The sequence below is a fragment of the Amycolatopsis sp. cmx-8-4 genome, from assembly GCF_046548675.1.
In the GTDB taxonomy this organism is placed as follows: Bacteria; Actinomycetota; Actinomycetes; order Mycobacteriales; family Pseudonocardiaceae; genus Amycolatopsis.
This window is the reverse complement of sequence record NZ_JAEBDZ010000007.1, coordinates 281,701-339,371: the sequence shown is the minus strand read 5'-3', so window position 1 is coordinate 339,371 and position 57,671 is coordinate 281,701. Positions and strand designations below refer to the sequence as shown.

Annotated in this window: 43 protein-coding genes and 1 pseudogene (2 of these 44 only partly in view); 22 read left to right on the top strand and 22 right to left on the bottom strand. The window is 73.6% G+C overall.

All coding sequences use genetic code 11. The features are described from left to right. Together glpK (ACLJQZ_RS17735) and ACLJQZ_RS17730 are read right to left on the bottom strand one after the other, a co-directional pair. Positions 1-800, bottom strand: partial view of a glycerol kinase GlpK gene (glpK, locus tag ACLJQZ_RS17735; protein ID WP_410621084.1) — the beginning only. The gene continues 1,150 nt to the left of window position 1, outside the view; only the first 800 of its 1,950 coding nucleotides appear in the window; it begins with the start codon at positions 798-800; the stop codon falls past the left edge of the window. Positions 801-1,128: 328 nt separating this feature from the next. Further along, positions 1,129-1,881, bottom strand: a complete 753-nt coding sequence (locus tag ACLJQZ_RS17730) for an IclR family transcriptional regulator (RefSeq protein ID WP_247052482.1) — start codon at positions 1,879-1,881, stop codon at positions 1,129-1,131. A gap of 151 nt (positions 1,882-2,032) precedes the next feature. Between ACLJQZ_RS17730 and ACLJQZ_RS17725 the strand changes: the two genes are divergently transcribed. From ACLJQZ_RS17725 to glpD, 3 genes are read left to right on the top strand one after another with little or no spacing between them, the layout of a single operon-like run. Next, positions 2,033-2,851: an MIP/aquaporin family protein gene (locus ACLJQZ_RS17725; RefSeq protein WP_410621083.1), complete on the top strand. Its 819-nt coding sequence runs from the start codon at positions 2,033-2,035 to the stop codon at positions 2,849-2,851. Between the two features lie 14 nt (positions 2,852-2,865). Beyond that, positions 2,866-4,383: a glycerol kinase GlpK gene (gene glpK, locus ACLJQZ_RS17720; RefSeq protein WP_410621082.1), complete on the top strand. Its 1,518-nt coding sequence runs from the start codon at positions 2,866-2,868 to the stop codon at positions 4,381-4,383. A gap of 7 nt (positions 4,384-4,390) precedes the next feature. Continuing rightward, positions 4,391-6,094 carry a glycerol-3-phosphate dehydrogenase gene (gene glpD / locus ACLJQZ_RS17715; RefSeq protein WP_410621081.1) on the top strand — a complete coding sequence of 568 codons (1,704 nt, stop codon included), beginning with the start codon at positions 4,391-4,393 and terminating at the stop codon, positions 6,092-6,094. Positions 6,095-6,172: 78 nt separating this feature from the next. Here glpD and ACLJQZ_RS17710 read toward each other — a convergent pair whose 3' ends face one another. After that, on the bottom strand, positions 6,173-7,036 hold the full coding sequence (locus ACLJQZ_RS17710) for an aminoglycoside phosphotransferase family protein (RefSeq protein WP_410621080.1): 864 nt from the start codon (positions 7,034-7,036) through the stop codon (positions 6,173-6,175). Positions 7,037-7,127: 91 nt separating this feature from the next. Here ACLJQZ_RS17710 and argG point away from each other — a divergent pair, with 91 nt between their 5' ends. Next, positions 7,128-8,576: an argininosuccinate synthase gene (argG, locus tag ACLJQZ_RS17705; protein WP_410621079.1), complete on the top strand. Its 1,449-nt coding sequence runs from the start codon at positions 7,128-7,130 to the stop codon at positions 8,574-8,576. Positions 8,577-9,036: 460 nt separating this feature from the next. Further along, positions 9,037-9,585: a hypothetical protein gene (locus tag ACLJQZ_RS17700; protein ID WP_410621078.1), complete on the top strand. Its 549-nt coding sequence runs from the start codon at positions 9,037-9,039 to the stop codon at positions 9,583-9,585. On the opposite strand, the gene ACLJQZ_RS17695 is transcribed toward ACLJQZ_RS17700, so the two are convergent. From ACLJQZ_RS17695 to ACLJQZ_RS17670, 6 genes are all read right to left on the bottom strand, one after another. After that, positions 9,575-10,447 carry a TauD/TfdA dioxygenase family protein gene (locus tag ACLJQZ_RS17695; RefSeq protein WP_410621077.1) on the bottom strand — a complete coding sequence of 291 codons (873 nt, stop codon included), beginning with the start codon at positions 10,445-10,447 and terminating at the stop codon, positions 9,575-9,577. The genes ACLJQZ_RS17700 and ACLJQZ_RS17695 overlap by 11 nt on opposite strands. A 21-nt stretch (positions 10,448-10,468) precedes the next feature. Continuing rightward, a complete protein-coding gene (locus ACLJQZ_RS17690) occupies positions 10,469-11,161 on the bottom strand; it encodes a hypothetical protein (protein ID WP_410621076.1) in 693 nt (230 codons plus the stop codon). After that, the gene (locus ACLJQZ_RS17685; protein ID WP_410621075.1) at positions 11,124-12,161 is read right to left on the bottom strand and encodes a GSCFA domain-containing protein; all 1,038 of its coding nucleotides are present in this window, start codon (positions 12,159-12,161) and stop codon (positions 11,124-11,126) included. Before ACLJQZ_RS17685 ends, ACLJQZ_RS17690 begins: the two co-directional genes overlap by 38 nt. Beyond that, positions 12,158-20,608 carry an amino acid adenylation domain-containing protein gene (locus tag ACLJQZ_RS17680; protein ID WP_410621074.1) on the bottom strand — a complete coding sequence of 2,817 codons (8,451 nt, stop codon included), beginning with the start codon at positions 20,606-20,608 and terminating at the stop codon, positions 12,158-12,160. The genes ACLJQZ_RS17685 and ACLJQZ_RS17680 overlap by 4 nt, the downstream gene beginning before the upstream one ends. Then, positions 20,605-24,417: a non-ribosomal peptide synthetase gene (locus tag ACLJQZ_RS17675; protein ID WP_410621073.1), complete on the bottom strand. Its 3,813-nt coding sequence runs from the start codon at positions 24,415-24,417 to the stop codon at positions 20,605-20,607. Before ACLJQZ_RS17675 ends, ACLJQZ_RS17680 begins: the two co-directional genes overlap by 4 nt. Positions 24,418-24,647: 230 nt before the next feature. Next, complete coding sequence (locus ACLJQZ_RS17670; protein WP_410621072.1) at positions 24,648-25,349, bottom strand: S1 family peptidase; 702 nt, start codon at positions 25,347-25,349, stop codon at positions 24,648-24,650. Positions 25,350-25,593: 244 nt separating this feature from the next. Between ACLJQZ_RS17670 and ACLJQZ_RS17665 the strand changes: the two genes are divergently transcribed. From ACLJQZ_RS17665 to ACLJQZ_RS17615, 11 genes are all read left to right on the top strand, one after another. Beyond that, positions 25,594-28,392, top strand: coding sequence for a BTAD domain-containing putative transcriptional regulator (locus ACLJQZ_RS17665; protein ID WP_410621071.1), 2,799 nt, complete (start codon positions 25,594-25,596; stop codon positions 28,390-28,392). 111 nt (positions 28,393-28,503) lie between these two features. After that, a complete protein-coding gene (locus ACLJQZ_RS17660; protein WP_410621070.1) occupies positions 28,504-29,646 on the top strand; it encodes a serine hydrolase domain-containing protein in 1,143 nt (380 codons plus the stop codon). Between the two features lie 25 nt (positions 29,647-29,671). Continuing rightward, positions 29,672-30,937, top strand: a complete 1,266-nt coding sequence (locus ACLJQZ_RS17655; RefSeq protein WP_410621069.1) for an FAD-binding protein — start codon at positions 29,672-29,674, stop codon at positions 30,935-30,937. A 161-nt stretch (positions 30,938-31,098) separates the two neighbouring features. Then, positions 31,099-32,379 carry an ABC transporter substrate-binding protein gene (locus ACLJQZ_RS17650; protein ID WP_410621068.1) on the top strand — a complete coding sequence of 427 codons (1,281 nt, stop codon included), beginning with the start codon at positions 31,099-31,101 and terminating at the stop codon, positions 32,377-32,379. A 3-nt stretch (positions 32,380-32,382) separates the two neighbouring features. Then, positions 32,383-33,330, top strand: a complete 948-nt coding sequence (locus ACLJQZ_RS17645; RefSeq protein WP_410621067.1) for a carbohydrate ABC transporter permease — start codon at positions 32,383-32,385, stop codon at positions 33,328-33,330. Continuing rightward, positions 33,327-34,178 carry a carbohydrate ABC transporter permease gene (locus ACLJQZ_RS17640; RefSeq protein WP_410621066.1) on the top strand — a complete coding sequence of 284 codons (852 nt, stop codon included), beginning with the start codon at positions 33,327-33,329 and terminating at the stop codon, positions 34,176-34,178. Before ACLJQZ_RS17645 ends, ACLJQZ_RS17640 begins: the two co-directional genes overlap by 4 nt. A gap of 4 nt (positions 34,179-34,182) precedes the next feature. Beyond that, positions 34,183-34,758 (top strand): hypothetical protein, encoded by a 576-nt coding sequence (locus ACLJQZ_RS17635; RefSeq protein ID WP_410621065.1) that lies wholly within the window; start codon positions 34,183-34,185, stop codon positions 34,756-34,758. Next, positions 34,755-35,834 (top strand): Gfo/Idh/MocA family protein, encoded by a 1,080-nt coding sequence (locus ACLJQZ_RS17630; protein ID WP_410621064.1) that lies wholly within the window; start codon positions 34,755-34,757, stop codon positions 35,832-35,834. Before ACLJQZ_RS17635 ends, ACLJQZ_RS17630 begins: the two co-directional genes overlap by 4 nt. Beyond that, positions 35,831-37,105: a Gfo/Idh/MocA family protein gene (locus ACLJQZ_RS17625; protein WP_410621063.1), complete on the top strand. Its 1,275-nt coding sequence runs from the start codon at positions 35,831-35,833 to the stop codon at positions 37,103-37,105. The genes ACLJQZ_RS17630 and ACLJQZ_RS17625 overlap by 4 nt, the downstream gene beginning before the upstream one ends. Before the next feature lie 327 nt (positions 37,106-37,432). Then, on the top strand, positions 37,433-37,609 hold the full coding sequence (locus ACLJQZ_RS17620; RefSeq protein WP_410621062.1) for an STAS domain-containing protein: 177 nt from the start codon (positions 37,433-37,435) through the stop codon (positions 37,607-37,609). A 172-nt stretch (positions 37,610-37,781) separates the two neighbouring features. After that, the gene (locus tag ACLJQZ_RS17615; RefSeq protein ID WP_410621061.1) at positions 37,782-38,132 is read left to right on the top strand and encodes a DoxX family protein; all 351 of its coding nucleotides are present in this window, start codon (positions 37,782-37,784) and stop codon (positions 38,130-38,132) included. Here ACLJQZ_RS17615 and ACLJQZ_RS17610 read toward each other — a convergent pair. Beyond that, positions 38,113-40,242 (bottom strand): BTAD domain-containing putative transcriptional regulator, encoded by a 2,130-nt coding sequence (locus ACLJQZ_RS17610; RefSeq protein WP_410621060.1) that lies wholly within the window; start codon positions 40,240-40,242, stop codon positions 38,113-38,115. The two genes, ACLJQZ_RS17615 and ACLJQZ_RS17610, sit on opposite strands and share 20 nt — an antisense overlap. A gap of 202 nt (positions 40,243-40,444) precedes the next feature. On the opposite strand from ACLJQZ_RS17610, the gene ACLJQZ_RS17605 reads away from it, so the two are divergent. Then, on the top strand, positions 40,445-40,888 hold the full coding sequence (locus ACLJQZ_RS17605) for a DUF6294 family protein (RefSeq protein ID WP_326950312.1): 444 nt from the start codon (positions 40,445-40,447) through the stop codon (positions 40,886-40,888). 22 nt (positions 40,889-40,910) lie between these two features. Here the strand turns inward: ACLJQZ_RS17605 and ACLJQZ_RS17600 are convergent, their stop codons facing one another. The 4 genes and pseudogenes from ACLJQZ_RS17600 to ACLJQZ_RS17585 form a co-directional block, all read right to left on the bottom strand. Continuing rightward, positions 40,911-41,846, bottom strand: coding sequence for an SDR family NAD(P)-dependent oxidoreductase (locus ACLJQZ_RS17600; RefSeq protein WP_410621059.1), 936 nt, complete (start codon positions 41,844-41,846; stop codon positions 40,911-40,913). A gap of 9 nt (positions 41,847-41,855) precedes the next feature. Continuing rightward, the gene (locus ACLJQZ_RS17595; RefSeq protein WP_410621058.1) at positions 41,856-42,311 is read right to left on the bottom strand and encodes a universal stress protein; all 456 of its coding nucleotides are present in this window, start codon (positions 42,309-42,311) and stop codon (positions 41,856-41,858) included. Between the two features lie 115 nt (positions 42,312-42,426). Beyond that, a pseudogene (locus ACLJQZ_RS17590) lies at positions 42,427-42,723 on the bottom strand (universal stress protein); the annotation flags it as partial. A 45-nt stretch (positions 42,724-42,768) separates the two neighbouring features. Continuing rightward, entirely contained in the window at positions 42,769-43,983 is a 1,215-nt protein-coding gene (locus ACLJQZ_RS17585; RefSeq protein ID WP_410621057.1) for an MFS transporter, read from the bottom strand. A gap of 112 nt (positions 43,984-44,095) precedes the next feature. Here ACLJQZ_RS17585 and ACLJQZ_RS17580 point away from each other — a divergent pair, with 112 nt between their 5' ends. Then, the gene (locus ACLJQZ_RS17580) at positions 44,096-44,983 is read left to right on the top strand and encodes a LysR family transcriptional regulator (protein ID WP_410621056.1); all 888 of its coding nucleotides are present in this window, start codon (positions 44,096-44,098) and stop codon (positions 44,981-44,983) included. A gap of 60 nt (positions 44,984-45,043) precedes the next feature. Further along, positions 45,044-46,039, top strand: a complete 996-nt coding sequence (locus ACLJQZ_RS17575) for a TIGR01777 family oxidoreductase (RefSeq protein WP_410621055.1) — start codon at positions 45,044-45,046, stop codon at positions 46,037-46,039. On the opposite strand, the gene ACLJQZ_RS17570 is transcribed toward ACLJQZ_RS17575, so the two are convergent. Continuing rightward, positions 45,984-47,360, bottom strand: coding sequence for an FAD-dependent monooxygenase (locus ACLJQZ_RS17570; RefSeq protein WP_410621054.1), 1,377 nt, complete (start codon positions 47,358-47,360; stop codon positions 45,984-45,986). The genes ACLJQZ_RS17575 and ACLJQZ_RS17570 overlap by 56 nt on opposite strands. Before the next feature lie 57 nt (positions 47,361-47,417). Here ACLJQZ_RS17570 and ACLJQZ_RS17565 point away from each other — a divergent pair, with 57 nt between their 5' ends. Further along, on the top strand, positions 47,418-48,077 hold the full coding sequence (locus tag ACLJQZ_RS17565; RefSeq protein ID WP_410621053.1) for a TetR/AcrR family transcriptional regulator C-terminal domain-containing protein: 660 nt from the start codon (positions 47,418-47,420) through the stop codon (positions 48,075-48,077). Between the two features lie 148 nt (positions 48,078-48,225). Here the strand turns inward: ACLJQZ_RS17565 and ACLJQZ_RS17560 are convergent, their stop codons facing one another. The 5 genes from ACLJQZ_RS17560 to ACLJQZ_RS17540 form a co-directional block, all read right to left on the bottom strand. Next, the gene (locus ACLJQZ_RS17560) at positions 48,226-48,831 is read right to left on the bottom strand and encodes a hypothetical protein (RefSeq protein WP_410621052.1); all 606 of its coding nucleotides are present in this window, start codon (positions 48,829-48,831) and stop codon (positions 48,226-48,228) included. Between the two features lie 174 nt (positions 48,832-49,005). Further along, positions 49,006-49,833 carry an NAD(P)H-binding protein gene (locus ACLJQZ_RS17555; RefSeq protein WP_410621051.1) on the bottom strand — a complete coding sequence of 276 codons (828 nt, stop codon included), beginning with the start codon at positions 49,831-49,833 and terminating at the stop codon, positions 49,006-49,008. 151 nt (positions 49,834-49,984) lie between these two features. After that, positions 49,985-51,784: a serine/threonine-protein kinase gene (locus tag ACLJQZ_RS17550; protein WP_410621050.1), complete on the bottom strand. Its 1,800-nt coding sequence runs from the start codon at positions 51,782-51,784 to the stop codon at positions 49,985-49,987. Then, complete coding sequence (locus ACLJQZ_RS17545) at positions 51,781-53,643, bottom strand: serine/threonine-protein kinase (protein WP_410621049.1); 1,863 nt, start codon at positions 53,641-53,643, stop codon at positions 51,781-51,783. Before ACLJQZ_RS17545 ends, ACLJQZ_RS17550 begins: the two co-directional genes overlap by 4 nt. Before the next feature lie 437 nt (positions 53,644-54,080). Next, a complete protein-coding gene (locus tag ACLJQZ_RS17540; RefSeq protein ID WP_410621048.1) occupies positions 54,081-55,019 on the bottom strand; it encodes a zinc-binding dehydrogenase in 939 nt (312 codons plus the stop codon). A gap of 53 nt (positions 55,020-55,072) precedes the next feature. Between ACLJQZ_RS17540 and ACLJQZ_RS17535 the strand changes: the two genes are divergently transcribed. After that, complete coding sequence (locus tag ACLJQZ_RS17535) at positions 55,073-55,915, top strand: DUF1932 domain-containing protein (RefSeq protein WP_410621047.1); 843 nt, start codon at positions 55,073-55,075, stop codon at positions 55,913-55,915. On the opposite strand, the gene ACLJQZ_RS17530 is transcribed toward ACLJQZ_RS17535, so the two are convergent. Beyond that, entirely contained in the window at positions 55,899-56,936 is a 1,038-nt protein-coding gene (locus tag ACLJQZ_RS17530; RefSeq protein ID WP_410621046.1) for an NADPH:quinone reductase, read from the bottom strand. The genes ACLJQZ_RS17535 and ACLJQZ_RS17530 overlap by 17 nt on opposite strands. Positions 56,937-57,127: 191 nt before the next feature. Here ACLJQZ_RS17530 and ACLJQZ_RS17525 point away from each other — a divergent pair, with 191 nt between their 5' ends. After that, positions 57,128-57,298 carry a hypothetical protein gene (locus ACLJQZ_RS17525; protein ID WP_410621045.1) on the top strand — a complete coding sequence of 57 codons (171 nt, stop codon included), beginning with the start codon at positions 57,128-57,130 and terminating at the stop codon, positions 57,296-57,298. 328 nt (positions 57,299-57,626) lie between these two features. On the opposite strand, the gene glgC is transcribed toward ACLJQZ_RS17525, so the two are convergent. Further along, on the bottom strand, positions 57,627-57,671 hold the end of the coding sequence (glgC, locus tag ACLJQZ_RS17520; protein WP_410621044.1) for a glucose-1-phosphate adenylyltransferase. 1,173 nt of this gene lie beyond the right edge of the window; only the last 45 of its 1,218 coding nucleotides appear in the window; its start codon lies beyond the right edge, outside the window — the gene reads right to left on this strand; the stop codon is at positions 57,627-57,629.

Genomic DNA, 57,671 nt, shown 5'->3' with positions numbered 1-57,671 from the left:
GTGCCGTAGGTGCACTTCGCCTCGCCGGGCGCGAAGCAGGTCTGGCCGAACAGCGCGGCCTGCTGGTCGCCGAGCGCGGCGGCGATCCGGATGCCGGGCACGACGCGGCTGGTGGTGCCGTACACCTCGGTCGAGGAGCGGATCTCCGGCAGCATCGCGCGCGGGACGTCGAAGAAGTCGAGCAGCTCGACGTCCCAGTTCAGCGTGCGCAGGTTCATCAGCATGGTGCGCGAGGCGTTGGTGACGTCGGTGACGTGCACGCCGCCCTCGGCGCCGCCGGTGAGGTTCCAGATGAGCCAGCTCTCGATGGTGCCGAAGAGGACGTCGCCGCGCTCGGCGCGCTCGCGCAGGCCGGGGGCGCGGTCCAGGAGCCAGCGGATGCGGGGCGCCGAGAAGTAGGTGGCCAGGGGGAGGCCGCACAGCTGCCGGACGCGGTCCGCGCCGGGCTCGCGGGCGAGCTGGTCGAGCATGGCGTCGGTGCGGGTGTCCTGCCAGACGATCGCGCGTCCGACCGGGTTGCCGGTGCGCCGGTCCCACACGACGGTGGTCTCGCGCTGGTTGGCGATGCCCAGGCCGACGACCTGGTCCGCGGTCGCCCCGGCGTCGGCGAGGGCCTGCGGGACGATCCGGGACACGTTGCGCCAGATCTCGGTGGCGTCGTGCTCGACCCAGCCGGGCCGGGGGAAGTGCTGCTGGTGCTCCCGCTGCACGACGGACACGAGCCGGCCGCGGGCGTCGAACAGGATGCACCGGGTGGAGGTGGTGCCCTGGTCGATGGACATCACGTACCGCTGGACCACGGACGCACCTCCTTCACGATCGAGTGGCCGCGCCGGCTCGGCGGTGCGGCCGGGCGCTGCGCGCTTCTCGCGCTCGAGGGAACGGGCCCAGGGCCGCGATGCCGACGACCGCGGCGCCCCGGAAGGGCCAACACACTGCCGGCAGCGGCGAACACACTGCCGGCAGCGGCCAACACAACGCCGCCAGCGGCCAACACGCTGCCCGGAGTGGCCAACACGCTGCCCGGAAGGGCCAACACACCGAGGCTCGCGCCGTGTTGGCCGTTCCGGGCGTTGTGTTGGCCGTTGCGGGCGGGGTCCCGGGCGCCGTCATGGCGCGGTGGCCGGGTCACCATCGGGACGCGCCCAGGTCGCGGGACACCGCGCGGGCCGCGTCGCGGACGTGGCCCAGCAAGCGAGGGGCGGGGCTGCCGTCGGGCTCGCAGATGCGGTCCGCGGCTCCCGACACGCCGATCGCGCCGACCACGATCCCGCCGTGGCCGCGGATCGGGGCGGCGATGCCCGCCTCATCCGAGATCATCTCACCGTTCTCCGCCGCCCAGCCCGCTTCACGGACCTTCGCGCACTCGCGCTTGATCGCCGTCTGGGTGACCAGCGTGCGGCGCGTGTAGGCCTCCGTGGTGGCCTTCAACGTCGTGTCGTAGGCCAGCAGGACCTTGCCGAGCGACGTCGCGTGCAGCGGTAGCAGCGTGCCGACGTCCAGGGTCTGCAGGCTGTCGTCCGGGCGGAACACGTGGTGCACGACCAGCACCCGGCCCTCCAGCGGCGCGCCGATCCGGACCGCCTCGCCGCTGCGGGACGCCAGCGCGTCGGCCCAGTTGATCGCGCGGGAGCGCAGCTCGTTGACGTCCAGGTAGCTCGTGCCCAGGTGCAGCAGCGTGGCGCCGAGCTGGTACTTGCCCGTGTCGCGGTCCTGCTCGACGAACCCGACGCCCTGCAGCGTCCGCAGGATGCCGTGCGCCGTGCCCTTGGCCAGTTCGAGGGATTCGGCGATCTCGCCGACGCCGAGACGGCCCGAGCCCCGCGCCAGCAGCCGCAGGATCGCGGCCGCGCGCTCGATGGACTGGATCGGACCCGGCACGCCGGTGACCCTAGCCCGACCGGCCCCGATTCGACAATGTCGAACATCGTCTTCGCCCGTTCGACAATGCCGACCGGCCTCCGTTGACCCGCTGTGACGGGCGGGCTTGGCTGGACGAACCAGGGGGAACTGGTCCTTTGTGGAGGAAGCAATGGTGCGAAACCTCAAGGCCCACGGACTCGGCGGCGAAATGGCCGCGGAGTTCGTGGGGACGATGATCCTCATCCTGTTCGGGTGCGGGGTGGTGGCGCAGGTCGCCGCCGCGGGCATCGGGGACCACGACAGCATCGCCTGGGCGTGGGGCATCGGCGTCACGCTCGGTGTCTACGTCGCTTCACGGGTGAGTGGCGCGCACCTCAACCCGGCCATCACCGTCGCGCTCGCCGTGTTCAAGGGGTTCTCCTGGCGCAAGGTCGCCCCCTACGCCCTCGCGCAGACCGCCGGCGCGTTCGTCGCCGCCATGCTGGTGCGCTGGAACTACACCGAGGTCCTGACCGCCAAGGACCCCGGCCTGACGATCAAGACCCAGGGGGTGTTCTCCACCCTGCCGGGCAACGGCACGCTCCCGGTGGGTGACTGGGGAGCCTTCCGCGACCAGATCATCGGCACCGCGATCCTCGCCCTGGTCATCTTCGCCATCACCGACCTGCGCAACACCTCGCCCGGCGCCAACCTGGCCCCGGTCGTCATCGGCTTCCTGGTCGTGGCCATCGGCATGGCCTGGGGCACCGACGCCGGCTACGCGATCAACCCCGCCCGCGACTTCGGTCCGCGGCTCGCGTCCTGGCTCACCGGTTACGACACAGCGTTCACCGACCAGTACGGCTTCCCCTATTGGTGGATCCCGATCGTGGCACCGGTGATCGGCGCGGTCATCGGCGGCGCGATCTACAAGTACCTGATCGAGCGGTTCCTTCCGACGGACCAGTTCGACACCGTGTCTGCCAAGGACCTCGAGCCCGCTGCCTGAGAAGGGGAACACCCATGCCTGACTTCGTCGGCGCCGTAGACCAGGGCACCACCAGCACCCGTTTCATGATCTTCGACCACGGCGGCAACGAGATCGCCCGCCACCAGCTGGAGCACGAGCAGATCCTGCCCAAGCCCGGCTGGGTCGAGCACGACGCCACCGAGATCTGGGAACGCACCCGCTCGGTCATCGCCACCGCGCTCAACAAGGCCAACCTCACCGCGGGCGACCTGGCCTCGCTCGGCATCACCAACCAGCGCGAGACCACCGTCGTGTGGAACCGCCGCACCGGCCGCCCGTACGGCCACGCCATCGTCTGGCAGGACACCCGCACCGACCGGATCGCCTCGGCGCTGGAACGCTCCGGCAAGGGCGACGTCATCCGCCGCAAGGCCGGCCTCCCGCCCGCGACGTACTTCTCCGGCGGCAAGCTGCAGTGGATCCTCGAAAACGTCGACGGCGTCCGCGAAGCCGCCGAAGCGGGCGACGCGCTGTTCGGCACCACCGACTCGTGGCTCATCTGGAACCTCACCGGCGGCCCGGACGGCGGGGTCCACGTCACCGACCCGACCAACGCGTCGCGCACCATGCTGATGGACCTCGAAACCCTCGACTGGGACGACGAACTGCTGTCGTTCTTCGACGTCCCGCGCCGGATGCTGCCGAAGATCCGGCCGTCGTCGAACCCCGGCTTCTTCGGCACGACCCGCGCGGACGGCCCGTTCGGCGGCGAGATCCCGATCGCCGGCGTGCTCGGCGACCAGCAGGCGGCCACCGTCGGGCAGGTCTGCTTCCGGCCCGGCGAGGCCAAGAACACCTACGGCACCGGCAACTTCCTGCTGCTCAACACCGGTCACGAGCTGGTCCGCTCGAAGCACGGCCTGCTCACGACGCTGTGCTACCAGTTCGGCGACGAGAAGCCGGTCTACGCGCTGGAGGGCTCGATCGCCGTCACCGGCTCGGCCGTGCAGTGGCTGCGCGACCAGCTGGGCATCATCAGCGGCGCGGCGCAGAGCGAAAGCCTGGCCCGCCAGGTCGAGGACAACGGCGGCGTCTACTTCGTCCCGGCGTTCTCCGGCCTCTTCGCCCCCTACTGGCGGTCCGACGCGCGCGGCGCGATCGTCGGCCTGACCCGCGCGACGACCAACGCGCACATCGCCCGGGCGACGCTGGAAGCGATCTGCTACCAGACCCGCGACGTCGTCGACGCGATGCAGAACGACTCCGGCGTCACGCTCGACGTGTTGCGAGTGGACGGTGGCGTCACCGCGAACGAACTGTGCATGCAGCTGCAGGCGGACATCCTCGGCGTGCCGGTGTCGAAGCCGGTCGTCGCCGAGACCACCGCGCTCGGCGCCGCCTACGCGGCCGGGCTGGCCGTCGGCTTCTGGCGGTCGACCGACGAGCTGGAGCAGAACTGGAACGAGGACAAGCGCTGGGAGCCGTCGTGGACGGACGAGCAGCGCGCGGAGGGCTACGCGGGCTGGCAGAAGGCCGTCGGCCGGACGCTCGACTGGGTAGATGTGGAGTGAGGACAAGATGAAGAGGAACACCACGACACCGCTTTCCCCGGTGTACCGCGCGGAGACGCTGCGCAAGCTCGCCCGTGAAGAGGTCGACGTGCTCGTCGTCGGCGGGGGCGTGACCGGCGCGGGTGTCGCGCTCGACGCGGCGTCGCGCGGGCTGTCCGTCGCGCTGGTCGAGGCGCGGGACTTCGCCGCCGGGACGTCCAGCCGGTCGTCCAAGCTGATCCACGGCGGGCTGCGCTACCTGGAGCAGCTGGACTTCAAGCTGGTGCGCGAGGCGCTCAAGGAACGCGGCCTGCTGCTGCAGACCCTCGCCCCGCACCTGGTCCGGCCGGTGAAGTTCCTGGTGCCGCTGACGCACCGGGTGTGGGAGCGCGGGTACATCGGCGCCGGCGTCACGCTGTACGACACGCTCGGCGGGGCCCGCGCGCTGCCGCAGCACCGGCACCTGTCCAAGCGCGGCGCGTTCAAGGTGGCACCGGCCCTGGCCGACGACGCGCTGGTCGGCGCGATCCAGTACTACGACGCCCAGGTCGACGACGCGCGCCACACGATGACCATCGCGCGGACCGCCGCCGAGCAGGGCGCTTCGGTGCTGACGCGGGCGCGGGTGACGTCGTTGCTGCGTGACGGCGAGCGGGTCGTCGGCGCGAAGGTCGTGGACCGCGAGAGCGGCGCCGAGATCGAGGTGCGCGCTCGGACCGTCATCGCCGCCACCGGCGTGTGGAGCGACGACATGTCCGAGGCGGCCGGGATCCCCGCGCCGTTCACGGTGCGCGCGTCGAAGGGCGTCCACCTCGTGGTGCCGCGGGAGAAGATCGACCTCGACACCGGGTTGATCCTGCGGACCGAGAAGAGCGTGCTGTTCGTGATCCCGTGGGGCAAGCACTGGCTCGTCGGCACCACGGACACCGAGTGGGACCTCGACCGCGAGCACCCGGCGGCGAGCCGCGCGGACGTCGACTACGTGCTGGAGCACCTCAACGCCGTGCTGCGCACGCCGGTCACGCACGACGACATCGAAGGCGTCTACGCTGGCCTTCGCCCGCTGCTGGCGGCGAAGGCGGCCGCGACGACGAAGCTGTCGCGGGAGCACGCGGTGGCCCACCCCGTGCCGGGCCTGGTGATCGTGGCCGGCGGCAAGTACACGACCTACCGGGTGATGGCCGCCGACGCGGTCGACGTCGCGGTCGAGGAGGTCGGCCGGCCGACGCCGCCGTCGTGGACCGACCGGCTGCCGATCGTCGGTGCGGCGGGCTACCACGAGTTGTGGGACGGCCGGTTCGCGCTGGCGTCGCGGGCGGGCCTGCCGGTGGCGCGGATCGAGCACCTGCTGGGGCGCTACGGCTCGGCGATCGAGGACGTCCTGGCGTCGATCGCGGAGCGCCCGGAGCTGGGTGCGCCGCTGCCGGGCGCCGCGGAGTACCTGAAGGCGGAGGTGGTGTACGCGGTCTCGCACGAGGGCGCGCTGCACCTGGAGGACGTCCTCACCCGCCGGACGCGGATCTCCATCGAGGAACGCGACCGCGGCGTCACGGCGGCCCCGTGGGTCGCGGAGCTGATGGCCCCGCTGCTGGGCTGGGACGCGCACCGCCAGTCCCGCGAGGTGACGAACTACCTCGCCCGCGTCGAGGCGGAGCGCACGGCACAGGAGGCCCCGGACGACGAGGCGGCGAACGCCAGCCGCCTCACGGCCCCAGCCCTCCTCCCGAGCTGACCGGCACTCCCGCACTCCCGCACTCCCGGAAAGCCGTGAAGGCCTCCTTACCGGCTCTTATGGCCGGTAAGGAGGCCTTCACGGCTTTGGACCGCAGCCGAGTTCGGCGAGGACGTAGCGGGCGTTGGCGGAGATGACGGGGTTCGTGCGGCGGTAGTAGGGGAGCTGGATCACGGCCATCGACAGCGCCCGGCCGCGGCCGCGTGCCCAGGCCGCGTCGTCGGCGCCGACGGCGTCGTGGAAAGCCGGGCGGGTGGCCGCGGTGAGCAGGTTCCACGCCGGGATCAGGTCGCAGGCCGGGTCGCCGACGCCCGCGGTGGCCCAGTCGAGGACGGCCGTGAGGTGTCCATTGTGGACCAGCAGGTTGCTGGGCATGAGATCACCGTGGACCCAGCAGTTCGTGTCGGAGGGTGCGTCCAGGGCCTCGGTCCAGACCGCGAGGGCGGCTGAAGCGTCGAACGGCTCGTCGGTGTGGCGCAAGGCCTCGACGGCGTTGCGGGTCGCGCGGTCGAGGAGCGCCAGGGGACCGCCGCGGTAGGCCGGGGGACCGTCCGCCTTCGTCCGTCGCACCGCGAGGACGAAGGCCGCCAGCGCCTCCGGGGCGAATGGGTGGCCTTCGACCGCGGGCTCGCCGTCGAGCCACTCGTGCACCGCCCACGGCCACGGGTAGCCCTCGCCGGGTTCGCCGAGTCCGGCGACGACCGGGACCGCCACCGGCAGGCCGTCGAGCGCCGCCAGCAGCCGCTCCTCCTTCGCGACGTCCGCGGCGCCCCCGGTGGTCCGGGGGAGCCGGACGGTCAGGTGGTCACCGAGGCGGTGGACGGCGTTGACCGTGCCGCCCGAAGCGAGCGGTGCGACCGGGAGTGAAGCCCAGCGGGGGAACTGCGCGCGCACCAGCCGCCGGACGAGGGTGGTGCTGATGGCGGGCTCGTCGGGGTGCATGCCGCTACCGAATCAGCAGGTCAGGCCGGGGTCAACGGGTTTCCGAGACCCCGAATTGCACGATGATGCATCGCCGTGCATAATCATTCGCATGTCCAAGGTGCTCACTTCCCTGCCCGTCGGCGAACGTGTCGGTATCGCCTTCTCCGGTGGCCTCGACACTTCCGTGGCCGTCGCGTGGATGCGCGACAAAGGCGCTGTCCCCTGCACCTACACCGCCGACATCGGCCAGGCCGACGAGCCCGACATCGGGTCGGTGCCCGGGCGGGCCCACGCCTACGGCGCGGAGGTCGCGCGGCTGGTCGACTGCCGCGAAGCCCTCGTCGAAGAGGGGCTCGCGGCGCTGACGTGCGGCGCGTTCCACATCCGCTCCGGCGGCCGCAGCTACTTCAACACCACCCCGCTGGGGCGCGCCGTCACCGGCACCCTGCTGGTGCGGGCCATGCTCGAGGACGACGTCCAGATCTGGGGCGACGGCTCCACCTTCAAGGGCAACGACATCGAGCGGTTCTACCGCTACGGCCTGCTCGCCAACCCGTCCCTGCGGATCTACAAGCCGTGGCTGGACGCCGCCTTCGTCACCGAGCTCGGTGGCCGCAAGGAGATGTCGGAGTGGCTGCTGGCGCACGACCTGCCCTACCGCGACAGCACGGAGAAGGCGTACTCGACCGACGCCAACATCTGGGGCGCGACCCACGAGGCGAAGTCGCTGGAGCACCTCGACACCGGTCTCGAGATCGTCCAGCCCATCATGGGCGTGAAGTTCTGGGACCCCGAGGTCGAGATCGCGGCCGAAGACGTCACGATCGGCTTCGAGCAGGGCCGGCCGGTGACGATCAACGGCAAGGAGTTCGCTTCCGCCGTCGACCTGGTGCTGGAGGCCAACGCCGTCGGCGGCCGGCACGGCCTGGGCATGTCCGACCAGATCGAGAACCGGATCATCGAGGCCAAGAGCCGCGGCATCTACGAGGCGCCGGGCATGGCGCTGCTGCACGCGGCCTACGAGCGGCTGGTCAACGCGGTCCACAACGAGGACACCGTCGCCAGCTACCACAACGAGGGCCGCCGCCTCGGCCGGCTGATGTACGAAGGCCGCTGGCTCGACCCGCAGGCCATGATGCTGCGCGAGTCGCTGCAGCGCTGGGTCGGTACCGCGATCACCGGCGAGGTGACGCTGCGCCTGCGCCGCGGCGAGGACTACTCGATCGTCGACACGACGGGCCCGGCGTTCAGCTACCACCCCGACAAGCTGTCGATGGAGCGGACCACGGACTCGGCGTTCGGCCCGGTGGACCGCATCGGCCAGCTGACCATGCGCAACCTCGACATCGCCGACTCGCGCGCCAAGCTGGAGCAGTACGCCAGCCTCGGCATGGTCGGCGGCACGCACCCCAAGCTGATCGGCGCCGCCCAGGCGGCCTCGACGGGCCTGATCGGCGCGATGGCCGAGGGCGGCGCGGAGGTGATCGCGTCCCGCGGCAAGGCTTCGGGCGGCGACGAGCTGCTGGACCAGGCCGCCATGGAGTCCGGCACCGACTGACCCACTGACCTGCTGGCGAGAGAAGAGGCCCGGCCGCATCGGTCGGGTCTCTTTTCGCACGCGGGGTGCCTGACTGGTCACGACCGGGTGACGGTGGCAGGTTCTCCTGATCCTTCGCATGGCGCCAGGCGTGCTGCGGCAAACGGTGCGCGGAGCCGATCCGGTTCCGCGCACCGTCCGCCGCCGCGGCCTGGCCGGCCGCCGGTGGCTTGCCGTACTCCGCGAGCCACCTGGGCCTTCAGGGTGCCCGTCGCGGCCAGGTCGAACACCGCCGTGAGGTCCTCCGCCAGGCGGCCGCGGAACTTCGCGAGGTTTCGCTTGCCGCTCTCGGGCAGGCAAGGCGGGTGCCCCGGAACACAGTGGCGCGGAGTGCGTCGCGTCCGCGGGCACGGCAGGATCGAGGCCATGAGGACCACTGACGGGAGCGCGACCGTCCCGGAACCGCGGCGTGCCTGACCAAATGTCTACTGTGGACACCGAAGGGCCGGAGCCGGTGGCCTGGCCGGAGCACGTGGTGAGCGAACTCCTCGACGGCGGCCTCGCCGTCGTCCACCACTGGTACGGGCGCACGGTCTGGCCGCTGCTGGGGCACGCCGACGTCGCCGCGCTCCACCTGCGCGGGACGCCGGTGCCGGCGGAGACCTGGCGCGAGACCCTGGAGCCCGCGCTGCGTGACGTCTACCGCCGCGCCTACCCGTACGACGACGCGTACGCGACGGCGGCCGCGGCGGCCGGCGGGTTCGCCCTGGCCCACGGCTACAGCGAAGCCGAGGCCACCGAGTACGGCGAGACCTACGCCGCGACGAACACCGACGCCAACGTGACAGCGCACGCCGACGCCAACGCGGCGGCGAACGCGGCCGCGCTGGCCGCCGCGTTCGCCGCGGCCGACGTCACGGCCTACGCCGCGACCTACCCGGCCGCGTTCGTGCGGGCGTGCGTGCTCGCCGGCGGTCCCGGAGCCCGGCAGCGGCTGGCCGACGGGCTCCGGGCGATCCTCACCCCTTGAGCGGGCCGCCGTTGATCGCGATGCGCTGCCCGTAGCGGGTGTGCGGGAAGTAGTCGTACACCGCGTGGTGCTGGGCGCAGCGGTTGTCCCAGAACACCAGCGTGTTCGGCTCCCAGCGCACCCGGCAGGCCAGCATCGGCCGGTTCGGCACGAGCGCGAACAGCATGTCGAGCACCGCGCGGCTCTCGTCGGCCGACAGCTGCGGGATGTGCGAGGTGTAGGCCGGGTTGACGTAGAGCAGCTTGCGGTCGGTCTCCGGGTGCCGCACGACCAGCGGGTGCTCGCTGCACGGCGGCTCGTAGCCCGGCGGGATCGGGTGGCCGCGGAAGGCGAGTGCGCCGTCGTGGACCGCGGTGAGCCCGTCCAGCAGCGACTTCATCGCCGGCGACAGCATGTCGTAGGCCAGGTACATGTTGGCGAACAGCGTGTCGCCGCCGCTGCCGGGCTCCGGGATCTCCGTGATGTGCAGCATCGAACCGAGTGACGGCTCGGCGTCCGCGGTGCCGTCGGCGTGCCAGCCGTTGCCGAACACGTTCGCCGCCTCGGGGCTGGTCGCGACCTCGAGGATGTACGGGTCGCCGTGCTTCGGCGGCGGGTTCACCGGGCGCAGCTCGCCGAAGCTCGCGGCCAGCCGCTTGTGGTCCTCGGCGGTGATGACCTGGTCGCGGAACACCAGTACGTGGTGGTCCAGGAACGCGGTCTTCAGCTCGGTGAGCTGCTCGTCGGTCAGCTCCGTCCCGAGGTCGAGGCCGGTGACCTCGGCTCCGATCACGGGGGTCAGCCCCCGCACCGCCAGCGTCCGGTACTCCCGCGCCGGGCGCGTCGTGATCGCCTTGACGGCGTCGAGTTCGTACTGCTCCATGGTTTCCTTTCCTCCCGGGTCTCAGAGTCCCAGATCGAGCAGTTCGGCCAGGACGATCCGTCCCCAGGCCAGGTTTCCGTGGATTTCGTCATCCGCTTCGCACAGTTCGGGCCGCTGGAACCCGTTCGTGCCGGTGATCCTCCCGCGCAGGTCGGCCACCTCGACACCGAGGCCCTCGACCGCGCGGCGGACGGTCTCCTGCGCGGCCAGGAACACCGCGGCGTCCGACTGACCGGGCACCCGCTGCGGCGGCAGCACGGCGATCACCCGCACGCCGAGGTCGCGCGCGTGGCGGTAGAAGGCGAGCGCGTCGCGGACCGTCGCGAGGACGATCGCGTCGAACAGCGCGCTGCCCAGGAAGCCGGGCGGGAAGCCGTCGCCGGTCCGGTAGAGGTGCCAGTTCTCCTTGGTGGCCACGAAGTGCGCGGCGAACCCGAACGTCGTCACCAGCGGGACGCCCAGCTCGCCGAGCCCGGCGACGCCGAGTTCGTCGAGGAAGCCGCGGTAGTGCTTCTGCGCCTCGGGCCGGTGGAACTCGACGTCGGCGTCGCGCGCGGTGAAGAAGCGGTCGGTGAACTCGCGGCCGGCACCGATCGGGCCACCCAGGAACGGCAACCCGGCCGCCCGCGCCGCGCGGCCGATCGGGCCCGCGTGGGAGTCGCCGAGCAGCAGGAACCTAGCGGGGGCCGTAATAGTCGAGGACGGCGTCGTCACAGACATCTCCTCCCTTCACCCGTGGCTCGCGGCGCTCCCGGGCCGGCGCGGTCGCCGTGCCCCGCAGCGCGGACGTGAAGTGCCCCATCACGAACTCGACGCCCTCGGCGGTGACTTCGCGCAGGTTGGGCTCGTAGAAGCCGCTGCGGAACGGCTGCCCGGTGATCAGCTCGTACGCCGGGAAGTAGTCGACGTGGTCGTGCTCCTGGGCCAGCTGCCCGGCGACGCCGCGGAGCACGGACTTCGCGTGGGTGTTCGCGACGAGCGCGTGCTGCGCGCCCGCGGTGGCGGTGAGCGGCACGGGCGAGACCGTGAGCACGAACCGGATGTCCGGGTTCGCCGCGCGGGCCAGGGCGAAGACGTCGAGCAGGTCCCGGTGCACGTCGGCGAAGGTGAAGGTGCGCAGGGTGTGGCGGGTGTCGTCGAACGTGCCGCGGACCGTGCCCGGGCAGGACGGGTAGACGGTGCCGCCGGCGTCGCCCCAGGCCTCGGTCAGGCCGAGGGTGAAGATCAGGCAGCGGGCCCGGGCGACCCCGCGGCGGATCGCGGCGAGGGTTTCCTCGCGAGCGGCGAACACGTCGTCGGCGGACGCGTATCCAGTGGGCTCGACGGATGGGCGGTACGGGTCGAAGCACCGGCCGTCCCCGGTCCACACCGTGTCCGGAGCCTTCTCGTGGCCGAAGGCCCAGGCGAGCCACTGCCGCAGCACGGCGGCGGTGTAGATGGTGCCGGTGCGGAAGGAGAACTCGCCGAAGTGACGGGCGCGGCGCTCGTCGCGGGTCAGGCCCGGCGGCGGCGGTTCGGCGTCGAAGAAGTTCATGCCGTGGTCGATCAGCGCGCGCCCGAGCCGGGCGGCGAAGCAGGAGCCCGCGGTGAGCACCGGGTCGTCCTGGCCGATCGCGAACTTGGGCGTCCAGACGTCGCTGATCGCGCCGGGCTCCGGTTCGGCGACGGCGGTCCGCCAGAACGCGCGGGCCGGCTGGGACTCGTACGGGTTCACTCGGCTCCGATCGTGATCGCGTCGGCCACGGCGCTGACGTGCGGGGCCCGCACGATGCCGTAGTGGGTGGCGGGCAGCTGCCGCCAGTCGCTCGGTTCGGGCAGGATCGTGTGCCAGCCGTCCGGGTCGGCGGCGGGCGGCAGGCCAGGTTCGACGTCGGCGGCGATCCAGACGTGGCTGGGGGTCGTCGCGAGCTTCGGCAGTTCGTGGCCGGTCATGCTGCGCAGGTTCGCACGGCAGGCGCGGGCGAGGCGGCGCGCGTGCTCGCCCGCCGTGCCACCGGACGCGCCGAGCTCGCGCTCGAACACGGCTTCCAGGCGGGATTCGTCGTAGTCCGCGAAGCTCGCGCCCGGGGCGGGCGGGTCGATCAGGTGCAGTGCCCGCACCGGCCGCCCGCCCAGCTCGGCCTCGGCGGCCATGCCGGTCGCGACCCACGCGCCGAACGACCAGCCCGCCAGCTGCCAGCGCCACTCGTCGTCGGGGAAGCGCGCCTGCAACGCGGCGTGGTAGCGGCGGGCGCGCTCGGCGACCGGCCAGCCCGGCGGCTCGGGCCGGCTCAGCGCCGGGTCGGCGATGACGCAGACGGTCAGCTCCGGCCCGAGTGCCCGCACCAGCGGGCGGTACGCGTGGACGTCCCCGCCGACCGGGTGGACCAGGCACACGACGTCACGGCCGGTGCCCTCCCGCCACACCTGGACGGCGACGTCCTCGGGGCCGGCGGCCTCCGACAGCCGGGCCAGCAGGCCGGTGAGCGTCACTTCCGGGCCCAGCCAGGCCAGCTCGAGGTCGACGCCGAAGAGCCGTTTCACCGAGTCGACGACGTCGAGCAGCATCAGCGAATCGGCGCCGAGGTCGTAGAGCGGGACGTCCGGGTCCAGCGCGTCGACGCCGAGCAGCGCGCGCACCTCCTCCGCCAGTTCCGCGGCGGGGTCTTCCTTCGGCGCGGTGACGGCGACCGGTTCGCGCTCGTGGAAGCTGCGGGCGTCGGCGAGGTCGGTCGTCGACACCAGGAGCTGCGGGAGCCCGGCGTCGAGGGCACTGGCGAAGACGCGTTTGCCCTCTTCGGCGGTCATGCCGACGGCGAGGTGGGCCTGGTGGCGGGCGTCGGTCCGCAGCGCGGTGACGGCCATGCCGGTGTCGCGCCAGACGTCCCAGCCGAGGCTCAGCCGGACGGTCGGTGCGTCCGGGGCGTGGTGGGCGAGGGCGTCGAGGAAGCCGTTGGCGGCGGCGTAGTCGAGCTGGCCGGTGCCGCCGAACTGCGCGGAGAGCGACGAGCAGTAGACGGCGAGGGCGGGCCGGTGGCGTTCGATGAGCCGTTCCACCAGCAGCGCGCCGGCGAGCTTGGCTCCCTGGCCGGTGGTGTCGCCTCGGGTCGCGATGAGGCCGCCCGCCGCGACCCCGGCGGCGTGGACGATCCCGGCCAGCGGCGTGTCGATCCGGATGTCGTCGGTGGTGAGGTCGGCTTCGAGGAGGTCGACGCGGTCGGCCCACGGCTCGAGCGGTGCGGGCAGGCGCGGGTTGCGGGCGGCGAGCACGACCCGGCCGGTGGTCCTGGTCAGCAGGACCTCGGCGACGGCGGTGCCGATGCCGCCGGTGCCGCCGAGGACGAGGTACGTGCCGTCTGCGGTCCGGCTGCCGCCGGGCGTGACCGGGGAGGTGCTTTGTTCCCACCAGAAGCCGTGCCGGAGGGCGACCCGCGCGGGCGGGGTGGGGCCGGTGAGGAGGCCCGCGACCGCGGTGTCCCAGTGGCCCGCGACGTCGACCCAGTGCCCGGGGACGCCGGTTTCCTGCGGTCCGACGGCGGTGACCCCGGCGAGCAGCCCCGCTTCGGGGCGGGTGACGTCGCTGTTCGCCGGCGCGGCGCCGGCGGAGAGCCACCAGGTGCGCAGCTTGCGGGTCCCGGCGGCGCGCAGGAGGGCGGCGGGGGTGTCGACGCAGGCCCAGCGCGCGTGGGCGAGGGCGATTTCGCCGACCGGGCCGCTGATGCCGAGGGGGAGGGTGTGCAGCCAGTCGACGTCCCCGTCGAGGGCGGCGAGCACCTGGCCGAGCTGGTGTGCGTCGGCCGGGTCGGCTTCGAAGAGGTCCGGCCCTGGGCGGGCGAACGACGTGGCGGCGTGCACGCGTACGACCCGGGTGTAGGCGGCGTCGAGGGCCGGGGCCGGCAGGGGGCCGTCGCTGGAGATGACGAGTACGCGGTCTACGGGGGCCTGTGCGGGGGCGGCCCGCCGGAGCCGCACCCAGGTGGGCTGGTGGAGCCACTCGGCTTCGGGAAGCCGCTGGACGGCGGGCTTCCGCGGGAAGTCGAAGTCCTCACGGGCGAAGGAGGGCGGCGGGAAGTCCCAGGGCGCGGGGGAGGCATGGATGCCCCAGTCGACGGGCTCGCCGCGCAGCCAGGCCGCCGCGAGTTCCGCCGGGTGATCGCGTGGTGTGCTCGGGCCCGTGGGCTCTGCTTCGCGTGGCTCGGCCGTGCGCAACACATCCACCGCCGCCGACGCGTCGGCGCACACCGCGGCGACCCGCCAGCGGTACTCCTTGCGGCCCGTCTGCAGGTGGCGGACGACGTCCACAAAGGACTCCGGGTGCGCCTCCAGGTACTCGGCCACCCGCCGGGCGTCTTCGCGCAGAGCCGACGCGCTGCTCGCCGACAGCACGACCACCGGCGCGGGGGCTGGACGCGACACGACGGCCGAGTCCGCCTCCAGGACCACGTGGGCGTTCGTGCCGCCGATGCCGAAGCTGCTCACTCCCGCCACCCTCGGACCGTCGGGCCAGGGCTCCGCGGCCGTCGGCACCCGGAACGGGCCCAGCTCCAGTGCCGGGTTCGGCGCGTGGAAGTCCGCCGTCGGCGGGATCAGTCCATGGTGGACGGACAACGTCGCGCGGATCAGGCCGACGACCCCCGCTGCCGCGCCCAGGTGGCCGATCTGGCTCTTCACCGACGACAACGCGCATTCCGCCGACGGATCCAGCGCCTGCCGCAGCGCCGCGACCTCGATCGGGTCGCCCAGCCGGGTACCCGTCCCGTGGGTTTCCACGTAGCCGAGGGAAGAGCGCCCGGCGCGCCGCAGGGCCGCGCGGATCACTTCGCGCTGACCGGCCGGCGACGGCGCGGTGTAGCCCTGCTTCACCGCGCCGTCGTTGTTGATCGCCGAGCCCGTGATCACCGCGTACACCGTGTCGCCGTCGCGACGCGCGTGGCTCAGCGGCTTCAGCACCACGACGCCGACGCCGCTCGCGCCGACCGTGCCGCCCGCGTCGTCGCTGAACGGACGGCAATGGCCGTCCGCCGAGAAGATGTGCTGCGGCCGGTACCGGTAGCCCCCGGAAAGGGTGACGTCGACCAGGACGCCGCCCGCCAGCATGACGTCCGCCTCGCCGGTGCGCAGCAGCCCGGCCGCCTGGTGGACCGCGACCAGCGAACTCGAACACGCCGTCTGCGTGGTCAGCGCCGGCCCGGTCAGGTTCAGGTGGTACGCGGCCTTCGTCGCGAGGAAGTCCTTCTCGTGGTGCAGCGCCAGCTGGAAACCGTCCGGCAGCGCGGCCGGGTCGCCCTCGCGCAGCAGCGACTGGAAGTACGTGTCCTCGCCGCACCCGGCGACCAGCCCGACGCCCTCGCCCGACGTGACCCCCGCGTGAGCCAGCGCCTCGACGCAGCTCATCAGCAGGTGCCGCTGCTGCGGGTCCATCAGCGCGGCGTCGCGGCGGCTGATCCCGAAGTGCTCCGGGTCGAACGCCAAGGGCCCGTCGAGGATGCTGCGCGCGCCGACCAGGCCGTCATCGGCGGCGAAGTGCTCGATGCCGCGGCCGCCGGACCGCACGAGGTCCCAGAACGCGGCCAGATCCGGCGCACCCGGCACCCGGAGCGCCATGCCGATCACGGCGATCGGCTCGTCGGCGGCCTCGTCACCGGAAGACATGGCCGCCGGAACGGCCGCATCGGACAGCAGCCGCGCCAGGTCGCGGACCGTGACGTGCTCGAACAGGTCCGCCGCGGTGAACCGGAGACCTTCCTCGGCGCAGCGCAGGTGGAACCGCATCAGCCCGAGGCTGGACGCGCCCGCCGCGAAGAAGGTCTCGTCCGCCCCGATCGACGCGCCCGTCACCTCCTCGAACAACTCGGCCAGCTGCCGCGAGACGCCCGAAAGCCCGGACCGGCGTCCGCGGCGCAGCTCCTCGCCGGGCGTCCGCAGTGCGGCTTCCCGGTCGAGCTTGCCGCTCGGCGTCCGCGGCAGGGCCGGGACGACGCGGAAGCGGTCGACGCGCGCGTGCGGCGGCAGCAACGGCTCGAGGTGCGCGGACAGCTCCGCGGCCGACGGCGTCCGGTGGCATTCGAGGCAGGCCAGCAGGCTTTCGCCGTCGTGCGCCACGACCGCGTTGACGACGTCGGGGTGCCGCAGCAGCGCGGCTTCGACCTGCCCCGGTTCGAGGCGGTACCCGCTGATCTTGAGCTGGTGGTCGGCCCGGCCGTCGAAGTGCAGGAGCCCGTCGCGGCCGAAGTGCGCGAGGTCGCCGCTGCGGTAGAACAGCTCCGGCGTCTCGGCGAACTTCCCGGGGATGTCCCCGAGGTAGCAGCGGGTCGTCATCAGCCCGCCGATGAGCAGCTCGCCGATCCGGCCGGGTGCGCCCGCCGTGCCGGCGATCCGCAGCACCGCGCCCGCCACCGGGCGGCCGATCGCCGGGCGCTCGGGCCAGGTCATCGGGTCGCCGTCGAGCGTCAGCGCGCTGACCACGTGCGTCTCGGTCGGGCCGTAGTGGTTGTGCAGCCGCGCGCCGGGCAGGCCGGCGAACCAGCGGCGGATCGCGCCGGTGCACACGAGCTGCTCGCCCGCCGTGATCACGTCCCGCAGCCGCGACGGATAGACGCCGAGCCGCACGCCGTGTTCGGCCAGCAGCTGCAACGCGACGTACGGCAGGAAGATCCGCTCGATGCCCGCGGACTCCAGCTGCGCCAGCAACGCCGGGACGTCGTGCCGCCATCCCGGGCGGACCGGCTGCAGGCACCCGCCACCGCACAGGGTCGTGAAGATCTCCTGGAACGACACGTCGAACGACAGCATCGAGAACTGCTGGGTCACCGCGGGCGGCGCCGCCTGCCACTGCACGAGGTTCGCCAGGGTGCGGTCCGGGACGCGCACGCCCTTGGGCACGCCGGTCGAGCCGGACGTGAACAGCGTGTAGAGCGGCCGGCCGGCGTGCCGGGCCGGGACGTCGGGCACCGGGCCGTCGGAGAGCGTGACGAACTGCCGCTCGATCCCGGTGTCGATCTCGTCGAACGCGGTACCCGGGGCGAGCAGCACACAACGCGGCCGGACCTGGTCGAGGACCTGGCGCAGCAACGCCGGCGGGTAGGCCGGGTCCAGCGGCACGGCGGTGATGTTGAGCCGGGCCAGCGCGAGCAGCGCCACGACGTGCTCGGCGGACGGCTCGAAGTACAGTGCGACGTCGGTGGCGTCCGCGGGCAGCACGGCGGCGAGCCGGGCTGCGTGCGCGTCCAGCTCGGCGTAGGTCATGGCGCCCAGCGCCGGGGCGTCGGGGGTCAGCGCGACCTGGCGCGCGAAGCCCTCGGCCATCGTTTCCCAGTCCAGCTCGGCCGGTTCGCCGCGGCCGTGGTCGGGCAGGCTCCGCCGGTACGGCTCGGCCAGCTCGGCCGGGGTCGCGTCGAGCAGGTCGAACGCGCGGAAGAACAGCTCGCCGAGCGCTTCGGCCTCCGCCTCGGTGAAGTGGCCTTCGGCGTACTCCCAGAGGCAGTCGAAGCCGTCCGGACGCTCGACCACCGACATCGTCAGCGCGCACTTCGCCTCGGCCGCCTCGATCCACTGTGGACTCACCGTGCAGCCCGGCAGGCTCAACGCGCCGAAGTCGGTGTTCTCCAGCACGAACAGGTAGTCGAACGCCGTGGCGACGTCGGCGAAGGCGACGTCCTGCCGGTCGAGCACCGCGCTCGACGCCGTGCCGAGCCGCCGCAGCTGGGTGCGCAGGTCTTCGTCCGGCTCGACGGACAGGGGGAGCAGCACGGTGTTGGCGAACATGCCGACGCTGTCTTCGAACTCCCGGACCGGCCGGTTCGCCACCGGCGCGGCGATCCGCGGCCCGGTCTGCCCGGTGACGCCGTAGAGGCTCGAGGCGAAGACGCCGAGCAGCAGCTGGAACCGCGTCAGGCCCAGGTCGGCGCACCACCGGTCGACGCGCTCGGTGTCGAGGGTGGTCCGCCGCAGCCGGCCGGCCATCGACGCGGTGGGCGACGGCTGGTCGTCGAGTCCACTGTGGAGCGACAGTAGCTCGTCGCGCTGGGCGAGGTAGGCGGGGGAGGAGAACCACTCCGTCTGCCAAAGAGCGAAATCCAGCGGCGTCCGCGAAGTCGCCGGAGCCGCGCCGGACAGCTCGCGGAACAGCACGTTCAGCGACCAGCCGTCGACCGCGATGTGGTGCAGGGAGAGCAGGAGCCGCTCGCCGTCCCAGGCGGCCCGGAAGAGCCGGGGCACGGCCAGGTCGAAGGGCGCGGTGAAGAAGCCGTCACCGGCTTCGGTCCACGGGTCGTACGCCGGGCCGACCACCTGACGCAGGCCCTCGGGCGTCGCCTCGAACGCCGTCCGCAGCGCGACGTGCCGCTCGACCAGGCCGCGCAGTCCCCGGCGAAGCGCCTCGACGTCGACCGGTCCGGTGATCCGGAAGGCCAGCGGCACGTGGTACGCCGTGGACGCCGGATTCCGCTGCTGCAGCAGCCACAGCCGTTGCTGCTCGCTCGTCGCGGGGGCGGACGTCAAGCCCGCGGGAGGCGCGGGTACCGGATACTGCGCCGTCCCGGCCCCGGCGATCGCCGCCGCGAGGTCGGCGAACGTCCCTTGCCGCATCGCGGAGTGCGGGAGTTCGGTGCCCCACCGCTCCTGGACGGCGAACCGCAGCCGCAACGCCTTGAGCGAGTCGCCGCCGGAGGTGAGCCACGTGTCGCCGGGCCGCGGGTCGCGGGTCCCGAGGACGTCCGCCACGACGTCGAGGACCTCCTGCTGCCACGGCGTCGCGGGTTCGCCGGTACCCGACCGCCGCCACGGCGCGAGGCCGAGCGCCAGCAGCGTGGCCTCGTCGACCTTGTCGTTCGCGGTGCGGGGCAGGGCGTCGACGCGGAAGACGTGGTGCGGGCGCATGTAGGCCGGCACCGACGCGGTGAGGTGCGCGTCGAAGTCCGCGTACGCCAGGTCCCCGGCCACGACGAACGCGAACAGCTCGACCGGCCCGGCCCCGCGGTGCGCGGCGACGTGGGCCTGCCGGACCGCCGGGTGGGCGAGGATCCGGCGTTCCAGCTCGCCCGGCTCGATCCGGAAGCCGCGCACCTTCACCTGCCGGTCCGTGCGTCCGACGTAGGCGAAGGTGCCGTCCGGCAGTTCGTCGACCAGGTCACCGGTGCGGTAGAACCGCTCGCCGTCGCGCTCGACGAACCGCTGCGCGGTCTCGTCCGGCCGGTTGCGGTAGCCCGCGGCGACCCCGGCGCCCGAGAGGTACAGCTCGCCGTCCACCACGATCGCGCCGGTGTCCGGCAGCGGCCGCCCGATCGGCACGATGTCGCCGTCGAAGCCGCGCGGGATCGGGTGGCTCAGCGCGAACGTCGTCGTCTCGGTCGGCCCGTAGCCGTTGTGCAGCCGCGTGGCCGAGTCCGGGTTGGCGGCGTACCAGCGGCGGATCAGCGGCGCGTTGAGCTGCTCGCCGCCGATCAGGACCCGGGCCACGGTGGCGAAGCAGTCCGGCACCGTCTCGGCGACGGCGTTGAACAGCGACGCCGTGACGAACATCGTGTCGACGCGCTCCCGGACCAGCGCGGCGGCGAACGCGCGCGGGTCGCGGACGGTCTCGTCGTCGAGCACCACGCAGGTGCCGCCGGTCAGCAGCGGCGGCCAGACCTCGAAGCTGATCGCGTCGAAGGCCGGGTTGGCCAGGCACGCGTACCGGGCGCCGGGTTCGAGCCAGGCCGGGTCGGCCAGCCGCAGGATGCCGGCGTCGCGGACCTCGACGCCCTTGGGCCGCCCGGTCGTGCCGGAGGTGTAGAAGAGGAACGACGTCGTGGCGGCCCCGGCCGGTTCGCCCGCGACGGCGGGGACGGCCAGCAGCTCGGCCGGGGTGAGCGGCGGCAGGCCGGGCAGGCCGTCGTGGACGACGGCGACCGCGCCCGAGTCGGCGATCATGTGGTCCCGGCGCTCCGGCGGGCTCTGCCGGTCGAGCGGCACGACCTGCCCGCCGAGGCGCAGCACGCCGAGCATGACGAGGACCAGGTCCGCCGAGCGCGGCAGGCTCACCGCGACGGCGTCGCCGGGGCGGACACCGCGACGGGACAAGGACTTCGCGACGGCCGCTGCGCCGGCGTCCAGCTCGGCGTAGGTCAGCTCGCGGGCGCCGTCGGACACCGCGACGGCGTCTGGCGTCCGCTGGGCCTGTTCGTGGACGCGACGGGCGATCATCGGGCCGCCAGCTCGGTCAGCTCGGCGGTGATCAGCCCGGCCACGTGCGGGAGCGCGTCGCTCTCCAGCATGTCCCAGTGCCCGCAGTCGGCCGGTTCGATCCGGTACTCGCCGGTCGCGCGGCGGCGCCAGAACTCGTCCGAACCGGGGATCGTGTCCTCGCCCACGGCTTGGACGAACACCAGCCGCGCGGCCGACTCGCCGGGCTCGTGGTCGCGTGCGGTCAGCCGGTTGTGGTTGTACGTGCGGTGGTAGCGGTCGATCTGGGCGTCGTCGATGCCGGGGTACATCCCGTTGAAGCGCACCAGTTTCTCCCGGAACTCGGACGCGGGCACGGGCTCGATCGCGGCGCGCGCGGCCGGGTCGTCGGTGGCGTTGGTGTCGAGCAGCACGACGCTCACCCGCGGGTGGTCCGCCAGCTGCCGGCCCATCTCGTGGGCGATCAGGCCGCCGTAGGACAGTCCACAGAGGACCAGCGACTCGTCCGGCCGGGGATCGACGAGCCGCAGGTACTCCGCGGCCATCGCCTCGACGGTCGGCAGCGCCTCTTCGCCGGGGTTGAGGCCGGGGGACTGGATGCCGAGGACGCCGGCGTCGTCCGGGAGCAGGGCGCTCAGCGGCAGGTAGCAGAACGCCGTCCCGCCGGCGGGGTGCACGCAGACGACGCGTTGCCGCCCGGCGCCGCGGCGGAACTCGATCAGGCTGCCGCCGCCTGCCGGGCTGTCCGCGCGCAGCAGGGCGGCCTGGGCCTCGATGGTCGGGTGCACGATGACGTCGCGGATCGGCAGCTCGCGGCCGAACTCCTCGCCGACCGCGTGGGCCAGCTTGATGGCCGAGATCGACGTGCCGCCGACGTCGAAGAAGTCGTCCGAGATCCCGATCGCCGGGTGCAGCAGCAGCGAGCGCCAGATCCGCAGCAGCGCGAGTTCGACGTGGTCGCGCGGGGCGGCCGTGTTCACGACCGCGGGAGCCATCGAGCGGGCGTGCGCGAGTAAGGCGTCGCGGTCCAGCTTTCCGCTGCGGCTCAGGGGAAGCCGGTCGAACTCGGCGAAGACGGACGGGAGCATGTAGTCCGGCAGCCGGTCGGCCAGCGCGGCCCGCCACTCGTGCGGGGTCCGGCCGCCGCCGCCCGCGATCCCCGCGACCAGCCGGGGTTCGCCGGTGCGGTCGACCAGGACCGCGGCCTCCCGGACGCCGGGGACGGCCAGCAGCGCGGCCGTCACCTCGCCCGGTTCGATGCGGAACCCGCGCAGCTTGATCTGGTCGTCGCGGCGGCCCGCGTACTCGGCTTCGCCGCCGGGCAGCCAGCGGGCCAGGTCGCCGGTGCGGTACATCCGCTCGCCGGGCACGAACGGGTCGGGCACGAATTGCGCCGCGGTCAGGCCGGGCCGGTTCAGGTAGCCGCGTGCGAGGCAGTCGCCGGCGAGGAAGACCTCACCCGCGACGCCCGGCGGGACCGGCCGCAGCCGCTCGTCCAGCAGGTACAGCCGCGAACCGGGCAGTGGCCGGCCGATCGGGGCCGGCCGGTCCAGGGGCCGCGGGTCGAAGTGGGCGGTGGCGTACAGCGTCGCTTCGGTCGGCCCGTACCCGAAGCAGATCCGCAGGCCGGGCCGGGTTTCCTCGAAGCGGGCCAACGCCGCCTCCGACAGCGACTCGACGCCGGTCAGCAGCTGCCGCAGCGCGAGCCCGGCGAGCCGTGACAGATCTTCGTCGATCCAGCGGACGTAGGCGGGCGGCAGGAACGCCTGGACGACGCGGTGTTCACGCAACCACCCCAGCAATGCCGCTGGGTCGGGCCGGACCTCTTCGGGCACCACGTGCAGCACCGCGCCGGTCGTCAGCGGGAGGAGCAGTTCGTGCACGGACGCGTCGAAGCCGATGCTGGACCACGCCGACGTCGGCTCGCCCGGCGTCGCGCCGAACCGGCCGAGCCACTGGTCGAACAGGGCCAGCACGCTGCCGTGGGTGACGGCGACGCCCTTCGGCCGGCCGGTCGAGCCGGACGTGTAGATGACGTAGGCCAGGTCCGCGCGCCCGGTCCGGACGACGGGCCGGGTCGTGGCGTGACCTTCGGCCTCGACGGCGGTGACGGACAGCCAGCCGTCGGGCCGGTCGAGCGCGTCACTGAGCACGAACGCCGGGCGGGCGTCCTCGACCATCGCCGCCAGCCGCGCGGCCGGCTGGGCGGGGTCGAGGGGCAGGTAGGCCGCGCCGGCTTCGAGGATCCCCAGCACGGCCACCACCAGCTCGGCCGAACGTCCACTGTGGACGCCGACGACCTGCCCGGGCCGCACGCCGCGGGCGTGCAGCGCGTTCGCCAGCCGGGTGGCCCGCCGGTCCAGCTCGGCGTAAGTGACCGTCTTCCCGTCGCAGACCAGCGCGGGCGTGTCCGGGTGGGCGTCGGCCTCGCGCTCGAACCGCTCGACGAGCCCGCCGGGCAGCCGCCGCGGAGCCGGGCCGGTGCTCCAGCGCGTCAGGATCTCGTGGCGCTCGGCGTCGTCGAGCAGCTCGTAGCTCGCGACCTCGTCGCCGGGCCGCTCGGCCAGCTGCGTCAGCAGCCGGACGAGGTAGCGGGCGTACCGCTCGGCCGTTTCGTGGTCGAATAGGGCGACGGCGTAGTCGAGCTGCCCGGCGACGCCGCCGGCCTCGTCGGCCAGGGCCAGGGTCAGGTCGAACTTCGCCGGGGCGTACCGGTCGTCGATGGGTTCGACGTCGACGTCGGGCAAGTCCAGGACGCCGTGCTGCGTCGGCACCCAGGCGAACCCGTTCTGGAACAACGGCGTGTGCGCCGGGCTGCGCGGCGGGTTCACCAGCTCGACCACCCGTTCCAGCGGCAGCTCGGCGTGGTCGAGCGCGCCCCGCAGAGTTGCGCGGACCTGCTTGAGCAGGCCGGCGCCGGTGGGGGAGCCGGCGAAGTCGGTCCGCACCGGGAGGGTGTTGACGAAGAAGCCGAGCACACCGGCGTTGACGTCGCCGTCGCCGCGGTTCAAGGCCGGCACTCCGACAACGATGTCAGCCTGGGCGGAAAGCCGCGAAAGCAGCAGCGACCAGCCGGTCAGGATGGTGGAGAACAAGGTGACGCCGTGGGCGCGGGCCACCGCTTTCAACGCCTTCGTCAGGTCCTCGCCGAGGCTGATCGGCACCCGGGCGCCGCGGTGGTCCTGCATCGCCGGGCGCGGCCGATCGGTGGGCAGCTCCAGCAGGGGCGGCACGCCGTCGAGCCGGTCGCGCCAGTACGTCTCGTGCGGCGCCGGCGCCGGCCCGGCCAGCCAGTTCTGCTGCTCCCGGGCGTAGTCGCGGTACTGGCGCGGCTCGGGCAGCTCGGTGGGTTCGCCGCGCAGGAGCGCGGTGTAGAGCACACCCAGCTCCCGCAACAGGGTCGTGCGCGACGCGCCGTCGAAGACGACGTGGTGGACGGTCATCAGCAGGACGTGGTGCTCAGGTCCTGCGACGAGCAGCCGGGCCCGGGCCAGCGGGGCGCGGCCCAGGTCGAACGGCGTGAGCGGGTCGGTGCGCCGCAGCGCGTCGAGTTCCTCCGGCCGGCCGGTGACGTCGGTCACGGTGAGCGGCAGCCCGGCATCGAGGGGCTCGACCACCTGTCCGGGTCGGCCCGCGTCGACGACGATCCGGGTCCGCAGCGACTCGTGCCGGGCGGCGAGCGCGTCGAGGGCCTGGGCGAGCACGTCGCGGTCGAGCGGGCCCCGGAGGGCGAACGCCATGGCCTCGTTGTAGGCCGGGCCGGCGCCGTCGAGCTGGGACAACGTCCAGATCCGCTGCTGCGCGGACGACAGCGGGGCGGGAACCTGCATGGAGGTGCGGCCTTTCCGGACGGGACGGTGCGCACCGGGCCCGCGCGTGCGCCGCTGCATCCGTGGCCGGAAAACGCTGTCTGGCTGTCCGGATAGTTAACACCACACCATCGGGTGAACACGAGTTGTGTAGCAGGTTTGCCCGAAGTTCCCCGTGTACCGGTGTGTTCGCCAGCCGAACCACGCACAAGCGGCACCTCTCCGGAGAGGTGCCGCTTGTGCGTGGTGGCTCAGACGCCCGCGGTCGCGGAGATCCAGTCGCGGTACTTCGTGATGTTGATGTAGGCGGTGTACGACTGGCGGTCACTGGTCGAGGCGACGCCGACCTGCTTGCCACCGGCGTACATCGGGCCGCCGGAGTCGCCGCCCGCGGTGATGCCGTCGCCGCGGTTCGCGCAGACCGAGACGCCGGCCGCGCCGTCCGGGCAGTCGATCGAGGTGACGCTGACCTTCGCCACCTTCAGCAGCTGCGACTGGCACTCGATCTCGGGCTTGTCGGTGCAGGTCGCGCCCCAGCCGTAGACCTCGGCCTGGTCGCCGACAGAGACGTCGCCCTCGGAGCCGAGCGGCGCGTAGTCCGTCTGCACCTGCTGGTCGATCTGCACCAGCGCGATGTCCGAGTCCGGCGCCTCGTGCACTGACGTCGCGTTGACGGTGGTGCCCTTCGTCTGGTCCAGGTCCCCGACGTGGAAGCTGATCTGCTGGCCGTTCGCGCCCTGGGTGCAGTGGCGCGCGGTCAGGATCCAGTCCGGCGCGATGATCGCCGCGGAGCAGATCTCCTGGCCACCCGCGAACATCCGGGCCGCCGCGTGGAGCGAGTCGGCGTTGCCGCCGTCGATGATGGCCGGCTGGGCGGCCAGGGACGGGGCGGCGGTCGCCAGGGCCGACAACAGGATGCCGGAGACGAGCACGCCGGTTCGCGCAATACGCACTTGGGGATCAACCTCCATCCGCGGGCGGAGACCTCGCGGTGACGGGCGGTCAAGGACGCACCTACCGTCACTGTTGTGAGTGAATCTCGGAACCCGACGATGGTCGGTAAGGGAAATACGCGACTTTCGTCGTGGGCCGGACGGCGCAGCCCGGGATCGGCAATCGAGTGACATCCGCGCGGTGTGCCCGCGATGTCGGCGATTCGCCCACCGGCCCCGCATCGCCTGGCTAAAGTCCGCCGTCGTGGGGGCGGTCGTCGTGATGGGGTACGACATGGGCGCTGAAGTGCGGTTCCACCTGCTCGGGCCGCTCACCGTGACGGTCGGCGGCCGCGCGCTGCCGCTCGGCGGGGCGAAGCAACGGGCCCTGCTGGCCCACCTGCTGCTCAACGCGAACCGGCTGGTCCCGCCCGGCCGGCTCATCGACACAATCTGGCCGAGCGACCCGCCGACGTCGGCCACGGCCAACCTGCAGACCTACGTGTGGCGGCTGCGCCGGCTGCTGCCGGAGACCACCCTGCGCACCCACGGCCCGGGCTACTCGCTGGCCGTCGAGCCCGGCGACGTCGACGCGCACGACTTCGCCCGGCTCGTCGCCGACGCCGCCCGCGCGGCCAAGGACGGCGCCCCGGAGACCGCGCTGACGCTGCTGGCCGAGGCGGAAGCGTTGTGGCGGGGCGATCCGCTGTCCGACCTGCCGACCGCGCCCGCCTGGGACGCCGAGCTCGGCCGGCTCACCGAGAACCGCTTCGCCGCCGTCGAGGAACGGCTTTCGCTGCAGGTGCTGCTGGGCCGCTACGACCCGGCGATCGCCGAGCTGACCGTGCTGCTCGCCGAGCACCCGTACCGGGAACGCCTGTGGCAGCAGTACCTGCTCGCGCTGACGGGCGTGGGCCGCCGCGCCGACGCACTGCGGGCGTACACGACGGCGCGGGAGCGGCTGGTCACCGAGCTCGGTGTCGAACCGGGGCCGGAACTGCGGGCCCTGCAGGCCGCGATCCTGGCCGGCCGGCCCGTGGTGGCGGCCGGCGCCGACGGCTCTGCCCCCTTGCGCCAGCTCCCGGCGGACCTGCCCGACTTCACCGGCCGCGACGACTACGTCCGCGACCTGGAAGCCGCGCTGGGCGCGGGTCCGGCGCCGGTGGTGCTGACCGGCGCGCCCGGCACCGGCAAGACGGCGCTGGCCATGCACGTCGCCCACCGTATCGCGGACCGGTTCCCCGACGGCCAGCTCTACGTCGACCTCGCCGGCACCGGCGCGCCGCGCGACCCGGCCGAGGTGCTCGCCGACTTCCTGCACGCCCTGGGCGTCACCGGCACCGCCGTCCCGGCCGGGCTCGGCCAGCGGGCCGCGGTGTTCCGCTCCCGGCTGGCCGGGCGCCGGGTGCTGCTCGTGCTCGACGACACCGCCACCGCCGCCCAGGTCCGCCCGCTGCTGCCCGGCGACGCCGGGTGCGCCGTGCTGGTGACGACCCGCGGCCGGCTGCCGGAGCTGGCCGGCGCGAAGCACGTCGAGCTGAGCGTGTTCGGCGAGCGGGAGGCGCAGCGGCTGCTGGCCGGGGTCGCCGGCGTCGACCGCATCGACGGCGAACCCGCCGAAGCCGCGGCGATCGTGGCCTGCTGCGGGTACCTGCCGCTGGCCATCCGGATCGCCGGCGCGCGGCTGGCCGGGCGGCAGGCGTGGAGCCTGCGGACGCTGCACGACCGGCTGGCCGGCGAAGCGGGCCGGCTCAGCGAGCTGCGCGTCGGCGACCTCGGCGTCCGCTCCAGCTTCGAGCTGAGCCTGCGCCAGCTCGACCCGGCCGCGCGGACGGCGTTCTGCCGCACGGCCGTGCTGGGCGCGCAGGACTTCCCGAGCTGGGTGTTCGACGCGCTCTTGGACCGCCGCGGCACGCACGAGGTGCTCGACGTGCTCGTCGACGCCAACCTCGTCTCGCTGGCCGGGCTGGACGCCAGCGGGCAGCCGCGCTACCGGCTGCACGACCTGCTTCGCTGCTACGCGGCGGAACTGCTGGACGCCGAGCCCGCCGCGGTGCGCCGGGACGCGCTCGCCCGCGTCCTGTGTGGACTGCTGGCGCTGGCGAAGACCGCGGCTGCGGCGCTGCCACCCGCGTTCGGCGCGATGACCGGGCCGTCGCTCGGCCCGCTGCCCCCGGACGCGGCCCGGCTGGTGGCCGACCCGCTGGCCTGGTTCACCGCCGAACGCAAGCTGCTGGCCGCCGCGGTCCAGCTCGCCGCCGACGCCGGGCTGGACGAGCTCGCGTGGCAGCTGACCGCGACCGCCGTCCCGTTCTACGACCTGCGCGGCGCCTACGACGACTGGCGGCGCAGCCACCTGACCGCCCAGGCCGCGGCGCGGGCCGCCGGCAACCGGGCGGGCGAGGCGGTGCTGGCCCGCGGGCTCGGCCAGATCGGCGTCTACAACGACGAATACCCCGCCGCCGTCAGGGACCTGGAGCGGTCCGCGGCCCTGTTCGCCGAGCTCGGCGACGTCCGCGGCGAGGCGCTGGCGGTGGCGGGGCTCGGCACCGTGGCGCGCATCCGTGACCGGCCGCGGGACGCGCTGGACTGCTACGGCCGGGCGCTGGCCGGCCTCGAGCGGGCGGGCGACCGCAGCGGCGTGGCCCAGATGCGCAACTCGATCGGCGCGGCCCACGTGCGGCTGGCCGAGTTCACCGAAGCGGCCGGCTGGCTGGGCCGCGCCCGCGACCTGGCCCGCGAGATGGGCGACGCGCACCGCGAGGCCAGGGTCCTCACCGAGTTCGGCACCCTGCACCGCGACACCGGACGGCTGCCGGAGTCGCTGGCCTGCCTGCGGCTCGCGCTGGGCGTCTTCGAGGACCTCGACGACGAACGCTGCGTCGCGTACGCGCTCCTCGGCATCGCCCAGACGCTCCTCGCGGTGGGCGAGCCGGTGCAGGCGCGCGGGGTGTGCGACCGCGCGCTGCGCGTCTTCCGCGAGTCCGGCAACCGCCATGGCGAGACGACGGGCCTGGCCCTGCTGGACCAGGCCCGGCACCGGCGCAGCCCGGCCCGGTCGTGAGTGGCAATGCGGGTTAGAACCCTCATTACCACTCACGACCCCCGCCGGCGCTCGGGTGGGCTCCCCGGACCGCTGGGCTAGCCTCGGGCGACCGCCGACCCGGGGAGCACCATGAGCCTGCGCGAGATCCTGCAGCGGCACGTCGACGACGGCGCGCTGCCCGGCGCGGTCGGCGTCGTGGCCCGGCCCGGCCACGTCGAGGTCGCGGCCGTCGGCTCGGTCGACGTCGAGGGCAGCAAGCCGATGTCCGAGGACAGCCTGTTCCGGTTCGCCTCGCTCACCAAGCCCGTCACCGCCGCCGCCGTCCTGGCCCTGGTCGACGACGGCCGGCTCGCCCTCGACGACCCGATCGGCCGGTGGCTGCCCGAGCTGGCCGACCCGAAGGTCGTGCGCACCCCGGCGGGTCCCGTCGACGACCTCGTGCCGGCGAACCGGCCGATCACCGTCTTCGACGTGCTCACCAGCCAGGCCGGCTGGGGGTTCGCGTCCGACTTCTCGCTCCCGGCGGTGCAGGCGCTGTTCCCCGTCCAGCTCGACGGCCGGGAGGTCCAGCACTTCCCCGAGGCCGACGTCTGGCTCGCGCGGCTGGCCGACGTCCCGCTGCTGTACCAGCCCGGCGAGTCCTGGCTCTACGACACATGCTCGGCCATCCAGGGCGTGCTCGTCGCCCGCGTGGCCGGGTCGTCGCTGCCGGAGTTCCTCGACGGGCGGATCCTCGGCCCGCTGGGTATGGCCGACACCGGGTTCGTCGTCGGCGCGGACCGCCGCGACCGGTTCACCAGCTTCTACAAGGCCGGCCCGGACGGCCTGGCGCTCGCCGACGCGCCGGACGGCCAGTGGAGCACGATGCCCGCGCTGCCGCTCGGCTCCGGCGGCCTGGCCGGGACGGCGGGGGACTGGCTGGCGTTCGGCCGGATGCTGCTCGCCGAAGGCGCCGCGGCGGACGGCAAGGCCGTCCTGACCCCCGAGTCGGTCCGGCTGATGACCACCGACCACACCACCGCGGCGCACCGCGAGATCGGCGCGCTCTTCCTGGAGGGCCAGGGCTGGGGGATGGGCGGAGCGGTCGACGTCGCCGTCCTCGACCCGTGGAACGTCCCGGGCCGCTACGGCTGGGTCGGCGGCACCGGCACCACCGCCTACGTCGTCCCGGCCACCGGCACGGTCAGCGTGCTGCTCACCCAGGTCGGCGAGGACAACCCGGTCCCGCCGCGGTGGATGCGGGACTTCTGGCGGTACGCGTCGGCCGGGTGAGCGGGGCTTGAGTAGGGTCGGACGCATGGGCGAGTCGAACTGGGCCGGCAACCATCAGTACGCCGCCGAAACCGTGGTGACGCCGCACACGCGCGACGAAGTGCGCGAGGCGGTCGCGGCCGCGACGAGCGTCAAGGCGCTCGGCAGCCGGCACTGCTTCAACGACATCGCCGACGCGCCCGGCGGGGTGCTCCTCGACCTGAGCGAGCTCGAGAGCCCGGTGGAGATCGACGCCGGCGCCGCCACGGTGACCGTCGGCGGCTCGGCGCGGTACGGCGACTTCGCGCAGCAGCTGCACGACGCCGGGTTCGCGCTGGCCAACCTCGCCTCGCTGCCGCACATCACGGTCGCGGGCAGCGTCGCGACCGGCACCCACGGCTCCGGCCGGCGTCGCCAAGGGCTCGCCGCGGCCGTCTCGGCGCTGGAGCTGGTCACCGCGGGCGGCGAGGTCCGCACGTTCTCGCGGGCCGCCGACCCGGACGTGTTTCCCGGGCTCGTCGTGAGCCTCGGCGCGCTCGGCGTCGTCACCCGGCTCACCCTCGACATCGTGCCCGCGTTCGACGTCCGGCAGGACGTCTTCGAAGGCCTGCCGTGGGAGGCCGCCTACGAGCACTTCGACGAGATCGAGGACGCCGGGTACAGCGTCAGCCTGTTCACGAACTGGGTGAACGACGTCGTCGACCTGGCCTGGGTCAAGAGCCGGGTGGACGCCTTCACCGAGCGCGCCGGGCTGTTCGGCGCCCTCCCGGCCGGCGCCCCGCGGCACCCGGCGCACGCGGCCGGCGTCCCGGCCGGCAACGTCACCCCGCAGCTGGGTGTGCCCGGGCCGTGGCACCAGCGGCTCCCGCACTTCGCCCTCGAGTTCACCCCGAGCGTCGGGGACGAGCTGCAGACGGAGTACTTCGTGCCCTACCGGGACGCGGCGGCCGCGATGGAGGCCGTGCGCGGGATCGGCGACCGGCTGGCGCCGGTGCTGCTGGTGTCCGAGATCCGCACGGTCGCGGGCGACGACCTGTGGCTGAGCCCGGCCCACGGCGGCGATCGCGTCGCGCTGCACTTCACGTGGCAGCCGCGGCAGCCCGAGGTCGAAACGCTGCTGCCGCTGATCGAGGAACGCCTCGCCCCGTTCGGCGCCCGGCCGCACTGGGGCAAGCTCTTCTACGGCGGCGAGCTGGACACCGTGTACCCGCGGCTGGCCGATTTCCGTTCCCTGGCGGGAACTCTCGATCCCGGCGGCGTGTTCCGGACGCCGTTCATCCGGCGGAACGTCTTCGGCGAAACCGGCGTGTGAATGCTTTCGGAGTAACCATTCTTCGATGATTTCGAAGGCACGATCCGCGTATTGACACCTTTGTCGCGCACGTCCTACGGTGGACCGCCGAGTTCCTGTAAGCGCTTTCTCGCGGTGTCGTGGGAGCGCTCGCAGATCATTCCGACCGGACGGAGATGTCGATGCGTCGGACGCGTGTGCGCGGGTTCGGGGCGGTCGCCGCGATCGCCCTGCTGCTGTCCGGAACGGCTGCGTGCGGGTCGGACTCGGGTGGCGGCGGTGACGTGAGCATCACCTTCGCCTGGTGGGGCAGTGACGGCCGGGCGAACCTGACCAAGCAGGCCGTCGAGCTGTTCCAGAAGAAGAACCCCACGATCAAGGTGCAGACGTCGTTCGCGGCGTACGCGGCGTACTGGGAGAAACTGGCGACGCAGACGGCCGGGGGCAAGCCGCCGGACGTGATGAACGTCGACACCCGCTACCTCGCCGAGTACGGCGGGCGCAGTGTGCTGGCCGACCTGAACCAGGGCGCGGGCAAGGCCGTCTCGCTGGCCGAGGTCAACCCGGAGCTGGCCGCCACCGGCGTCTACCAGGGCAAGCGGTACGCCGTGCCGTGGGCGCAGAACACCCCGGCGATGCTGTACGACCCCGCCGCCTTCACTGCGGCCGGCGCGGACCCGGCGAAGGGCCTGACCTGGGACCAGTACGCCGAAGCGACCGCGAAGGTCGGCGCCGCCAGCGGGTTCGCCGCGCGCGGCGTGACCGACTTCGGGATCCTCGACACGCCGCTGGAGATCTGGCTGCGCCAGCAGGGCAAGCAGTTCTACACCCCCGACGGCAAGCTCGGCTTCACCGCCGCCGACCTCCGCGGCTACTGGCAGCTCGCGAGCCGCTTCCGCGACACCAAGGCCGCGTCGCCCGCCGACGTCACGGCGTCCTACAACACTTCGCCCGAGCAGTCGCCGCTCGGCAAGAAGCTGACCAGCTCGGAGTTCGCCTACGACAACCTGCTGCCCGCCTACCGCAAGGCGAACGGCAAGAACCTGAACGTGGCGCCGTACCCGACCGGCGCGAACGGCGACCTCGGGCAGTACCGGCGGCCGTCGATGTTCCTGTCGGTCTCCGCGCGCAGCCAGCAGCAGGAGGCCGCCGCGAAGCTCGTCGACTTCTTCGTCAACGACGCCGACGCGGCCAAGATCCTCGGCACGGACCGCGGCCTCGCACCCAACCTGAAGATCCGCGCGCAGCTCGCGACCGGCGCGACCGGCGACGACAAGACGCTCTACGCCTACGAAGCCGCGCTCGAACCGAAGCTCGGGGCCGCGCCGCCGGTCCCGCCGAAGGGCGCCGGCGCGATCCAGAAGCTCCTCCAGCGCACCTACGAGGAGATCGCGTTCGGGCGGCTGGGCGTCGACGACGCCGTCACCCGGTTCATGTCCGAAGCCGACAAGACCCTGGCGTAGCCGATGACGTCGCTGCGCACCCCGGCGCCGGCCCGGCCGGTGGAGCCGCGGGCGCCGGGCCGCGGGTACCGCCGCGAGAACCAGCCGGAGGCGTTCGCGTTCCTCATGCCGTGGCTGCTCGGGGCGGTGGCGCTGACCGTCGGCCCGATGGTCGTCTCGCTCTACCTGTCGTTCACCGACTACGACCTGTTCACCACGCCGCACTGGGTGGGTTTCGGCAACTTCACGCACATGTTCACCGACGACGACCGCTACCTGCGCTCGGTCGAGGTCACGCTGATCTACGTCCTCGTGTCGGTGCCGGTCAAGCTCGCCGTCTCGCTGGGGGTGGCATTGCTGCTCAACACCCGCCGCGGCGGAGGTGGCTTCTACCGCGCCGCGTTCTACGCGCCGTCGCTGCTCGGCGCGAGCGTCGCGGCCGCGCTGGTCTGGCGGGCGCTGTTCACCGGCGGCGGCCCGGTGAACGACGTCCTCGCCCGGTTCGGCTGGCACACGCCGAGCTGGGTCGACGACCCGAACTTCAGCCTCGCCTCGATCGTGCTGCTCGGGGTGTGGCAGTTCGGCGCGCCGATGGTGATCTTCCTGGCCGGCCTCAAGCAGGTCCCGGCCGAGCTGCACGAAGCGGCGGCCATCGACGGCGCGGGCGCGTTGCGCCGGTTCCGGCACATCACGCTGCCGATGCTGTCCCCGGTGATCTTCTTCAACCTCGTGATGGAGGCCATCCACGCGTTCCAGGCGTTCACCCCGGCGTTCGTCATCGGCGGCGGCCGCGGCGGGCCCGCCGACGCGGACCTGTTCTACACGCTCTACCTGTTCGAGGTCGGCTTCCAGGACTTCCGCATGGGGTACGCGTCCGCGATGGCGTGGGTGCTGCTGGTGGTGATCGCGATCGTGACGGCGATCGTGTTCCGCACCGCGAAGCTCTGGGTGTTCTACGAGGACCGCCCGTGACCGCGCTCCGGGTGCCCCGCACCGCGCGGTCGATCGGCTGGCACGTGCTGTGCCTGTGCGGGGTGGCGGTGGTGCTGTACCCGCTGGCGTGGCTGGCCTTCGCGTCGGTCAAGCCGCCGGACGAGATCCTCTCGCGGCTCGCGCTGCTGCCCAGCCGGTACGTCTTCGACGGCTACTCGAAGGGCTGGGAAGGCGCCGCGGGCGTCGGCTTCGGCCGGTTCTTCCTCAACTCGTTCCTCGTTGCCGGCCTTTCGGTGGTGGCCAACGTCGTCTCGTGCTCGCTGGCCGCGTTCGCCTTCGCCCGGCTGCGGTTCCGCTTCCGCGGCGCGCTGTTCGCGTTCATGATCACGACGTTGATGCTGCCCTACCACGTCACCCTGATCCCGCAGTACGTGATCTTCCAGCAAGCCGGGCTGGTCAACACGTTCGTCCCGCTGATCCTGCCGAAGCTGCTGGCCACCGAGGCGTTCTTCGTGTTCCTCATCGTCCAGTTCATGCGCGGCATCCCGCGTGAGCTGGACGAGGCGGCGACCATCGACGGCTGCTCGGTCTACCGGACGTTCTGGCACGTCGTGCTGCCGTTGTCGAAACCGGCGCTGGTCACGACGTCGATCTTCACGTTCATCTGGACGTGGAACGACTTCTTCACACAGATGGTGTACCTGAACGACACGGAGAAGTTCACCGTGCCGCTCGGCCTGCGGCTGTTCGTGGACACCAGCAGCCAGTCCGACTTCGGCGCGATGTTCGCGATGTCCGCGCTCGCGCTGGTCCCGATCGTGCTGTTCTTCCTCGCCTTCCAGCGGCTGCTGGTCGAAGGCGTCAGCACCAGCGGTTTGAAGGGATGACCTCGTGTCGAAAGTGGCCGTGCGGCGGGTGGACTGGCGCACCGGGTTGGGCGAGTTCTCCGACTGCCTGCTGGTGGGGTTGCTGGTCGCGCTGGCTTCGGTGCCGGTCTTGACCGCGCCGCCCGCGTTCGTCGCGGGTTGCCGGGCCCTGGACCGGGCCCGGCACGGGATCGTACGTCCACTGTGGACGACGTTCTGGGCGGACTTCCGCCGCACCGCTCGTGGTGGGGTGGCGTTCGCGGTGGCTTGTGGTGCCGCGGTCGTGCTGGCCGCCCTCGACCTCGAAGTGGCGCGCTCGATGCCGGGCGCGGGCGTGCTCCGGCCGGTGCTGTTCGTGCTCGCCGCGGCGGGAGTGGTGGTCGCGGTGCGGACGTGCGCGGTGGTCGCGTCTTCCGAGCCGACCTGGCGCCGGGCGGTACCGGCGGCCGCTCGTGAGACCGTGGGGGCGCCGGGGAAAGCGCTGCTCGTCGCGGTGGCGGTGGCGCTGTCGGCCGTGCTGTTGTGGATGCTGCCGGTGCTGGCCCTCGTGGTGGCGGGCCCGCTGGGCCTGGCCGCGGTGGCGACCGGCGCGCGTCGATGAACCACCCGCCCAGCCTGGTCGTCTTCGGCACCGCCGGGTACGCCGGCACCCACCTGCGCCGGGCCCGGGAGCTGCACGACCGCGGCGAGATCGTGCTCGCCGGCGCGTGCGACGTCCGGGACCCGCCGGCGGCAGCCCTCGACCTGCTGCCGGACGACGCGATCGTCACCTACGACCCCGCCGAGCTGCTCTCCCGCACCGGCGCCGGGATCGCGGTGGTGGCCACGCCGCCCCGCACGCACCTGCTGCTCGCGCGCCTCGCCCTCGACGCCGGCTGCGACGTCCTCGTCGAGAAACCGCCGGTGCTCGATCTGGCCGCCTTCGACGAACTCGCGCGGCGGGGCCGGGCCGTCCAGACCGGGTTCCAGAGCTTCGGGTCCGCCGCGATCCCGGTGATCCGCGCGGCGATCGCCCGCGGCGAGATCGGCGACGTCGCCGGCGTCAGCGGGGCCGGGGCGTGGATCCGGCGGGACGAGTACTACGAGCGGGCCGCGTGGGCCGGCCGCCGCGACCTCGGCGACGGGTCGCTGACCAACCCGTTCGCCCACGCCGTCGCCTCGGCGCTGCTGCTGAACGGCACCGCCGGCGTCGACCCGGCGGGCATCACCGTCGAGCTGTACCGGGCGCGCGACATCGAGTGCGACGACACCGCGTGCGCCCGGCTCACCTTCGAGAACGCGCCGGACGTCGTCGTCGCGGCCACGCTCGCCGCCGAGGCCGACCACGACCCGTACGTGCTCGTCCACGGGACCGCGGGCCGGATCCGCTGGCACTACAAAACCGATCTCGTCCTCCTCGGCGACCGGCCGATCGAGGTGGGGCCGCCGGAGGACCTGCTCACCAACCTCGTCCGGCACGTCCGCGACCAGGTCCCGCTGCTCGCGCCGCTGTCGGTGACCCGCGCCTTCACCGCGTTCGTCGAAGCCGTGCGCGGCGCCCCGGAACCGCGTCCGCTGCCCGCCGAGCGGGACGGGGACCGGTTCGTCGTACCGGGTGTCGACGCCGCCGTCGACGACGCGGCCGGCCGGCTCGCCCTGTTCTCGGAACTCGACCCGCCCTGGGGGTGCCCGGCATGACGCGGTACGCGATCGTCGGACTCGGCTCGCGCGCCGAGCTGTTCGCCCGGGCCCTGGCGAGCTCACCCCGGGCGGAGCTGGTCGCGTTCTGCGACCGCAACGAGACGCGGATGCGCGTCCACAACGGCTGGCTCGGCACGTCCGTGCCGTGCTACCGGCCGGACGACTTCGCCGTGATGCTCGTCAAGGAGCGGGTGGACGTCGTCGTGGTGTGCACGCCGGACCACACGCACGCCCACTACGTCGCGGGCGCGCTCGGCGGGGGCTGCGACGTCGTCACCGAGAAGCCCATGACGACCGACGTCGACGGCGCCCGCTTGATCCTGGCGGCGCGGCGGGTGACGGGGCGGTCGGTGCGGGTCGCCTTCAACTACCGCTACAACCCGGTGCACCGCCGGGTGCGCGAGCTGCTCGCCGCGGGCGCGATCGGGGAAGTCGGGTCGGTCGAGTTCAGCTGGCTGCTCGACACCGCGCACGGCGCCGACTACTTCCGTCGCTGGCACCGCGACAAGGACCGCTCCGGCGGCCTGCTCGTGCACAAGTCCGGCCATCACTTCGACCTGGTCAACTGGTGGCTCGGCAGCGGCCCGGAGACGGTGTTCGCGCTGGGCGGGCTCGTCTTCTACGGCGAGGAGAACGGCCGCCGGCACGGCCACGCCACCGGGTACGCCCGCGGCACCGGCGAGCCGGCGGCGCGCGACGACCCCTTCGCCCTCGACCTCGAGCGCTCGCCCCGGCTGCGCGCGCTGTACCGGGACGCCGAGGCCGAAGACGGTTATCTGCGCGACCGCAACGTGTTCTCCCCGGGCGTCACGATCGAGGACGACCTCTCGGTGCTCGTCCGCCACCGCAACGGCGTGGTGCTGAATTACCACCTGCACGCCTATTCGCCCCGCGAGGGCTACCGCGTCGCGTTCGCCGGCAGCGAGGGCCGCCTCGAGCTCGACGTCCGGGAGAACGTCCACCCGGGCGCGGTGGACCGCCCGGCCCGGGCGCGGCTGACCGTGCAACGGCACTGGGCGGCACCCGAGGTCGTGCTCGACGTCCGGCTGGGGGAGGGCCACGGCGGCGGCGACGAACGGATGCTCGCCGAACTGCTCGGCGACGCCGACCCGGACCCGCTCGGCTGCGCGGCCGACCACGACGACGGCCTGCGGGCCCTGCTCACCGGGCTGGCCGCGAACCGGTCGCTGATCACCGGCGAATCCGTCGGGATCCGCGGCCTGCTCGACGAAATCGGCGCCACCGGACACCGACCCGGGGAGCGATGACGCGGTTCACGGCCGGTCTTGTCCTTTTCGGACTGATCGCCACGGCGGTACCGGCGGATCCGTCGAGTACTCCGGGCGCGAGTACGAGGTCCACGACGGCCTGCTCGACGTCGTCACCGGCTCGGACCTGGTGACCTGGCCGGGTGTGACGGCCCGGTCCGAGGTTTCGGACCCCCGGTGATCGGGTAGGCGGTGATCATCCGCAGCCGGAGGGAGCCCCACCTTGACCGAGACACCCGCCCCAGACCCGACGGGCCTGATGCTGGCCGTGGCGAGTTCCGGGCGCACGCCCGGGTCCTGCGCGTCACCGTGACGGGTGAGGTCGACATGTCCACCCGGCCGATGCTCGAAGCCGAGCTGGAGCGGGCCGTAGCCGAGGCGCCGCACCGGCTGGTCGCCGATCTGACCGGCGTGGGGTTCTGCGGGGTAACGGGGATGGCGACGTTCTCCCGGCTGCGGACCCGGTGCGCCGACGCGGGGATCGAGCTGGTGGTCCGGCCCTAGAGCGTGGTGCGGCGGGCGCTCGATCTCGCGGCGCTGAGTTCGAGGTTCCGGCTGGAGGGGCCCTGGGTGAACGGCGACCGGGAGATCGCGCAGGCCGCCGAGCGGTGAGTCACCTTCGGCGCGGCCCGGCCGTCGAGGAGGCGTAACCGCTTCCCAGGCAAGGACTCCGCCGATGACCACCACTCATCTCGTCATTACCCTCGTGACCATCGCGGCGAACGCCGGGATGGGCGTCGCCGACGTGCTCCGCGCGCGTTTCGTGCTGGCCAGTTCCGCCTCGGTCGACGTCCCGGCCGGCTGGGTGCCGGCACTGGGGATCCTGAAGCTCGCCGGCGCGGCCGGGCTCGCCGCGGGCCTGGCCGGGTTCCCGGCCGCGGGCACGGCCGCGGCGATCGGCCTGGTGCTGTTCTTCGTCGGCGCGATCGGGGCGCACGTCCGGGCCCACGCCCTGAGCACCCTCGGTGCGCCGGGCGGCTACCTGGTGCTGGCGGTCGCGTCGCTGGTCACCGGCATGGCGACGTGAGCTGCTCGTCTAAAGCCCGGGCCTCCTCCTCGGCCGCGGCCAGCTCTCGGTCTGCGGCCGCGGCGTCGCCCGGGCGGCCGCGGCGGGTCAGGGCCTCCGCGTGCCGGCGGCGGGAGAACACCACCGCGGGCCAGTGGGCCAGCGCGAGGTTGTGCCGGACCGCGGCCCGCAGGTGCGTCACGGCCAGGTCGGCGTCCCCCATGGCCAGCGCCGCGGTGCCCAGCGGGGAGTGGGCCGACCCGAAGCACGCGACGGCGAGGCTCGCCATCACCGGCAGGTGGCCGAACGGGCGGAGCAGGTCGTAGACCCGCGCCGCCGTCTCGGCGTCGTCCACCAGGTACGCCGTTTCCGCCACGCCGCAGAGGGAGAGCAGCCAGGTGCTGGAGCGGGGCAGCGCGCCCAGGTCGTCGCCGGACAGCCGCGCCAGCGCGCCCACCGCCGTCCGGCGGTCGCCCCCGTACGCGGCGGCCACGGCCAGCGCCGCGTAGTACGAGTTGTCGATCGGGCTGAGCGTGGGGGAGTGCATCAGCCGGTCCAGCACCGGCACCAGCTCCGCCAGCCGGCCCTGGAACCAGCGGATCGCCACCAGCTGCGCGCCGTACCAGCCGAGCGCGTCGGGGTCGCCGGCCACCTGCCCGAGCTCGGCGCAGGCCTGCGCGCCGGCTTCGGCCTCGGCGAACCGGCCGGCCCGGATCGCCAGCATGACCTTCAGCGACGCGGCCACGAACCCGGCCGCCAGGTGCTTCCGCGCGGCCAGGAGGTCTTCGAGCTCGCCGAGCCGCCGTTCGGCGTGCGGGTCCGCGGCCAGGAACCGGTCGACGGTGTCCCAGACCACGCCCATGACCAGGTCGGTGCGCCGCCCGGAAGGCCCGCTGACGCCGATCAGCTCGGTGGCGAGCGCCTGGCGCAGCGCGACGTGGTCCGGGCCGAGCAGGCAGTGGTGGGCCAGGCTCAGCGCCTCGGCGTGCGCGACGGGATCGCCACCCGCCCGGGTTTCCGCGGCGAGGGCGAGGATCCGCTCGTGCGCGCCGTCCTCGTAGTCCTGTTCGCCGGCCAGCCGGATCCGCAGCCGCAGACCCAGCCGCGACGCCGGGTCGACGCGGTCGAGCACCTGCCGCAGCCGGGTCAGCAGCGTCGTCGACGCGGCCGACGTCCGGTGCTCGTGCACCCACACCCCGCCCAGCCCGAGCACGGCGCGCCCGAGCGCGTCGACGTCGCCGTCGAGCTCGGCCCGGCGGTAGGCGTCCTCGAAGTGCGTCCGGCTCGTCCGCAGGTCGCCTTCTTCGAGCAGCGCGTGCTCCCCGGTGCCGAGCGAGCCGGCGTCCGGGACGGTGATCACCTCCCGCGGCCGCACCGCGAGCAGGCCCGGGTCGTGGGCGAGGACGCGCCGGTGCACCTCGGTGAGGACGGGTGACGGCTCCAGGCCGGACGCGCTGACCAGGTCGTGGCGGGCGCGGCGGAACACCTCCAGGGCGTCGCCCTGGCGCCCGGCGCGGTAGAGGGCGGTCATCAGCTGCCCCCAGAGCCGTTCGTGGCCGGGGAACGCGGCGGTCAGCACCTCGAGCTCGCCGATCAGCCCGGTGTCCTCGCCCGCGGCCAGGTCGGCGTCGATCCGGTCCTGCACGGTGTTGTGCCGCACCCGCTCCAGCCGCACCCCTTCGGCGGCCAGCACTTCGACGCCGTCGAACTCGCCGTACGCGGCTCCGCGCCACAGGTCCAGCGCGGTGGTCAGCTGCGTGCGGGCGGTGCCGTAGTCGCCCGCGGCGAGCGCCCGCCGGCCCTCCCCGGCGAGCTGCTCGAAGCGCACCGCGTCGATGGCCTGCGGGGCCACGTGCAGCACGTACCCCGGCGGCCTCGTCAGGAGCAGCGGCGGCGCAAATGTCCTGCGCAGCCGCGAAAGGTAGGTCCGCACGGTCCGGTCGACCTGATCGGGCGGCCGGTCACCCCACAGTGCCCGCCCGAGCGCACCGACGCTGACGACCCGGCCGGCGTCCGCGGCCAGCACGGCCAGCAGCGTGCGCAGCCGCGGCCCGCCCACGTCCACCGGTTCGCCGCCGATCCCGGCCTCGAACGGCCCCAGGACCCCGAGTTCCACCCCACGCGTGCTCATTCCCGCCCCTCCAAGCACGGACGCGTCCGCGCTTGGTCTACAGGAGCAGGACGCGGCGCGCGGGATACGTCGCAGGCGCCAGGTCGTGGTCGACGGGCTGTCGGCGGATTGTCGGCGGATTGTCGATGAACTGTCGATGGGCGCTGTGAAGCTCGGCCACGTCCCGCCCAGCAGCGGGAATCACCACACAGGAGGGAATTCGATGAGGCACACGATCCGAGGTCTGAGCACGGTTCTGGCGACGGCCGCCGCGGGGGCGGCCCTGCTGGCCGCCGCGCCGGCGGCGCAGGCGGCGCCCGCGGGCACCGCCGCCGTGCTCGACGTGAAGAGCGCGACCTGGGGCCAGCTGCACGCGGGCGACTGCGAGCAGGACAACGGCACCATCGTCCTGCGCTCGGACGGCACCGGCGACTGGAGCGCGACCACGCTGACGTTCCAGACCCACAGCGGGGACATCTGGCACTCCAGCTTCGACTTCAAGACGACGGCCGGGACGAAGCTGTTCTCCGCGGGCACGTTCGACAGCCCGCGGATGAACGACGGCAACCCGCCGCCGCGCTACAACTGGACCGCGCACTTCAAGTACGACGCCGCGTTGTTCAGCGCGGTCGACGTCTTCAAGACGATCCAGCACTCCAGCTGCTGAGCGCGGCCACCGGCTTCGGCGGCTACCCGTCGAGGCCGGTGGCTTCGAGGCAGTAGGCCAGCAGCTTCCGCACTCGTGCGTCGTCGGGGCGGGTGTGGGGGAAAAGGTGCTCCGGACGCGGGCGGCGGTCGTGCCAGAAGCGGCCCGCGTCCGGGGCCGGCTCGGTCGCGGCGAGCCAGACGGCGGTGTCGGCGCCCTGCGCGGCCGTGCGCAGGAACGGCCGCGTGACGCGCCGGAACAGCGGGAGCGACCCGGTCAGGCCGGGGGTGTCGGCCCAGCCCGGGTGACAGCTGTGCACGGCCAAGCCCCAGCGCTGCGCCAGCACCGGCGTCAGCTCGACCTGCATCCGTTTCGTGCGGGCGTAGGCGACCGCGCCGCGGTAGGTGCCCGTCCGGTACTCGGGGTCGTCCGCGGCGAGCGGCTGGGTGTACATCCCGCCCGACGACATGAAGATCACCCGGCCGTCCCGCAGCGCCGGTCGCAGCAGCTCGGTGAGCAGCAGCGGGCCGAGGACGTGGGTGGCGAGGGTGAGTTCGTGCCCGTCCTCGGTTTCCGAGCGTTCGCGCGGGAGCGTGCCCGCGTTGTGGATCAGGACGTCGACACGCGGGTGCTCGGCGGCGCAGGCGCGGACGGAGGCCAGGCTCGACAGGTCGCAGTGCGCGAGCCGGACGTCGGCGCCGGGGACCCGGGCGAGGACGTCGTCGCGCGCGGGGGCGCCGCGGTCGAGGTCGCGCACGAGCATGACCACGGCCGCGCCGAGCCGGGCCAGCTCGGTCGCGCACGCCTGGCCCAGCCCGGAACCCGCGCCGGTCACCAGGGCCACTTTCCCTTGCAGTGCACCGGGTGCGGGGTCGCCGGGCCGCCAGTGCGGCCGGCGCAGCAGGTAGCCGAACCGGGTGTAGCCGGCCGCCGTTCGGTCGAGGACGACGTCGGCCAGGTCGGCGAGAGGAGCGATCACCTGCCCAAGCTACGGCCGGACCGGCGGTCGCGCCGTGCGGACCACGCGGACCGGGCAGCCCGCGTGGTGCAGCAGCGCCTGGGCCGTCGAGCCCAGCAGCAGCCCCGGGAAGCCGCCGCGGCCGCGGTCGCCCAGCACGATCAGCTGGGCCGACCTGCTGCGTTCGACCAGCTCGCGCCGCGGGTGCGCCGGGACCACCACCCGCTCCACCCGGACATCCTCGACGTCGCCGGGCCGGACCTGCTCCGCCAGCAGCCGGCGGCCGGCTTCGACGACGGCCTCGGGGGCCGGCTCCGCGGGTGGCTCGTCGGCCCACGCGTGCAGCACCACCAGCGGGACCTGCCGGGCCCGGGCCTCGGCCAGCGCCGTCGCGAGGACAGCTGTCCCGGCGTCGCCGCCGTCGATGCCCGTGACGACCGGGCCGCCGGTGCCCGGCTCGTCCCAGCGGTCGCCGCGGACCACCACCGTGTCGCAGTGCCCGTGGGTGCCGACCGCCGCGGCGACCGACCCGGCGAGCGGCCCGGCCGCACCGGCCGCGCCCGGACGCGCCGACCACCAGCAGCGCGGCGGTCCACGACACCTCGATCAGGGTCTGCGCGGCGCGGTCGGGGTCGAGCCGGGTGACCGCGTCCGGCACGCCCTGCGCGGCCGCGAGCTCTCGCGCGGTCCGCAGGGCGCGGCGGCCGCGGGCGCGCAGGGCGTCCAGCATCTCCTCGGGCGGCGGCACCTCGCCGCCGGCGAGCAGGGCCGGGAAGTCGAGCGCGTGCCGGATTTCCAAGGGCTTGCCGTGCAGCCGGGCCGCCCGCGCCGCCCACCGGACGGCGTCGAGCGACTCCGCCGAGCCGTCGGCTCCCGTGACGATCGGCGGGGTGGTCATCGGCGGCTCCTGACGCGGCTGGCGTCCCCCGACTCTAGGCCCGCCTCAGGCGAGCGTGCGCCGCGCGGACCAGCCGATCAATCCCAGCTCCAGCACCGCGAACCCGGCCAGCACGACCGAGCCGGGCAGCCAGAGCATCGCCAGCCCGGTCGTCAGCACCGGCAGCACCAGGCCCGCGTAGGCGGCGAGGAACAGCGCGGCCAGGACTTCGCCGCGGGTGAGCGGGTCGGCGAGCGCGGCAACGGTACCGACGCCCGCCCGGAAGCCCAGGCCGAACCCGGACCCGCCGAGCACGGCCGCGACGAAGAACAGCGGGAGCGACGCGGTGAACGCCGACACCGCCAGCAGCACCAGGCCGACGCCCATCAGCACGTACCCGGACCGCAGCTGCGGCCGCGTGCCGACGCGGGCGAACACGATCTGGACGAGCGCGGCGCTGCCGAGCATCACGAAGGGCGCGATCCCGGCGAGCAGCCGCGACGTCTGGTGCAGTTCCTGCGCCAGCAGCGCGGGGGCGAGCGCCATGAACAGGCCGCTGATGGCGAACGCGCCGAACACGCCGATCGCGGCGCCGGTGAACTCGGACCGGGCGGCCGGCGGCAGGGAGAGCCGTTGCGGCCGGTAGGCGGGCCGCTCTTCCCGGCGTTCCACGGTTTCCGGCACCAGGCTCACCGCGAGTGCCTCGACGAGCAGCACCACCAGGAAGACGGTGAACGGCGTGCGCAGCGGCTGGTCGGCGAACCGGGCGAAGAAGCCGCCGACGAGCGGGCCGATGGCGAGGCCGCCGGCGTTCACCACGGTCGTGATCAGGCCGGAGCGGCCGGGGTCGGCGTCCGGGTTCGCCTGGGCGCGCAGCTCGGACAGGTGCGCGGTGGCGGTCGCGGTGAGCGCGCCGATCCCGGCGCCGCTGATCAGCCGGGCGACGATCAGGCCCGGCACGTCCGGCCAGAGCAGGAACAGGGCCGCGGCGACGGCTTCGGCCAGCAGCCCGGCGAGGATGACGCGGCGGCGGCCCAGCCAGTCGCTGACGTGCCCGGCCAGGTAGAGGCTCAGCATCACCCCGACCGCGTAGGCGGCGAAGACAACAGTGACGACGAAGGTGGGGAAGCCATCCCGCTGCTGGTAGAGCGCGTACAGCGGGGTCGGGACGGTCGAGAACGCGAGCGCGGTCGCGAAGGCGACGGCGATGATGCGGAACCCCAGGCCGTGGCTCACCCGCAGGCGCGCGGCGGGCCGGGCCGGGGTGATGGTGGCGGACATGCTGACCTCCTGGTCTACGGATCTTCCGCTTCCCACCATGACCCTGCTGACTCAACAAGTCCAACGAAGAGTCGTGGTGCCAGTTATCGCTTCGAGCGATAAGTTGGCTCGTATGGAGACGCGTCAGCTGGAGTACTTCGTCGCCGTCGCCGAGGAGCTCAGCTTCACCCGGGCCGCCCAGCGCCTGTACGCGGTGCAGTCCACCGTGTCGGCCGCGGTGCGGGCCCTGGAGACCGAGCTCGGCGCCCGGCTGTTCGACCGGTCCACCCGCAAGGTCGCGCTGTCGGCGGCCGGCGTCGTGTTCCTGCCCGAGGCGAAGGCCGCGATCGAAGCGGTGGAGCGGGCCCGCGCGACGGTCCAGGAGGCGTCGGCGGGCCTGCGCGGCAGCCTCCGGATCGGCACGCTGACGGCGATCGGCAGCGTCGACCTGCCGGCCCTGCTCGGCGCGTTCCACCGCCGCTACCCGCTGGTGGACATCCAGGTCACGGTGTCGATCACCGGGTCGACCGGCCTGGCCGAGGACGTCCGCCAGGGCCGGCTCGACGCCGCACTGGTCGGGCTGCCCGGCGTCGACCTGCCCGGGCTGGACGTCCGAGCGCTCGAATCCCGGCCGTTCGTCGCGCTGCTGCCGCACGGCCATCCGCTGGCGCGCGAGCGGGAGATCCGGCTCGAGAGCCTCGCGCGGGAGTCCTTCGTGGACATGCCCCGCGGCTTCGGCAACCGGGTCCTCGTCGACCGCGCCTACGACGCGCTGGGCTCGCCCCGGCGCGTCACGGTCGAGGTCGCCGACCTGCGGACCGTGCCCGGCTACGTCCGGGCCGGCCTGGGGATCGCGGTCATCCCGGAGCTGCCCGAATCCGACGAGGAGGACGTCGTCTCGCTGCCGCTGGCCGGTGCGGGCCTGGACTGGCCGCTGAACCTCGTCTCCGCGAGCGCCAAGCCGCCGAGCCGGGCCCTGCGCACGCTCCTCGATCTCGTCACTGCTCAAGACCATATTTGAACGCGTTCAACTCTTCCGGTACGGTCGGCCCCAGGGGGACGACCGTGAAGGGGGAACGTCATGAAGGTGGTGCTGCCCGGCGGCTCCGGCCATCTGGGCCGGGTGCTGAGCCGGGCACTGACCGAGCGGGGGCACGAGGTCGTGGTGCTGAGCCGACGGGCAGAAGGGCCCGGGCCGTGGACGCGGAGCGTGCGGTGGGACGGGCGCACGCCCGGCGCCTGGACCGGGGAGATCGACGGCAGCGACGTCGTCGTCAACCTCGCCGGCCGGTCGGTGAACTGCCGCTACACGGCGGCGAACCTGCGGGAGATGATGACGTCCCGGACCGACTCGGCGCGCGTCGTCGGCGGGGCGATCGAACGCGCCGAGGCGCCGCCGCGGGTCTGGCTGCAGATGAGCACGGCGACGATCTACGCCCACCGCTTCGACGCGCCGAACGACGAAGCCACCGGCGTGCTCGGCGGCGCCGAGCCGGACGCGCCCGCCTACTGGGGCTACAGCGTCGACATCGCGCGGGCGTGGGAACGGGAGCAGGACCGGGCGGAGACGCCGCGGACCCGCAAGGTCGCGCTCCGGACATCGATGGTGATGAGCCCCGAGCCCGGCGGCGCGTTCGAGGCGCTGCTGCGCCTGACTCGGCTGGGTCTGGGCGGCCCGGTCGCGGGCGGCGCGCAGTACCTGTCGTGGATCCACGAGGACGACCTGCTCCGCGCGATCGACCTGCTGATCGCGCGGGACGACCTGAGCGGTCCGGTCAACCTCGCGGCGCCGGAACCGTTGCCGTACCGCGATTTCCTGCGTGTCTTGCGCGCGGCGGCGGGCGTCCCGTTCGGGCTGCCCGCCACCCGCTGGATGGCCGAACTCGGCGCGTTCGTCCTGCGCAGCGACACGGAACTGCTCCTGAAGAGCCGCCGGGTGGTGCCGGGCCGGCTGCTGGACGCGGGGTTCGAGTTCGCGTTCCCGCAGTGGGCCGCGGCGGCCGAAGACTTGGTGCGGCGGACTAGAACCACGCGTCCAGCGCGGCCTTCGGAGAGCCTTCGCCCGCCCAGGCGATGACGCCGTCCGGGCGCAGCAACAGGGGACCGGCACTGGTCACCGGCACGACGTCGACGCGCTCGTCGGCCAGGTGGCGGGTGTCCGGGGTGAGCAGCAGCAGGCCCCGGCCGGTGCGGGTGTGCTCGTGGAGCCGGGTGACGCGGCCGTCGTCGCCGGCCAGTGCGAGGTCCGGCGTGTAGCGACCGGCGGGATCGGTTGCGGGGTAAGGGAGTTCGCAGCGCTGGTGGACGCCGGAGAGCAGGTCGGCGAAGTACCGGTTCGCGTCCGGCAGGTCCATCAGCTCCGCGACGATCTCGCGCAGCGCGTCGACGTGCGGGCCCGGGGCCAGCAGCGCGGACTGGGCCCGCGTGTTGCGCAGCACCGCTTCGCCCGCCGGGTGGCGTTCGCGCGTGTAGCTGTCGAGCAGGCCTTCGGGCGCGCGGCCACCGGCGGCGGCGGCGAGTTTCCAGCCGAGGTTCGCCGCGTCGAGCAGGCCGAGGTTCAGTCCCTGCCCGCCGCTCGGCGAGTGCACGTGGGCCGCATCGCCGGCGAGGAAGACGTTGCCGTTGCGGTAGGTCGAGGCTTGCCGGGCCTGGTCGCCGAAGCGGCGTCCGTCGGTGAGTTCTTCCACGACGGCGGCGGCGCCGGTGACCCGGCGGATGCCGTCGGCGAGTTCGGTGGCCGTCACCGGACCGGCCGGCTCGGCGTCCCCGGCGGGTTCGGTGACGCCGGCCATGCTCCCGCCGTGCAGGAAGGCGCCGGCCGGGTAGCGGCCGCCGGGCGGGACGTCGCCGCCGAACCGCACCCGGCCCGCGGTGGTCCGGAGCAGGGGAGGCGTGCCGGGGAAGGCGAAGCCGGCGAGCTTCCGGACCGTGCTGCGCCCGCCGTCGCAGCCGACGAGGTAGCGGGCACGCCAACGGCCGTTGACGGTGACCTCGTCGTCGCTCTCCATCTCGGTGACCTCGTGGCCGCGCACGATCCGCACGCCCAGCGCGAGCGCGTGCTCGGTGAGCAGCCGTTCGAGCTGGGGCTGCCAGATGGTGGCGCGCGGGCGGTCCGGGTCGGGGACGAGCTTGTGGATGTTCGCGAAGTGCCCGAGCGTGGTGCCGTGGTCGCGGGCGAGGTCCCGGGTGCCCGCCGCGTCCGCCTCGGCCAGCCGTTCACCGAGGCCGCGGCGCCACAGCAGCTCGGTGGCCAGCACGCCGAGCCCGCGCGCCTTCGTCTCCTCGGACGGCGTGGGCAGTCTTTCCAGGACCAGGGGTTCGGCGCCGGCCAGCTTGAGTTCGGCGGCGAGGAGCAAGCCGACCGGCCCGGCTCCGGCGACGATCACGTCGGCGTCCATGTAGTCTCCTTAACTAGTTAAGGGACAGGGTGTCCTTAACTAGTTAAGGAGTCAAGGGTGCCGATCGAGAGGGCCGACGCGGTCCGCGTCGCGCTGGGGCTGCTGGCGGACGAGGGCCTCGACAAGCTGACGGTGCGCCGCCTGGCGACCGAGCTGGGCGTGAAAGCGCCCGCGTTGTACTGGCACTTCAGCGGCAAGCGGGCGCTGCTGGACCACCTGACCGACGTGCTGGTGGCCCCGGTCGTCGCGGCCCTCCCGGACGGCGGCCCGTGGCTGAAGTGGCTGGAGGAAGCGGGTTTCGCCCTCCACACGGCCCTGCTCGCCCACCGCGACGGCGCCCGGGTGGCCCTCGGCGCCGACCTCCGCACGGCCCGCGCCCTGGGCGACTTCGCCGAGCGCGCGGTGGGCGTCCTGCACGAGGCGGGCTTCCCCCTCGGCGACGCGACCCGCGCGGCGGGCGTCCTGGTGCACTTCGTGCTGGGCCGGGCGGTGGAAGACCAGACACGGCCCGCCCCAGAGGAGGAAGCCGCAGCGATCGCGGACGAGAGCTTCCCGTTCCCCCTGATGGCCGCGGGCCTGCGCGAGCGAGCGGGCGCCACGGTCGAGGACGACTTCCGCTACGCCCTCGGCATCATGCTGGCCGGACTCCGGGCGACGCTGGCCAGCACGTGTCGACCCCCTGATCACGCGTGCCGACTCTCCGATCACGTGAGCTGACCCTCTGATCACGTGAGCCGACTCTCCGATCACGCGGACCGACCGTTCCATCACGGGCCGAGTGTGCGCGGAACGCCGACACGTGTGATTGGGGAGCCGACTCGCGTGATTGCGGGGTCGACACGCGTGATCAGGGGGTCGACACGCGTCAGAGGTTCGCCCGGCCGGTGCGGAAGAACTCCGTGATCGCGCCGTCCAGCTCGCTCAGGGGCCGGGCCGCGCCGAAGGGGGCGGTCCAGAACTCGCCCTGCCTCGGCTCGAACGGCCCGACGTACGCGTACGGCTCGCCCAGGTAGTCGTCGCCGGGGGAGACGCCGTAGTTGACCTCGTCGACGGTGATCGCGACGTCGAAGTGCTCGGGCCACAGCACCGGCGTCGCATCCGGCGCGAACTCCCGCAGCGCCCGGTCGCCGTCGGCGAAGCCCTGCAGCACCCTCGTCAGCGCCGAGGCGTCGAGGGTGATCGTCTCGTCGAGCCGGACGCCGGGGCCGCCCGAGTAGACGCCCTCGGGCTCACCCGCCGTGAACCCGGCCGACGCCGCGACGTCGAGGTACGTGCGGCCGGCCAGCGGGACGCGCACCGAGTTCGTCACGAGCTCGTCACCTTCGAGCCGGAGTGCCGGCGCGACGACCGTGGCGAACCCGCCGTCGACCACACGCAGCTCGATCCGGCCCGCCGCCCGGTGCTGTGGTCCGGCCAGCAGCAGTTCGGCGACGCCGTGCAACGATCGTCTGGTCGTGGCGAGTTCGGTCACGCCACCGAGTGTAGGCACTGCCGGAGTGAGTCTGCTCGCGGTCTTCGCGCCCAGGCGGCCCCTGACTGTACGGGCGGCTCACCCGAGTACAACCCGGTACGAGGGCGACCCGCCCGCACCGCCAGGAACCACCTGGATCACGAAGCCCATCGAGCAGCCTCACTCCGGCAGCGCCTAGAGGAGCGGGAAGTGCTCGGCGGCCCACTGCTCGAACCCGAGCCCCGGCCGGCCGAGCACCCGCTCGACCGTGTCGGTCGCCGGCGAGCCGCCCCGGGCCGCGTCGGCGATGAACGCGAGGATCGCGTCGACGACCTCCGGCTTCTCGAACTGCCCGAACTGCTGCCGCGCTTCGGTTTCCGTCAGCTCCTCGATCCGCACCGGCACCCCGGCGGCGGCGCCGATCAGCTCGACCTGCTCCCGCTGGGACAGCAGCCGCGGGCCCGTGAGCATCCCGTCCGCGGCGTCGTGCCCCAGCAACGCCGCGACGGCGACCGCCGCGACGTCGCGTTCGTGGATCGGCGCGGTCTTCGCCTCGGGGTGCACGAGCTGCACCACGCCCTCGTCCCGGATGGCGTCGGCCCAGTTCAGCGCGTTGGTCGCCAGCACCAGCGGACGGATCGGCGTCCAGCGCAGGCCCGAAGCCGCCATCGTCTGTTCGACCGCGCGGTGCTCTTCCGCGATCAGGTTGCCGTTCGCCGCGGGGAGCAGCACGCTGCCCGACGACAGCAGCACGACGTGCTCGACGCCCGCTTCCCTTGCCGCGGCGGCGAAATCGTCCGCGCCGTCCGTCGGCGCGTAGACGAAGACCTGCCGCACGCCGCGCAGGGCCTCGGTCAGGGTGGCGGGCCGGGTCAGGTCGGCCGCGACGACCGGGACGCCGGCGGGCAGGTCCGCGGTCGCGGGGTTGCGCACCGACGCGCGCACGGGTTCGCCGGCGGCGAGGAGCTGGTCGACGACGTGCCGCCCGACGTTCCCGCGGGCGCCGATCACCAAGGTGGTCATGATGGTCCTCCTGCTCAGCTGCCGCGGGAGGAAGCGAACGACGGCTCACCTCGCGCGGCAGGCAACTGGTACCTGGCGCGCCAAGGGAGTCACAGTCGTGACAGGCGAAGCGTTCCGACGCTTCACTTCGCCTGTCACCAAGCTACCACGGTCAGGTTTTCGGCAGCTTCGCGACCAGGGCCTTGCCGAACGCGACGGCCGCGTCGCAGGAGCCGCCGGGTTTCGACGTGAAGATCCGGACGTGCTCGACCTGGTCCGCGTCGTAGGGCCGGTGGTCCCAGGTCAGGAAACAGCTGTCGCCGAGCGCCCGCTGGGTGGCCGTCCGGCCGCCGAGGTCGACCGGCGTCCCGGCGTCGGGCACGCCGGCGGTCAGCTTCTCGAACGACAGCTTCAGCGACGTCGTCGCGGTCCACTCGCACTCGCGGAGCCCGGTGAGGGCGACCTGGCGGACCGGGCCGATCGCCTGCGCCACCGCGGGTTTGTCCAGCACCGCGCACGGGTCCAGCGCCAGGAATGTCCCGGGCGCGAGGTCGTAGCGGTCGTTGCCCGCGCTGATCCGCTTCACCGCCTCGCCGAGCGTGGTCTTCGCCAGGTCACAGGTGTCGGCGATGGCCGTCACGCCCAGCTCGGCCTGCGCCGGGACCTGGACGCTGGCGTCGCACGTGCCGCCGCCGACCTCGCTGAACAGCACCGGCCGCCCGTCGAGGTCCCCGGCCGGCTTGCCGCCCTCCAGCCAGATCGCGTCGCCCAGCTTCAGCGTGACCTTCCCGCCGGTGCGCGGCCGGTAGTCGCAGCGGTCGAAGTAGAGCGTGTCCTGGGCCTGCAGCTTGCCGACGCCGGTGATCGAGACGCCGTCGAGCACCTTGCAGGGATCCGTGCGGCGCAAGGTGTCCAGGCTCGTCGGGTCGAGGTTCGCCGACGGCGGCGGCGGGTCCGCGCGGAAGAGGTTCACCGCGATCAGGCTGCCCGCGGCGAGGGCGCAGACCGAGGCCAGCACGGCGGTGACCGGCACCCAGCGCCGCTTCGGCGGCCGCGGGACCGGCGGGGCCACGGGTGCGGGGACCGGCCAGGCCAGCGCCGTGCGGACCGCGGCTTCCTGGTCTTCGATCAGCCGGTGCACCGCAGGCGGCCACGGCCGGGTGCCGGGCGCCACCGGGCCCAGGTGGTCCAGGATCCGTTGTGGCGTCGGACGTCCGGCCGGATCCTTGGCCAGACAGGGCTCGACGAGCGCGCGGATCTCCGGCGCCAGCCCGGTCAGGTCGGGCGCGGCGTGCACGACGTTGTAGAGCATCTGCGCGGTCGTCGAGCCGGTGAACGGGCCGCGTCCGGTCGCAGCCATCACCAGTAGGCCGCCGAGGGAGAAGACGTCGCTCGCCGGCGTCAGCGGCCGGCTTTCGGCCTGTTCGGGTGACATGAACGCCGGCGAGCCGATGATGCCGCCGGTGCCGGTGAGGTCGGAGCCGCCCTCGGCCGCGCGGGCGATGCCGAAGTCGATCACGCGCGGGCCGTCGCCGGTGAGCAACACGTTGCCGGGCTTGAGGTCCCGGTGGATCAGGCCGACCCGGTGGATCTCGGTCAGCGCGGACGCGAGCCCCACGGCGAGCCGTCGCACGGCGTCGTCCGGCAGCGGGCCGGTGGCGTCGATCGCCTCCTTGAGGGACGGCCCGGTGACGTACACCGACGCCAGCCACGGCGTCTCGGCGTCGGGATCGGCGTCCATGACGGCCGCGGTGAAGGCGCCCGAGACCCGTTGCGACGCCTGCACTTCGTGCCGGAACCGGTCGCGGAAGCGGGCGTTGTGCGCGAACTCCGGGTGCACCTGCTTGAGCGCGACGAGCCGGCCGTCCGGCGCCACGCCGAGCAGGACGCGGCCCATGCCGCCCTCGCCGAGCGCGGCGACCAGGCGGTACCGGCCGGCGGTCCGGGGCTCGCCCGGTTCCAGCGGCCTCACGGCTTCGGCAGCCCGGACTTGACCGTCTTGGCGAAGTCCTGTGCCTGGCGGCACGTGTCCTCGACGGTGAGCGAGCTGGCGGACGTCGTGTAGTCGACGATGACGTTCTCCGAGGTTCTGTCGTCGTAGGGCCGGTGGCGCCAGGTGTAGGTGCAGCTCACCCGCGCGGCGTTGGCCCGTTTCGTGGTGACGAACGCGGTGACGCCGTCGAGGTCGGCGGTCGTGCTCGTGTCGTAGTACGAGTCGGTCGTGCGGAACGGCGGCACGCCGCGTTCGAGCGTCACCGTGACGTCGCCCGCGACGTGCCACTGGCACTCGTGCAGCCCGCGCGGTTCGACCTTGGTGACCGGTCCGACGATCCGCTGGGCGGTGGCGGCCGGGACGAGCGGGCAGGGATCGACCGGGGCGAGGCTGCCGGCCGGCGGGGCCACTGTGGTGCCGCGAAGGCGTTTCAGCGCTTCGCCGAGCGCGGCTTTCGCGACGTCGCAGGGTTTGTCGAACTTCTCGGCCGAACCCTCGGCCTCGACGCCGATGGTGGTGTCCGCGCGGTCCACCACCGGCACGGCGGCGGTGCAGCCACCGGCCTTCTCCTCGACGCTCAGCGGCAGGCCGTCCAGGTCCCCGGCCGGCGTGCCCTTCGCGGCGACCGGGCCGCCGATCGTCAGGTCCAGCCACTGGCGCCGCGCGGTCTCGTAGGTGCAGCTGAAGAGGTGGACGTCGATCTTCGGGGTGAGCGTGCCGACGCCGGGGGCCGACGGCAGGACCTTGCAGAGATCGACGCCGCGGAGGCGGTCCGGGCCCAGGGGATCCGGGTTCGGCGCGGACGTCGTGGTCACTGCAGTGGTGGGTGGGCTCGCGGTCGTCGCCGGGGCGGTCCTCGTCAGCGCGACGGTGGTGATCGTGCCGCCGATCACGACGATCGCGGCCACGGCGGCGAGGGCGATCCGCAGGCCGCGCCGTCGCGGTTTCGGCGGTTTCGCGAGGGCGTCCCGGACCTCGGCCCGGCGCTGCGCGATGAGAGCGTGGACGGCGGGCGGCCACGGGCGGGGGACCGGCGGCAGCGGGCCGAGGAACTCGAGGATCTGCGCCGGCGACGGCCGCTGCGCGGGGTCCTTGGCGAGGCACGGCTCGGCGAGTGCGCGGACGTCCGGTGGGAGGACGCGCAGGTCGGGGTGGGTGTGGACGACGTTGTAGAGCGACTGCGGCGCCGATGCCCCGGCGAAAGGACTGCGCCCGGTCGCGGCGAGGACGAGGAGCGCGCCGAGGGAGAAGACGTCGCTCGCCGGCGTCAGCGGCCGTCCCTCGGCCTGTTCCGGCGACATGAACGCGGGCGAGCCGAGGATCGCGCCGGTGTGGGTGAGGTCGGTGCCGCCCTCCGCGGCGCGGGCGATGCCGAAGTCGATGACGCGCGGGCCGTCTTCGGCGAGCAGGACGTTGCTGGGCTTGAGGTCCCGGTGCACCAGCCCGGCCCGGTGGATCCCGGCGAGCGCCGACGCCAGCCCGGCGGCGAGCTGCCGCACGGCGGCCACCGGCAGCGGCCCGGTCGCGTCGACGGCGTCCTGCAGCGACGGCCCGGCGACGAACACGGAGGCGAGCCACGGCGTGGCCGCGTCGGGATCGGCGTCCATCACGGCGGCGGTGTAGGCCCCGGAGACGAGCCGCGAGACGTCGACCTCGCGCCGGAACCGCTCACGGAACCCGGCGTCGTGCGCGAACTGCCGGTGCACCCGCTTGACGGCGGCCAGCCGCCCATCGGGCGCCACGCCGAGCAGCACACGTCCCATGGCGCCCTCGCCGACGGTGGCGAGCAGCCGGTACCGCCCGGCTTGCGCCGGTTCACCCGGACCCAACGGCTCCACGCCCCACCTCCGCGGGCGATGGTAGAGCGAACGAGTGACGCGGTGGCCACGAATGTCCACTTCGGTGGCGCCGGTCACCCGGCTCGCGCGCCCTGGGGTCGCTCGGGACCGCCGGTCGAGGGTCGTGAGTGTTTAGGAGGGTTAGAACCCTCCTAAACACTCACGACCAGCCGCGGCAGACCCACCTGCCGGACCCGGTCGGCGTTCCCGGGCGCCGCACCGGCGGGTCCGCCCGGCCCGAGGCCGTGAGGGGCACCCTCAGGGACCTATGCGTCGTGAGGGGCACCCCCACGACCTTCGGCCGACCACCTGCTGGAGCCGGGTCGGGGTTTCTGGGCGTCGCACCGGCGAGTCAGTCGGCTCAAGGCCGTGAGGGGCACCCTCAGGGACCTGAGAGCCCTGAGGGGCACCCTCACGACCTTCGGCCGGCCGCTGGGTCAGGGGTGCAGGAGGATCTTGCCCACCGCCCGGCGTTCCTCGAAGTCCGCGTGGGCCGCGGCCGCTTCCGCCAGGGGGTACGTCCGGCCGATCAGCGGGACCAAGCGGCCCGCCGCCGCCTCGGCCAGGGCCTGGCGCACCCGCCGGGGCGTCTCCGGCCAGAACTCCGGGAGCTGGGACATGTCCGCCACCGACGCCAGCCGGCGGCGATCGGCCGAGGGGACCGTCGTCGGGGTGCCGCTGCTCATGCCGTAGCCGGAGAACCGGCCGCCGTCGCGCAGCAGGGACAGGGCTGCCGCTCCCAGCGGGCCGCCGACTCCGTCGAAGACCACGTCCACGGCGGGCACCTTCGAAACCCAGTCTGGTGAGCCGTAGTCGACCGCCCGGACGCTCAGGTCGTGGGCCAGCTTCACCTTCTCCGGGCCGCGGACCGCCGCGATCACCACGGCGTCGCGGGGTAGCTGCACCAGGAGGCTGCCCAGCCCGCCCAGGCCCGGCAGCACCAAGACGTCGTCGCCCGCCACGACCGGCGTCCTCTCCAGCAGGGCCAACGCCGTGCTGCCGTCGTCCAGGACCGCCAGGGCCTCCGGCAGCCCGAGGCCGTCCGGGACCCGGAAGGCGAACCCGGTGTCGGCGATCGCCGTGTCCGCGTAGCCGCCGGCCGCCGCCCGGGTGACGACGCGCGCGCCCAGCCAGTCCGCGGCCACGCCCGGCCCGATCGCGGTGACCGTGCCCGCGACGGCGCCGCCCGGCACGTACGGCGGCGTCACCGTGAACCCCGGCGGGGCGTCGCCGCGCCGGATGAGCGTGTCGAGCCAGCCCACGCCGGCGTACGCGACGTCGACGCGCAGGTGCCCCTCGGCGGGCTCGGGCGTGGGTAGCGTGACGGGGGCCAGGACCTCGGGTCCGCCGAACTGGGTGGCCATGATCGCTTCCATGTCCCGAGTGTCGAACCTCAAGGACACTCGAAGTCAAGGCGAAAGGAACACGCGTGAAGACTTCCGTCGGGGTGCTGCACCCCGGGGCGATGGGCGCCGCGGTCGGCAAGCTCCTCGTGGACCAGGGCTTCCCCACCCACTGGCTGCCCGCCGGGCGCGGCCCAGCCACCCGGCGGCGGGCGGCGGAAGCCGGCTTCACCGAGGCGGCCGACCTGGCCGGCTGCGACGTCGTGCTGAGCATCTGCCCGCCCGCGTCCGCGGTCGACGTCGCCCGGGAGGTCGCCGCGAGCGGGTTCGCGGGCGTCTACCTCGACGCGAACGCCATCAGCCCCGGGCACGCGCGGGAGATCGAGGAGCTGTTCGACGGCCGGGCGTCCGTCGTCGACGGCGGGATCGTGGGGTCGCCGCCGCGGCAGGCCGGCTCGACGCGGCTTTACCTGTCCGGCAAGGACGCCGGACGCGTCGAAAGCCTCTTCGCCGGGACTTTCCTGACGCCGATCGTGCTCGACGGCCCGGTCGGACAGGCCTCCGCGCTCAAGCTCGCGTTCGCCTCGTACAACAAGCTCACCTACGCGCTCGCGGCGCAGGCCCACGCCCTCGCGGCCCACCACGGCGTCGGCGACGTCTTCCGGGAGCTGGCCGGAGCGGTCCGGCGGGACACCCCGCTCGGCGCGCCGGGGGCCCTCGAATCGGCCGGGCAACGAGCCTGGCGGTGGGAGGGCGAGATGGCCGAGATCGCCGCCGCCTGCACCGAAGCCGGCCTGTCGCCGGCGTTGCTCACCGCCGCGCAGGAGCTGTTCGGCCGCTGGCGCGAGCACCGCGACGACGAGGGGGTGACGGCCGGCGAGCTGCTCGCCGCGCTGGCCGTCACCCCGGACGTCACCCAGCCGGGGTGACGTCGATCAGCACCTTCCCGGTGGCGCCCTCTTCCGACGCGATGTGCGCCTTCGCCGTGTCGGCCAGCGCGAACCGGTGGACCGGCACGCCGCGGTCCTCGCCGAGGCGGAGCGCGCCGTCGGCGAAGGCCGCGTTGACGTCCTCGGCGCCGGCCCGCAGCTTGTCCGCCCCGACCGTGTAGAGCACCAGGAACTGGTAGCGCGTGTTCAGCCACAGGTTCGCGCCGAACTCCAGGCTGATCGTGCCGGTGCCGCGGTCGTCGCCGTAGGCCGCGACCGTGCCGCGGGTGCGCAGCACCTGCGCGTGCAGCGGGGCGTTGACGCCCAAAGCGACCTCCACGACCAGGTCGACGCCGTCGGGCGCGATCTCGCGGATCTTGGCGGCGAGGTCGGGGTCGGGGTAGCGCAGCACGTGCTGGGCGCCGGCCGCGCGGGCGAGGGCGGCCTTCGCGTCGCTGCTGACCGTCGCGATCACCGTCGCGCCGGCCCAGCGGCCGAGCTGGATCGTGGCGTTGCCGACCGCGCCGGCACCGCCGCTGACCAGCACCGTCCGGCCGGCGAGGGAGCCGGGGGACAGGCGGGCCGGGCCGTCCTCGGCGACCGTGAGCGCGCGGTGGGCGGTCAGCGCCGGGACGCCGAAGCCGGCGCCCTCGTCGAAGCCGGCGCCGTCGGGCAGCGCGGCGAGCTTTTCGGCGGGCAGGACGGTGTACTCCTGGGCGGTGCCGGACTCCGGCGCGTGGGTACCCGCGAGGAGCGTCCACACGCGATCGCCGGGGGCGAAGCCGGTGACGTCCGGGCCGACCGCGTCGACGACGCCGGCGCCGTCCTGGTTGGGGACGGTGTCGGGTACTTCGGTCCCGGCTTCGGCGCCGCGACCTTGCCGCGCCTTCCAGTCGGTCGGGTTGACGGCGGACACCACGAGCCGGACGCGGACCTCGCCGGGCCCGGGCGCCACGACGTCCCGTTCGGACAGCGACAGCTCTTCGGGCCCGCCGTGGCGGCGGTAGACGACAGCTTTCATGACCCGTGCAATCCCGCCGGGCCCCCGGGTTATTCCCGGCCCGCCGGAATTGGATGACGTGCGGAAATGTCCGGCGTTTCCGGGCCGGACCGGAAATGGCGGGTAAACGCGCGCGGTATGGGTGATCCCCCGGCCGGGCGATTTTCCGGTTTGCCCGAGCGAAATCGGCCGGCGCCCCGGAAACTGGGCGCGTGGGAGAGGAATTGCGCACATCGCGCGAAGAGCGGTCGAAGCGTGACGAAGGTGAGCCGACGCCCATCTTCGACGCCGTGGCCAGCGCGGCCCGCGCGGGCTCGGCGGACAAGGCGAATACCGGGAATCCGGCGGGCGAGGGCAAAGCGGGGCGGTCTACCTCGCCGTGACGACCGGGGTCGCCTGGGCGGTGGCGCTCGCCGCCGTCTTCCTGCTGGTAGCGGTGGCGTGCGGTCTCGCGGCGTGGCGGCCGCGCGGCGGGCACCGCGGAACCTGAGGCAGATTGTTCAACGTCCGCGCGGAAGCTGTAGCATCTTGGCTGCACGTGCATCTGCGGATGAGGGGTAGGACGTTGGCCGGGGTCGTGAACAGCATGATCGCCGCGGAGTACGCGGCCGGGGCCTCGATCTCGGAGCTGGCCGAGCGCTGGGGCATCGACCCGCGCCAGGTGGTCGAGCGGATCTCCGCGGCCGACCGGTCCTGACGCGGGTCCCGCGCTCAGATGGCGCGTTCGCCCTTGCCCAGCACCACGATGCCACCCTC

Excerpts from the sequence above, each read along its gene's own strand:
- ACLJQZ_RS17725 (WP_410621083.1), top strand. The coding sequence starts at position 2,033 with ATGGTGCGAAACCTCAAGGCCCACGGACTCGGCGGCGAAATGGCCGCG.
- glpK (WP_410621082.1), top strand. The coding sequence starts at position 2,866 with ATGCCTGACTTCGTCGGCGCCGTAGACCAGGGCACCACCAGCACCCGT.
- glpD (WP_410621081.1), top strand. The coding sequence starts at position 4,391 with ATGAAGAGGAACACCACGACACCGCTTTCCCCGGTGTACCGCGCGGAG.
- ACLJQZ_RS17710 (WP_410621080.1), bottom strand. The coding sequence starts at position 7,036 with ATGCACCCCGACGAGCCCGCCATCAGCACCACCCTCGTCCGGCGGCTG.
- argG (WP_410621079.1), top strand. The coding sequence starts at position 7,128 with ATGTCCAAGGTGCTCACTTCCCTGCCCGTCGGCGAACGTGTCGGTATC.
- ACLJQZ_RS17700 (WP_410621078.1), top strand. The coding sequence starts at position 9,037 with ATGTCTACTGTGGACACCGAAGGGCCGGAGCCGGTGGCCTGGCCGGAG.
- ACLJQZ_RS17695 (WP_410621077.1), bottom strand. The coding sequence starts at position 10,447 with ATGGAGCAGTACGAACTCGACGCCGTCAAGGCGATCACGACGCGCCCG.
- ACLJQZ_RS17680 (WP_410621074.1), bottom strand. The coding sequence starts at position 20,608 with ATGATCGCCCGTCGCGTCCACGAACAGGCCCAGCGGACGCCAGACGCC.
- ACLJQZ_RS17675 (WP_410621073.1), bottom strand. The coding sequence starts at position 24,417 with ATGCAGGTTCCCGCCCCGCTGTCGTCCGCGCAGCAGCGGATCTGGACG.
- ACLJQZ_RS17660 (WP_410621070.1), top strand. The coding sequence starts at position 28,504 with ATGAGCCTGCGCGAGATCCTGCAGCGGCACGTCGACGACGGCGCGCTG.
- ACLJQZ_RS17655 (WP_410621069.1), top strand. The coding sequence starts at position 29,672 with ATGGGCGAGTCGAACTGGGCCGGCAACCATCAGTACGCCGCCGAAACC.
- ACLJQZ_RS17650 (WP_410621068.1), top strand. The coding sequence starts at position 31,099 with ATGCGTCGGACGCGTGTGCGCGGGTTCGGGGCGGTCGCCGCGATCGCC.
- ACLJQZ_RS17645 (WP_410621067.1), top strand. The coding sequence starts at position 32,383 with ATGACGTCGCTGCGCACCCCGGCGCCGGCCCGGCCGGTGGAGCCGCGG.
- ACLJQZ_RS17630 (WP_410621064.1), top strand. The coding sequence starts at position 34,755 with ATGAACCACCCGCCCAGCCTGGTCGTCTTCGGCACCGCCGGGTACGCC.
- ACLJQZ_RS17625 (WP_410621063.1), top strand. The coding sequence starts at position 35,831 with ATGACGCGGTACGCGATCGTCGGACTCGGCTCGCGCGCCGAGCTGTTC.
- ACLJQZ_RS17620 (WP_410621062.1), top strand. The coding sequence starts at position 37,433 with ATGTCCACCCGGCCGATGCTCGAAGCCGAGCTGGAGCGGGCCGTAGCC.
- ACLJQZ_RS17615 (WP_410621061.1), top strand. The coding sequence starts at position 37,782 with ATGACCACCACTCATCTCGTCATTACCCTCGTGACCATCGCGGCGAAC.
- ACLJQZ_RS17610 (WP_410621060.1), bottom strand. The coding sequence starts at position 40,242 with ATGAGCACGCGTGGGGTGGAACTCGGGGTCCTGGGGCCGTTCGAGGCC.
- ACLJQZ_RS17605 (WP_326950312.1), top strand. The coding sequence starts at position 40,445 with ATGAGGCACACGATCCGAGGTCTGAGCACGGTTCTGGCGACGGCCGCC.
- ACLJQZ_RS17585 (WP_410621057.1), bottom strand. The coding sequence starts at position 43,983 with ATGTCCGCCACCATCACCCCGGCCCGGCCCGCCGCGCGCCTGCGGGTG.
- ACLJQZ_RS17580 (WP_410621056.1), top strand. The coding sequence starts at position 44,096 with ATGGAGACGCGTCAGCTGGAGTACTTCGTCGCCGTCGCCGAGGAGCTC.
- ACLJQZ_RS17575 (WP_410621055.1), top strand. The coding sequence starts at position 45,044 with ATGAAGGTGGTGCTGCCCGGCGGCTCCGGCCATCTGGGCCGGGTGCTG.
- ACLJQZ_RS17570 (WP_410621054.1), bottom strand. The coding sequence starts at position 47,360 with ATGGACGCCGACGTGATCGTCGCCGGAGCCGGGCCGGTCGGCTTGCTC.
- ACLJQZ_RS17555 (WP_410621051.1), bottom strand. The coding sequence starts at position 49,833 with ATGACCACCTTGGTGATCGGCGCCCGCGGGAACGTCGGGCGGCACGTC.
- ACLJQZ_RS17540 (WP_410621048.1), bottom strand. The coding sequence starts at position 55,019 with ATGGAAGCGATCATGGCCACCCAGTTCGGCGGACCCGAGGTCCTGGCC.
- ACLJQZ_RS17530 (WP_410621046.1), bottom strand. The coding sequence starts at position 56,936 with ATGAAAGCTGTCGTCTACCGCCGCCACGGCGGGCCCGAAGAGCTGTCG.